Genomic DNA, 57671 nt, shown 5'->3' on the forward strand with positions numbered 1-57671 from the left:
CGAAGTTGGCGGTCCCCGCCGCCGACGACGCGTTGTCGGCCATCTCGGTGTCACCCTGACCGAACGCGGAATCCATTCCGCTCTGACCGCCGAGAATCGCGCCCAACGCCGAATTCAACGCGGCGGTGATCGAATCGGCGTTGGCCTTGAACGAGTCGAAAGCCACCCGACCCGCACCGTTGAAGTTGCCCTGCAACGGCTCGGCGGCGGCAATCAACTGCTTGATCAGGCTCCCGAGATCATCTGATGACCCCTGGGTCTGCTTCGTGAGGCTGCCGAGAGTCTGCGCCCCCATGTCGAACTTCATGCCGCTCCCTCCCCGAGCCGGGATGAATAACGTTCGCGGTCAATGCTACGACACCTCCGCAACCCGGATGGGGCATGCACCAGGGACGATAGATCACATTGGCGCCTGCCCGGTCGCGTCGCAGAAATGGCGGCAGTCAATGCGGACGAAACCGCGCCTTGCCGGATCGCCGCCCGGCCTCCGCCTCGGCTCGACCGCCCTTGTGGAGCAGGGCCTAATCGCTCGGTGTGCCGCTGACGCAGGTGAGCACGCGGCCCTTGCCGCGAACGACGCTCGCCCTGGTTGTGGCGAAGCCGTGGGCTCGGAGCAGCAGTTCGGTAGCGGTGAGATTCGCGGTGGCGTGTGCGGCGCTGGGCCGCTCGCCGAAGACGTAGAACCGCCCACCGGGCGCGAGCAGGCTTCGTACCCGGTTGACGTCCTGGGTCGCGTCGCCCAACCAGAAGAGGCTGACGTTGACCGCGAAAATCTTGGTGAAGCGGTGGGCGGAGAGGTCGGCAGACTCGAAGCCGGCACATCGGATCTCGGCCCTGCCGGCGTCGATGTGGCTCGTGTTCCGTTCGACGGCGAGTCGCACCATCGTCGCCGAGCGATCGACGGCGATGATCCGGCCGGTCCGGAGTTGGTCGGCGACCAGGGAGACGGCTGCTCCTCGACCGCAGCCGATCTCCAACACCCGGTCGTCGGGTGCGACGGCCATCGTCTCCACCGCCCAGCGTTGCCGGTGCGCTCCGGTCTCGCGCACCGGTTCGTCCGGCAGGGGGGCGTCGTCACCGTCGGTGGAAGCCGGATGGCGGTTGGGCAGAGCGCGCGTCCCATCCTCACTCGTGGTGTTTGCTCTGCTCACGCATCTGATTTCACCCTGCCGGACGGATCCGCGCACCGTGTCCTCGGTCACCGGTGCGCGGTGTCGGGGGTCGGTCCGGGGCGGCGGCTGACGCGGCCACCGCCCCGGACCCGGCCGCCGTCAGGCGATCCGGTAGGCCCGCTTGATCGTCTGGGTGACCGTGTTGCCGGCCGTGTCGGTGGCGGTCAGTCGCAGTGCGACGAATCCGGGCCGGCGCGGGTGGGTGATCAGGGCGACGTTCCGGAGCACCGGCAACGCGACCCACGTGCGGCCGTCGTCGAACGACGCGGACACCGTGAGCGAGCGGTTGGCCGCCGCCGTCGAGTCGGCCTGCCGGTCCAGCGTCACCGGAATCGTCATGATCCGGCCCGCCCGGGCCGTGTTGGTGTCGTCGAGCACGGGCATCGGCCGGACCGTCGTCAGTGGCAGCCGCTGTGGCGACGCCGTGTACGCCGAGGTGAAGGTCCAGGCCACCGAGACCGACGTCGACAGGGTGTCCGGGGCACCCCGGGTGATGGTGGCCTCCAGGCGGTAGGCGGCCCTGGCGGCGGGTACCGCGAACTCCGCCCAGGGGCTGTCCGAGGTGCCGATCTCCTTGCCGTCGCGCAGCAGGCGGATCTGTATCGGCAGGTCGTCGCGGCTCGCCGGGCGGCCCACGGCGTCGCCGAACAGGGGCAGCGCAGCGACCGAGATGGTGTCACCGTCGCGGCCGGCGTACCCCAGGGGTGCGAGGGCCGGGGCCTGGGCCACGGTGGGGCCGAAGGGCGCCGCGTTCCAGATCTGGGTGTACGACCTGCCCGCCGTGAAGGTCGACTCCTGGGTGGTGCTGTTGTCCCCCTCGACGAGGGTGGCCGTCCAGATGATGCCGCCGTCGGTGTTGTAGTACTCGGTGCCGTGGAACGGCAGGTCGATGGAGGTGCTCGAACCGATCGGGCCGGAGCCGCCGGGTGCCGAGGCGCGGTGGAACCGGGTGGCCGTCGTCGTCGTGGACTGGCTGCGGTAGGTCGTCCGGACGGTGGCGAGGTTCTTCGGTGACAACTTCCGGGCGAGGCCGGTGAACATGACGCCCTTGCTGACGTACGCCAGGTCGTAGGTGTAGGGGCTGTTGCGGAAGGTGCCGTCCCGGCCCGGCCGGGCGAGCCCGACACCCAGTGTGGCGGTGAACTCGGGTGCGGTGACGGCCGGTCCGATCCGGCCGAAGAAGACGTCCGCGAAGGACGCCCCGCTGAGTTGCACGCCCGGATAGCGGAAGCCGTCGTCCCAGTTGGCGCTCACGTTGATTGAGGTGGCTGCGGCGTCGCGCTCGGGCACGGTGACCGCCACCGGCTTGGCGCTGCGGGCGTCGACCGCCTCGGTGACCGGGCCACGGACGTCCAGCACCGGCTGGACGAGCATGGTCGAGACGGTGCCCTCGTGGATGGTGCTGTACAGCGCGTAGCGACCCTTGGGCAGCCGCAGGGTGCCGCCACCCGGGGCCGCGGCGAGGGTGCTGAACTCTCCGGTGGCCAGGTTCGCCGCCACCGTCGTGTACTCAGTGGCGGGCTTGCCGTTCCGACCGGTGTGGTCGAGTCGTACGTCGTAGCTCTCGATCTCGCGGTTGAGCACGAAGGGAGTGCGTACCCGCAGGTCGCCGGCACCGGTCGCGGTCAGCGCCCCCTGGTAGACGCCGTCCGGGGCGTCCACCCGGGTGTCCACGGTGATCGTCGCCTCGGCGTGGCCGCCGGCCGGCACCACGAGGGTTGCCGGGCTGACGGTGAGCATGCCGGCCGGAGCGGGAGCGACGGCCAGGGTCAGGGTGACCGGGGCGCTTCCCGTGTTGCGGTAGCCGACGACCTGGGTGAGCGGGGTGTCGTCGGCGTGCGGCCAGCGTTGGACCGGGAAGTCGATGGCGGCGACGTCGGCGGCGACCGGCTGGGCGACAGCCCGGGCGATGTCGACCCGGCCGGCGCCCTGCTCGTAGACGGTGTCCTCGCCGGTTGGCTTGGCCGAGCCCATGAGGGCGGCCTTGAGCTGTGGGCCGGTCCAGTCCGGGTGCTGCCCGGAGAGGATGGCGGCGGTGCCGGCCACGTGCGGGGTCGCCATCGACGTACCCGACATGGTGGCGTAGTCGCCGCCGGGGGCGGCGGCCACGATGTCGACGCCGGGCGCGCTGATCTCGGGCTTGATGTGGCTGTCGCCGACGCGCGGCCCTCGGCTGGAGAAGTAGGCCCGCTGGTCGTCGGCGTCGACGGCGGCGACGGCGAGGGCGTCGTCGGCGGAGGCCGGCGAGGAGACCGACTTCGGCTTGCCCTCGTTACCGGCCGCCACCACGAAGAGGGTGCCGTGACGCTGGCTCAGCTCCTGGACGGCGGTCTCCAACGGGTCGAGACCGGGTGCGTCGGTGCCGCCCACGCTCAGGTTGACCACCCGTGCCTGCGGCGCGAGCCACTGCATGCCGGTGATGATGTCGGAGTCCTGGCATTCGGTGGTGGCGCAGACCTTGCCGACCAGCAGCTTCGCTCCCGGTGCCACACCTCGGTACCGGCCGCCGGACGCGGCGCCACTGCCGACGATCGTCGAGGCCACGTGGGTGCCGTGGCCGACCGCGTCGCTCGGGTCGTTGCCGCCGGTGAAGTCCCGGACCTCGGTGAGGTGCCCGGCGAAGTCGGGGTGGTCGGCGTCGATCCCGGTGTCCAGCACGCCGACGGTGACCCCGGTCCCGTCGAATCCTGCCTGCCAGGCCGTCGGCGCGCCGATCTGCGGCACGCTGCGATCGAGGGAGACCTTGCGCTTGCCGTCCAGCCAGATGTGCGTGACCCCGGTGGCGAGGGTGCGCGCCGACGTCGTACCGCGGGTGAGCGAGGTCCAGAGCGTGACCCGGTCGTCGCGGTCCGCCCGGACCGCCAGCGCGTGCGCGGCCGGCAGGTCGGCCCGCACCCGCCCGTCACCCTCGGCGGTCGCGGTCCGCGCCTGCGCCGGCCTGTTCTCGGGGTACGCGACGAGCAGCGGCAACTCGGCCGCCCGGTCGTCGTAGCCGAACTCGCCGAGCGCGGTGAGGTCGAACAGTCGCCGGTCGAGCCGGCCGTCACGCAGCAGTGGCATCGCGTCGACCGGGACGACGTACTGGTGGCCGTCCTCCCTGCTGTTCACGAAACGCATGCCGGCCCGCCCAGGTCCCCGCTGGATCTCCGGGTGGCCTGTCGCGTCCAGCGAAACCCGGTCGCCGGTGATCAGGGTGAACGTGCCGGGAGTGCCGGCGACCGCAGTGGTCGGCTGCTCCCGCGCGCTCGCCGGTTGGGCCGTCAGGCCCGCCGTGACCAGCACGGTCGCGAGTACGCCGGCTGTCAGGGCGCGTCGTTGCCGTCGTCGCACATCGTCCTCTCCGCCACGGGCCTCTCCCGGGGCGGCACGATGACGCCTGGCCGGGTCGTCAGGTTGATCACTGCGGTGTGATCGTGATCACAAACTCGCCCGCGCTGCTCGGGCCGGCTCACCCCGGCGGGTTGCATGCGGGCGGTGACCAGGGGACGAGGCGCGGGAGGGCACCGGTCGGATGCGTGACGCCGAGGAGTTCGACGCCCTCTACGCGGCCTGTGCGGGTCGGGTGGTCGGTCACGTGTACGCGCTGACCGGCAACCGCGCCGAGGCGGAGGACGCCGTCGCGGAGGCGTTCATGCGAGCCTGGCAGCGCTGGCGGACGGTCCGGGAGACGGACAGCCCGGAGGCCTGGGTCCGCCGGGTGGCCGCACGGATCGCGGTGAGCAGTTGGCGCAAGGCGTTCAACCGGATACGCGCCCACCGTCGGGCTGCCGTCGACCAGGGTGTGCCGGGTCTGAGTGAGGACCACGTCGCGCTGTTGCAGGCACTCCAGCGGTTGGGCGCCAAGGAGCGCCGGGCCGTCGTGCTGCACCACCTCAACGACCTCACCGTCGCGGAGGTGGCAGCGGAGATGCAGGCACCGGTCGGGACGGTCAAGACGTACCTCGCCCGGGGGAGGAGAGCGATGGCCGGGCTGCTGGCCGACGAGCACCAGGAGGAGACCTCCCATGGCTGATCCGCGCGACGATCTCGCGGCGATCGCCGACGAGGTCCGGCGAGTCGCCACGCTGCCGGAGGCCCGGACGTTGCGCCGGCGCGGCGACCAACGCCGGCGACGCCGGGCAACCGTCGGCACCGTGGGCCTGGCCATCGTGGCTGTCGCCGCTGGCACCGCCCTCGTGCGGGCGCGCACCGACGTCGAGCCGCCCGTTGGTGGTCCGGCGGGTCAGCCCCCACCGTCCGTCGTTCCGTCCGCTACCGCCTCGGCCGGACCACAGGAGATCCTCGCCGGCGAGCGTCAGGTCCGCATCGTGGTGCCGGGCATGAAGGGCGCCGCGTTGGCGATCAGCGCTGGCACCGACCAGGTGCGGGCCATCAGTGAGCCGGGCCTCGACGACGCGGTTCGGTGGGTGCTCCGCCCGCAGGGGGACAGGTACCGCATCGTGCTGGCCGTACCGTCCGGCGGCGGTGAGGTCTGCATGACAGTCGTGCACGACGCCGCGCCGGGGAGCATACGCGGCCGGGCGTGCGACGCGGCGGCCTCGACGCAGCTCTTCCGGATCGACCAGGTCGCCGACGGGAGCTACTCGATCTTCCAGGGCAGGCGCTACGTCCAGGTGGTCGACGGCACCAACGCTCTGGTCCCGGACCTGCCCGAGGGCCTGACCACCACGTACGAGTTCGAGGACCGCGGGCCGAGGTAGGCCGCTTCCGCACCGCCTGACGACACCGCAGGGGTGGGCCGGTTGCGGCCCACCCCTGCGGCATTACCTGTTGTCTGCCCAGTCGCGCTGGTGTCTGCCCAGTCGCGCTGGTGTTTGTTCAGTCGCGCGGAACCTGGAGCACCAGGCGGCGACGGCGGAACATCACCAGCAGCACCGCACCGAGGGCGAGCACTGCCGCACCGCCGCCGGCGAGCATGGCCGCCGGGGCGCCGGTGACGGGCAGCCCGCCGCCGGAGCCGCCGTTGTCGCCGTCGCCGGTGCCGCCCTCACCGGTGGTGATGACGATCTGAGCGGTGTTGTTCTCCGGCTTGGACTCGGCGGCCGCGGTGACGCTGCGGGCAACGATCGTGCCGTCGGTGCCCGGAGTCGACTTGATCTTCACCTGGACGCTCGACTTGATACGACCCCAGCCAGAGGCGGTGGCCGGGAACTCGCTTTCGAAGTTGCACCGGAGCTTGGTCGACTCCGGCAGCTGCTCGTACTCGGTGCCGTCGGTGTAGCACCAGTCGGAGGGCAGCAGAACCGTGCCGGTCGGCGCGGTGATGATTACCGAAGGACCGCCGCCGTCAGAGGGACCGTTGTTGACGACCTCGTACGGGACGGTGACGGTCTTGCCGACGGCGCCCTTGACGGCCGGCGCGGTGACCGAGACGTCCAGGGTGTTCTTCTTGCTCCAGAACGCGAACGAGGCGTAGTTGTTCGACTCGTCGAGCTCGCGCTGCTCCGCGCGCTGCCTCGCGAGGTCGGCCTTCGCTCCCTTCGCCTGGAGCTTGCGGACGGTGGCGGCGAACGACGGTCCGGTGCCCTTGGTGCGGGCGCTGTTCTTCGCCGCGCGTTCCTGCCCGGCGAGGGCGACGTTGACCAAGCCCCATGTCTGGTCGGGGCCGGACAGGTTGCGTCCGAAGTTGATGTTGAAGAGCGACTCGCCGGTCTCGTCGTCGAAGAGCAGCAGCCCGTCGCCGGGTTCGAGGGTGAGCGGCACGACGCAGCTGACCTCGCTGGGGCCGTACACGTAGGGCTTGCCGATGTCGTTCGGGTAGTAGTCGGTGTAGGTGCAGTCGCTGTACCGCTCGGCGAACGTGGCACCGGTGGGGAGGCTGACCCCCACCGTGAAGTTGGTGGCGGCGGTGTCGCCCTCGTTCCCGACGCCCGAGTAGAGCGGAACGGTGTCACCCGGGCCCACCGGGGTCTTCTCGTCGTTCAGGTCCTGCGCGGCGGCGACCAGGTCGGGGCCGGACGCGATCACGGTGACCGGGAACGAGGTGGTGTCGTTACCCGGCGCCATGTCGTCCTCGGCGCCGTCGATGGTGACGGTGACCGACCCGGCGTCACCGGTGGCGGCGCCCTTACGGCTGGCGAGCGACAGGGGATACAGGTTCGTGATCTGGCCGGCGTCGATCGCCCCGACGGTGCAGACGACCTTCTTGTCGGCGAGCTTGCAGTCGTCGTTCCAATCCGGCACGGACGCGGTGACCGCGTCGGAGAGCTTGCTCAGGTCCAGCGTGACGGTTACTCCCGTGGCGAGGGCCTCGCCATAGTTGTAGACGTACATGCCGATGCTCGTGCCGCTGTTGTCGACCTCGGCAACGGGCTCACGGTCGAAGGAGACGAAGAGGTCGGGCAGCGCCTCGGCGGCAGTTGCCGCCGGCGAGGCACTGAAGAGGCCGGCCGTTGCCAGCAACGCTGTCGCCGTGGCGAACCGTGACCATCGAGCGGTTATGCGAGTCATGTGATCTCCGGTGAGGGGGGTGTTGGCCCGCACTCTAACCATTCCCGATCAAAGAATCCGCCCCGTTTGCAGCCCGTTCAGAGCCAGACGACGATCCCGGTCAGGTCGTTGAGGACGGCGGCCACGCCCGCCCGGACGGCGGCGGCGCACCTCGCTCCGGTGAACGAGGCCGGGTCGTACGTCGACGACGCCCCGAGTCCTTCGCCACGGAACGACGCGCCGTCCCAGTCGACGGCCGTGACGTTGTGCGTGGGCTCGGCCAGTTCCGCGCCCACCACCAGGAACTTCTCGTCCAGGTGGCTCGGGGTGACCAGCGCGAGGGGGTCGATGAGGTCGTTGCCCGCGCTGACGATGAGATCCGGGCCCATCTCCATGGCCTTGGCGATGCTGGGAACGGCGTCGTGCGCGTTGCCGACGACGATCGTCCGGAGGTCGACGTGCTCGTCGTCGGCCCACTCCTTGACGGCAGTCACGAGGGTCCTGGTCGGGGCGTCGTCGCCGGCGGTCAACAGCACCACCCGGTAGTCCTTCGGCGGGTGGACGCCGTCCCAGGAGCCCGGCTGCGGGGTGATGGTCGCCTCCGGAGCGGGCCTCGTGGAGGGGTCGAGGAACCCGGGGCCGAGTGTGCCGACGGCGCTGGGCGCCGGACGTGGCTGGGACCAGTCGTCGCCGGAACTGCAGGCGGCGACCAGCGCGGCGGTCGCGGCCAACAGGGCAACGGCCCGAAGCGGGGGGCGCAAGGTGATCGTCCTCCGGATGGTGGCGGGGGTGCGCGTACTTTCTCGTATTCCTATCGCAATTCCGGCCGACGGCAATCTGCGGGTGCCCCTTCGAGGATTTGTTTTCCGGTGGTTCGTCGGCGCGCGGGTTGGAGTTCACCCACGGCATGCAACGTGCACTGGCCAACCGAGGGAGTCGCATGTTGGGCCGCGTCCGCCGCACCGTTATCGTCACCGCTGTCGGGATTGCCGCAGCGGTGATCCCGTTTTTGGGCGCCCAAGCGGCGTCCGCGCACGGTTTCTCGTCGACTGTGTACGCAAAAATCACGGCGGGAGACGAGGGTCACATTCGAACAGCAGTCGAACTCGAATACGACCTCCTCGTCGTGTCCGCCGCCGATTCCGGTGGCGACGATCCGCTCTTCCAGGCGGGAACCGCCGCGTTCGAGGCGGGTGACTCCGGTGCCCAGGCCGCAGCCCTGAAGGGCCACGCGTCGACGGTCCTCGGGTATGTCTCCGACCGTTTCGCGGTCACCTCGGGGAGCACGGCGTGTCAGCCGACCCAGGTGGGCGACGCGACGATCGGCGAGCGCGAGGGCGTGCCGTACGCCGATCTGCTGCTGGACTGGACCTGCGCCCAGCGGGTCGACGAGCACGAGGTCCGCAGCGACCTCTTCCCGGACGGCGAGGGTTACGTCAAGGGCACCAAGACGATCGTCACCTATGAGATCGACGGCCGTACGGGCAGCGCGGCGCTCGACGCGGCCCACCCCTCCTTCTCCACCGGTCAGGCGTGGTACGACCGGTTCGGGGAGTTCTTCCTGCTGGGTGCCGAGCATCTGCTGTCCGGGATCGACCACATTCTGTTCCTGTTGGCGCTCATCGCCGGGTCGCGGCGGCTTCGCGAGATCGTGCTCGCGGCCACCAGCTTCACTCTGGCGCACTCGGTGACGTTCATGCTCGCCGCGCTCGGCCTGGTCGAGGTGCCGGCGTCGATCGTGGAGCCGGTGATCGCGTTGTCGATCGCCGTCGTCGCGGGTTGGCACCTGTGGGGGATCTGGCGGCGGGGCACCCACGCGGCCGACCTGGAGACGCCCGGGCACGGGCACCTGAGCCTGGACCGGGCCGGTTGGATCCGCCTCGGCGTGGTGTTCTGCTTCGGTCTCGTGCACGGCCTGGGCTTCGCCGGCGCACTGGGCATCGACGAGGCGTGGTCGTGGACCCTGCTGTGGTCGTTGTTGGTGTTCAACGTCGGCATCGAAGTTGTGCAGTTGACCATTATCGCGGTCGTCTTCCCGCTGTTGCTCGTGCTGCGTCGCCGTGCGCCGAAGGTCGGTATCTGGGCGACCGGGGCCGTTTCGGGGGCGGTGTCCATCATGGGGATCGTCTGGTTTGTGCAGCGTATTTCCGGGTCCTGAGTAGGGCTAAGTAGTTCGTGAAGTGCAGTCTTTCGCAAGATCACGTTAATGATCGGTTCATCGGGCGGCGAAAGCGTGGATTCGCTTCCCCGGTGCCGGGTGAAGACACATCCATTTCTCTATTTGAAAAGGGAACAATGTCGATGACATTGAGCACCTCGACACGGGCCTCCGCGCTCGTGCGGCGGCGCCTGGTCGCCGGAGTCGTCGCCGGCTTCCTGGGAATGGGAGCGGCCCTCGGCAGTGGCCTGACGGCCACCGCGAGCGCGGCCGAGTCCACCACGATCAGCAGCGTGATCCTCGGCGTCGGCGCCAACGAGACCCAGCGCATCGTGACCTGGTACTCCTCCGCCGACACCGCGCAGAAGATCCAGCTCGCCCCGACCGCCGAGATCGTCAACGGCGAGTTCCCGGCCAGCGCGGTCAGCTTCGACGCCGTCGGCGCGGCGAACACCTCCACCACCGGGTTCAACCGGCACGCCACGATCAGCAACCTGCGCGAGAAGACGGCGTACTCGTACCGGGTCGGCGCCGAGGGCAGCTGGTCCCCGACGTACGCCTTCAAGACGCAGGACTTCGAGGGCGACTACGACTTCCTGTTCTTCGGCGACCCGCAGATCGGCTCCTCCGGCGACCGGCTCAAGGACCAGGCCGGTTGGGAGGACACCCTGAAGGTCGCCACCGCGGCCAACCCGAACGCGGAGCTGCTGGTCTCCGGTGGCGACCACGTCGAGTCCGCGAACGACGAGGGCCAGTGGACCTCGTTCATGGCGCCCGACCAGCTGCGGCAGTACCCCGTCGTCGCCACCATCGGTAACCATGACGTCGGCGGCAAGTCCTACGAGCAGCACCACTTCACCCCGAACACCGACCGCACGGCCCCGTACTACGACAACGGGAACCCGGCGGGCACCAAGTCCGGTGGCGACTACTGGTTCGTCTACAAGGACGTGCTGTTCATCGACATCAACAGCAACAGCTACAAGCTGCCGACCGACGGCAGCAACGCCGGTGACGCCGCGCACGTCGCGTACGTCACCGACGTGGTGAACAAGCACGGCTCCGAGGCCAAGTGGAAGGTGCTGGTCTACCACCACTCCATCTACTCGCCGGCCAGCCACGCGACCGACAACGACAACAAGCAGCGGCGGGAAGACTTCACCACTGCCTTCTCGAACCTCGGCATCGACATGGTGTTGCAGGGCCACGACCACAGCTACTCGCGCAGCTACTCCATCAAGAACGGCCAGAAGGAGAACCCGGCCGAGAAGCCGGGTGCTGCCGACGTGTTCCCCGGCCCGGGTGGCGTCATCTACGTGACCGCCAACTCGGCCTCCGGCTCGAAGTACTACGACATCAAGAAGCCGGACACCACCGGCACCGGCATCCGGGGCAACGGCCCGGACCCGCTGGACCCGAACAAGTACTGGTACAACTCGGTGCAGAACCAGGAGCACGTCCGCAGCTACGTCAAGGTGCAGGTGCGCGGCGACAAGCTGGTCCTGGCCAACATCCGCAGCGGCACCTGCGCGGCGCCGAACGCGTCGGTCGAGAACGGCCTCTCCTGCGTCAACACCCCCGAGGGTCAGCCGGTCGGCTCGATCGTCGACAACGTGACGGTGCACCCGTTCAACGGTGACGGCCAGTCCATCCAGGTGAACGTGCCGAACCCGGCTCCGGGCGAGTTCGGTTGGACGATCGACGGCTACAACGGTCTGGTGGACCTGGGTACCGCGCAGGAGCGCAACGGCACCTACTTCCAGGCGAACGGCAAGATCAACCCGATCCTCGTGTCGGACAGCCGTCGCTCGCTCGCCCCGTGGTCGATCTCGGCCAACGTCGGTGACTTCACCGACGCCGAGAAGACCTTCTCGGGCTCCTACCTGGGCTGGACCCCGTACGTGCTGGACGCCGGAGCGGGCGCCGAGGCCGGCGCGCCGATCCTGTCGTCCTACGACGACCAGGGCAAGGGCCTGTCGGTCTCCAGCGCCCTCGGCGCGGCGGCCCAGGGTCACCCCCGGGGCGGCGCCAAGCTCGGTGCCGACCTGGACCTCAAGATCCCGGACAGCATCGCGAAGGGTAGCTACCGCACCACCCTCACGATCACCGCGCTGAGCAGCTGACCGGACCGCTCCACTCGGCGGGGTAGGCACCTTCGGGGGCCTACCCCGCCACCCGTTTGCACGCCCCCCAAGATCACCTCAAGGAACCGACATGTACCCGTCCGTATCGCGCTGGAAGACACTCCTCCGTACGACCGCACTGTCAGTGCTCGCCGCCGCCGCGGCCGTCGGTGTCGGTGCCGTCCCCGCCTCGGCGGCGGAGGGCAACGTCGCCTGGACGGTCCGGACGGCCTCCAACAGCTACGGCGAGGCCCGGTCCAGCTACAGCTACAACGTGAACCCCGGCGGTGCCGTCGAGGACGCCATGGTCGTCGCCAACCGCGGACCCGCGCCGCTGACCCTGGCCGTCTACACGGCCGACGGCTTCACCACCGACGCGGGCCAACTCGACCTGCTCACCAGGGACAAGAAATCCGTCGCGATCGGCGCCTGGGTGAAGGCGAAGGCCGAGAGTGTCGTGGTCCAGCCCGGAAAGACCGCGCAGGTGCCCTTCACGATCAGCGTGCCGGAGAACGCGACCCCCGGTGACTACGTCGGCGGCATCCTCACCGCGCTGACCCAGACCGACCAGGCCGAGGGCATCAACGTCGACCGCCGCCTCGGCATCCGGATCAAGATGCGGGTCGGCGGTGAGCTGAAGCCGAACCTCGCAATCGAGGACCTGCACATCGCGTACGACGGCTCGTCCAACCCGTTCGCCAAGGGCGACGCCACCATCACCTACAAAATCCACAACGTCGGCAACGCCGCCCTGTCCGGACAGCAGGGGGTGACCGTCTCCGGTCCGTTCGGCCTGCTGCGGGTACGCGCCGGTGACATCGCCGCGCCGCCGGAGCTGCTGCCCGGTGAGAGCTGGAACGTGACAGTGCCCGTGCACGGGGTGGCTCCCACCATCTCGCTGGCCGCCACCGCGACCCTCACCCCGCTGCTCACCGACGCCTCCGGCTCCACCACCTCGCTCAAGCCGGTCCAGATCACCGCGCACGGCTGGGCCCTGCCGTGGATGCTGCTGCTGGTGCTCGTCGTACTGATCGTCGTGCTCGTCGGCGCGTACCTCTACCGGCGTCGCACCCGGGCGCAGCGCAAGGTGCGCGAGGACGCCCGCGTACGCGACGCCGTCGAGCAGGCCCTGCGCGGCCCGAAGCCGCAGACGTCCTGATCATTGCTTTCGTCACCGCCGCCGGCCCTGGTCGGCGGCGGTGACGGCCCGACGGCGGGTCAGGCCGACGGCGACGGCGATCACGGCGAGCACGAGCACGGCCGCCGGCACGGATGCCCAACCGGGGGCGGTGCGAAGCACCACAGTGCCGAGCACGGCACCTCCCACCAACCCCGCCAGCCGCCCCACACCACCCAGATCGGCGAACCGGTGCGGGTCGACGACGCGACGCCGAACCAACTCGGTCAGCGAGCCGGTCAGGTAGGTGGTCGACGCGCCACGTACGCCGGCGCCGACAGTGATCACGCTCTGGATGCCGCTCGCCACGGCCGCCGTCCCGAGCAGTACGAGCCCGAAGCCGTACCCGGGACGCGCCGAGCAGGCCATCCAGCCGACGGTGAAGCCGAGCAGCAACACCGCCTCGGCCGCCGTCACCACTGCGGTACGGCGATTCCAACCCGGCAGCGTGTGGCGCAGCGGCAGCGTAGCGGCGGCGACACCCACCGCGTAACCACCGACCGCCACCACGGCACCCACGAGTGAGCGGACGTCCGCCGTGGCGAACGCGTGGCCGAAATGCACCAGGTTGCCGGTGATCACACTGGCGAAGTACCCGTCGAGCCTGGTCAGGCAGATCACGTCGACGCAGCCGGAGGCCGCGGCCAACGCCACCAGGAGCCAGGCCGTCGCCCGTACCGACGGAGCCTGCACGGCTGTGCTCCCTCCGTCGTCTTGGTCCGCCCGCCCGCCTTTCCCATGTCCCGACCGGCTACGCCCTGTCGCGGCGCGTCAGCCCGGCCCGGTCGTCCTTGTGGGTGAACGGCGTTCGGCACCCGGTCAGGGCTGTCCCCGACCCGGCATGCTGCGACGGGAACGCCGGCACGGAGAGGGAATCCACATGGTTGACGGGGATGTGCCAGAGCGGATGCAGGCCGCGGCCTTCGACGAGTTCGGTGGGCCGGAGGTGATCACGCTGCGGAAGCTGCCGATCCCCGACGTCGCCGACGACGAAGTGCTGATCAAGGTCTTGAGCGCCGGCGTGGGGGTGTGGGACGCGTACGAACGGCAGGGCATCCTCGTGCCGGAGGGCTCCTCCCTCCCGATCGTGCCCGGCTCCGACGGTGCCGGAACCGTGATCGCGGCCGGCAGCAAGGTGTCCAACGTCGTGGTCGGCGAGTTGGTCTACGTCTCCGCCACGACCCGACCCAAGGGCGGCTGCTACGCCGAGTACACGGTCGTCAAGGCGGAGTACGCGGCGAAGGTGCCCGACGGAGTGCCGGCCGAGCACGCCGGCGCCATGCCCACCGACGCGCTGACCGCGTTGGCCGGGCTCGACACGCTCAGCCTGTCGGCCGGCTCGTGGTTGCTGATCTTCGGGGCGAGCGGCGGTCAGGGCCACCTGGCCGTGCAGTTGGCCAAGCGCCAGGGGCTGAACGTCATCGCCGTGGCCTCCGGGGCGGACGGCGTCGCACTGGTGACCCGGCTCGGCGCCGACATCTCCCTCGACGGCCACGGCGACCTCGACGACGTGCTCGCCCGCATCCGGGACGCGGCACCGGCCGGGGTGGACGCCATCCTCGCCATGGCCGGCGGTGCGACGGTGGACCGGCTCACCGAGACGCTCGTCGACGGCGGCGTGGTCGCGTACGCCCACGGGGTGCAGCCGGAGCCGAGCGAACGCCCCGGCGTCGTGGTCCGGGCGTACGACGGCGAGTCGAACCCCCGACAGTTGCAGCGTCTCAACGAACTCATCGAGGCCGGACCGTTCGTGGTGCACGTCGCGGAGACGTTCCCGCTGGGCAAGGTGCGGGAGGCACACCAGCGTCTGCAGACCTCCTACCCGGGGAAACTCCTGCTGACGGTGGCCTGAGACCTCAGTGCGTGCGCTGCTGCGGCACGCGTACCGATGCCATGCCGGCCGCCGTCGCGGCCTGGATGCCCAGGTCGGTGTCCTCGAAGACCAGGCACGACTCCGGGGGTACGCCGAGGTGCTCCGCCGCGAGCAGGAACGCCTCCGGGTCGGGCTTGGCCCGCGTGTAGTCGTCGGCGCAGACCAGCACGTCGAACCGGTCCAGCAGGCCGAGCGCGTCGAGGGAGGCGGTGACCGAGGCGCGGGTGCTGCCGGAGACGACGGCGAACGGGACCCGCCGGTGCGCGTCGTGGATGTGCGCCAGCACGTCGGGCACGGCCTCGATCTGCGGCAGCAACTCCTGGTAGATGCGCTCACGGTTCTCGACCACGCTCGCCACCGGCATCGACAGACCCTGCTGCTCGTTCAGGGCCACGATGATGTCGGCGGTCGGCCGGCCACCCCAGGCGTAGAACAGGTCCTCGGGGAACTCGCAGCCCCACTCCTTGAGGGCCCGCTGCCAGGCCACGTAGTGCAGCGGCATCGAGTCGACGATCGTGCCGTCGCAGTCGAACAGGTACGCGGCGAACTCACCGGGAGGCAGAGGCAGACTCACCCGGGAAAGGTAACAGCTCACTCGGTCGTGACGGCCCTGAGCTGACCGAGCAGGTACGCCCGCTCCGGCTCGGTGCCCACCAGCGCCAACGCGTTGCGGTACGCCTCGGCCGCCTCGTCGTAGCGGCCGAGCCGGCGCAGCAGGTCGGCCCGCGCCGCCGGGTAGGGATGGTGACCGCGCAGGTGCGGATCGTCGGCCAACCCGTCGAGCAGGGCGAGCCCTGCCTCCGGCCCGTCCCGCATGGCCACCGCGGCAGCCCTGTTCAACGCGACGATCGGCGACGGCACCAGGTCGAGCAGCACGTCGTAGAGGGCCACCACCTGCGGCCAGTCGGTGCTGGCCACGTCCGCTGCCTCGTCGTGCAGGGCCGCGATGGCAGCCTGCACCCCGTACGGGCCGGGGGCGGGGCCGGTCAACGCGACAACGACCAGCCCGCGCCCCTCCTCGATCATCGGGCGGTCCCAGCGTCCGCGATCCTGCTCGTCCAGGAGGATCAGCGCTCCGTCCGGCCCGGTACGCGCGTCCCGTCGGGCATGGACCAGCAGCATCAGAGCGAGCAGCCCGGCGACCTCCCGCTCGGCGGGCAGCAGCCGACGGAGGATCCGCCCCAGCCGGATGGCCTCCTCGGCCAGGTCGATCCGTTGGAGATCCGGGCCGGAGCTGGCCGCGTACCCCTCGGTGAACACCGAGTAGACGGCCTGGAGCACCGTGGGCAGTCGGCCGGGCAACTCGTCCTCGCCGGGCACCCGGAACGGGATACGGGCGTCGCGGATCTTCCGCTTGGCCCGGACGAGCCGCTGGGCCATCGTCGCCGGCGGCACCAGGAAGGCCCGCGCCACCTCGACAGTGGTGAGGCCGGCGAGGAACCGCAGGGTGAGCGCTGCGCGATCCGGCGCGGCCAGGGCCGGGTGCGCGCAGGTGAAGAAGAGCGCCAGCCGGTCGTCGGGCAGCTCGCGGTCCGCGTCGGCGGGAGGGGCGGGGTCGGCCCGCTCGGCCTCGGCCCGGAGCACGGCGAGCCGCGTCGCCAGCACCCTGTCCCGTCGCAGCCGGTCCACCGCCCGACGCCGAGCCGTGGTGAGCAGCCACGCGCCCGGTCGACTCGGCACACCGTCGGTCGGCCAGTGCACGAGCGCCGCCTCGATGGCCTCCGACGCGACCTCCTCGGCCAGGTCGAGATCTCCGAAGCGGTGCACGAGCGAGGCGAGCAGTCGACCGCGTTCCTCCCGGAACACCGCCTCCACCGACGACCCGACGGCCGACTCCCCGTCCGGCATGCTCAGCCCTGCATGTCGAACTCGAAGATCGGACGGACCTGTACCGATCCGGTGCCGACGGCCCCGGGACTGCGGGCCGCCCAGTCCAGCGCGGCGTCGAGGTCCGGCACGTCGATGACGTCGTACCCGCCGAGCAGTTCCCGGGTCTCGGCGAACGGCCCGTCGGTGATCGTGCGCTCACCGCCGGGGCCGACCTGCACCGTCGTGCAGGTGGTCAGGTCCTGGAGCGGATACCCGGAGACCCAGACCCCGGCGTCCTTCATCTCCCGGTCGTAGCGGACCCAGTCCTCGACGGTGCACCCGTTGTCGACGGTCTCCCCGTCGGCCACGGGACTCATGAACAGCAGCATGTACTTCACGTTCCGGCTCCTCTCGGTGCGGCGTGTCGCCGTACAGCATGACGACGAGCGGGGACCCGGGATATCGACACGGCACCTCACGACTCTTCTGGCTGCGGTGGCCGCGCGGCTTCGGTCCGCTCGTCGCGCCGGTCCACCCGTCGCTCGAAGCAGGTCACCCCGACCAGGAGGACGGTCAACAGGGCGAGCGCCGCCAGCGGAGGCAGGGATCGGCCGACCGGCAGCAGGACCAGCGGCAGCACCGCGACGACGACCTGCGTCGGGTAGGTCGTCCCGAGGGTCAGCCGGCGGAAGACCAACCTGCTGAGCAGGTAGACGGCCGCGCCACCGTAGAGCGCGGTGGCCGCCTCCCAACCCAGCGGCTCGGCGTGTGCCGACTCCTCGGTGAGCCGGCCGATCACCTCCTCGATGCCGAGCGCGACGTAGATCGCCCCGATGATCAACGGGGAGTGCCCGAGGCCGTACGCGTCACCGGCGACGTCGCCGCGTCGGTCATCCGGCACATTGCTGACGGCCTCCCGCGCGGCGGGCGCCAGCCGGTCGAAGTAGAGCCACCACAGGCACACGGTGCTGGTGAGACCGAGCAGCGCCGCCGCCACCGCCGCACTGACCGGCGCCATCGTCCGTGGCCCCGCACCGGCGGAGATCAACGACTCGCCCAGCGCGATGATGAGCACCAGGCCGAACCGCTCGGTGAAGTGGCCCACGCTGTGCACCTGCCACGGCCGGAAGGCCGATGCGATCCGGGCACCACCGATGTCCACCAGCAGCGCGACCGTCCAGAGCGCGGTCTGACCCGCACCGCCCACCAGCGCTCCACCGATCAGCGGGAACCACGCCAGCACCACCGGCACGACGAAGAAACGCAGCGTCGAACGAAGTGGCTGGTCCGTCGTGCTCACCCAGAACAGGACCACGAGCTGCACCGCACGCCCGACGACGTAGGCCACGGCGAGCGCGAGCGGCGCGTCCACGAGCCCCGGGCCCTGGGTCCACGCGTCCGGCATCACCAGAGCGACCACGAAGACCGCCGCCATCGCGACCAGAGTGGCCGCGCGGACCAGGCCGACGTCCGCGCGCACCAGGTTCCCCACCCAGGTGTACGGCCCCCAGGAGTAGAGCAGCAGCAGGAGCAGAATCAGACCCTGAGCCAGAGTGAGAGCGCCCGGCGACCCGGCCATGAACGTGATGACCCGGGTGAGGGCGAAGACGAAGACCAGATCGAAGAAGATCTCGAACATCGTGGTCCGGTGAGCCTGGGCCACCGGCACCGGCCGAACGCCCGAAATCCCCCTCATCCCCGCATTCTGCGTCACGGTGGCGGAGGAACCGGCCGACCGTCCACCCGGTCCCCCCGCCGAGCACCGGACTCCCGGCCTCAGGCCGAGGTCTGCGTCCGCCGCCGGCTCCGTTCCGCCCGCCGCCGCACCTGCTGGTACGCGCCGGTCAACCCCATCGCCCGGCGTACCTCGATCAGGGTCTGCCGGACCTCCTGACGGGTCCGTTCGGTGCCCTCGACGATCAACCGGTCGACCAACCCCCGGTCGGCTTCGATCTCGGCCCGACGCTGCCGGATCGGCGCAAGGAACGCCTCCAACGCGACGACCAGGCGTTCCTTGACCTCCACGTCACCCACCTGCCCGGCCCGGTAACGCCGGGCCAGGTCGGCCACCTCGTCGCGGTCCGGATTGAAGACCTCGTGGTACGCGAACACCGGGTTGCCCTCCACCGTGCCCGGCACGTCGGCCCGTACCCGATTCGGGTCGGTGTACATGCCGAGCACCTTCCGACGCACGGTGGCGGCGTCGTCGGACAGGGCGATCGTGTTGCCCCGGCTCTTGCTCATCTTGGCCGCGCCGTCGGTGCCCACCAGGCTCGGCGTGTCCGCCGGGATCAGCTCCGGCACCGGGAAGACCGGGCCGTACAGATGGTTGAACCGGCGCGCGATCTCCCGGGTCACCTCGATGTGCGCGGCGTTGTCCCGGCCGACCGGGACCACCTCACCCTTGACACAGAGGATGTCCGCGGCCTGGAGCACCGGGTAACCCAGCAACCCGTACGGCATCTCCTCCTTCCCGGCGTCGCGGGCCATGTCCTTGAGCGACGGAACCCGTTCCAACCGGGGGACGGTCACCAGGTTCTGGAGGAGTGTGTTGAGGTCACCGACCTCCGGGATCGCCGACTGGAGATAGAAGATGGCCCGCTCCGGGTCGACGCCGGCGGCCAGGATGTCGGTCACCATCTCCCGGGCGTTGCCGGAGACCTGGTCGATGTCCTCGCGGCGATTGCGAGTGGTGAGCATGTGCAGGTCGGCGATGATGAAGTAGCTCTCGTAGCGTCGGTGCAGCCGCACCCGGTTGGCGATGCTGCCGACGTAGTGGCCGAGGTGAAGGCGGCCGGTGGGCCGGTCGCCGGTGAGCATTCGTGCGACGGACATGGTGGTGCCTCTCGTATCCGAGGGTGGGGTGACGCGGGCGCGCGCCGAGCCGGCCCCTTCCGGGACCCCTCGGTCAGCGGGATCGACTCAGCGAGCCGTCCGCCATCGCGCGCCGGCGCGGTACCGCAGACCACCGGCACGGAGGACGTTCAGAAGTTGCTCCCGGCCATCGCCGGGACTCATGGCGATCCCGGGCAGCGCGCCGAGCGGGAGGCCGTCGACCGTGTCGACCGCCTCCGCCGCGCAGTTGCCCAGCCGGACCACGAGCTCAGATTACCCGCGGCATGGCTCCGGGCGGGGGAATGTAACTGTCGGCGTAGTAGCTGCCGACCCGTTCCCGGTACTCCGGGTCGGCAGGGTCCGCCTCGAACGGCGGCGCGTCCTTGATCGCCTGCCGAGCCCGATCGACGTGCACGACGCGCTCCTGGTGATCCACCCGGACCACAGTGCCAGCCGGCAGCAGCACCTTCTGGCCGAAGATCCACGGGCCGGTGTCCACCACCAGGTATCCCGCATCCGCCTCGTCGCTCGCCTCGTCGATGGTGCCGATCCGCCCGTCGGTCGCCTCCACGTGGTAGCCCACCAGGTCCACGGGTGTGCCAGGGCCGGGCGCGTCCGGGCCGGCGTGCCCACCGTCCGAGCTCTCCGGTGGCGTGACCGAGGGGGTGGTCTGCGTGTATCCACCAGCAAGGGCGGACGGGTCACGCCATGCCCAGGGATTGAAGATCGAGGGTTGCACGGGGACACCTCCGGGGGAACGGTCGGCAACTGTCCTCTTTCGCAGTGCCCAGCTCGCTGCCGCCGGAAACGAATCGAGCCGGTCACGTGCACGTCCCTCTCGACCCTCGCCCTCCCGGGGCCGGCCGTCCCCGCCGCGCCCCGTCGGAGGCGGGGTTGTGGGCCCAGCAGCCGCGACCTGCCTGCAGCCGCGACCGCCCGTTGGCCGGTTTCCAGGGCGCTCTGTTGCTCCGGGCTGTCGGTTCTGTTGCTCCGGGCTGTCGGACCGTGTCCGTGCTGGTGGGCGGGTCGCGGTCGTGCTGGTGGCCCGGTCTCGCTGGCATACTCGGCTGCCATGGTGTTGTCGCGAAGGTGGGCCGTCTTCCTGGTTGGGGTCGGGATCTGGACCTGGGTGATCTGGCCGAGATTCGCGGTCGCCATCTGGCAGGACCCGCGGTCCTGGGCGTCCGGCACGGTCGCCGACGGGGCGCCCACCAGCTTCCTGTGGGTGCACGCTCTGTTGATCGGGGCATCACTGGCGATCGGAACGGCGGTGGGTGTCCTCGGCATCAGGGCGTGGCTGGTCGCCCGCCGGCGGCAGGCATCCTGACCTGCGCATTCGGTGCTCTGTCTGCCTCCCCGTCGGTGGGGGCGGGCAGCCGTGAACCCGAATGTGACGCGCGCCGCTACCCGCGGATTTGACGATCAAACCCACGGACGCGTAACTTTCTCTCTGCCAGCGCGGAACGGGGCAAACGGGACGAAAGTCCTAAGCCCCAAGAACGAGCTGGTGACCGGGTCAAGCAGGGGTTCGCTTCTGTGAGGCACGGCCGGGCGGGGCCCACCGGATTGGCCGCGAGGCGGATTTGGTGCGGCGAGACCGACCGGGTAAGGTTCACGACCGGCAGGGCACCGGGCGAGCCTGCGGGAAACCGCAGCGGCCGGCCTGCCAAATCCGACGACCTGACGCAGCGGTTCGCTGCTGCGTGAGTGCGCCGGTGCCAACCCGCACGAAGCATGACAGACCGGGACACACCGGTTTGACACGGCCGAGACGGTGAGGTAACGTAGTAAAAGTGCCCGCCGCGAGAGCGGCGGGGACACAGAACGAAAAGCCCCGGTTGGGGTTCCACTGAGTGTGGGGCTTCTGGTCGGTGTGTGGTTGTTCTTTGAGAACTCAACAGGGTGCTTGTAAAGCCAGTGCCAATTATGATTTATACCCCGGACTGGTCAGACTGTTTGGTTTGGCTGGTTGGGATTCCTTTGGCAACAATTTGTTTGTTGCTGGGATAGCTGTTCAACTAATTTTTTGTTGGAGAGTTTGATCCTGGCTCAGGACGAACGCTGGCGGCGTGCTTAACACATGCAAGTCGAGCGGAAAGGCCCTTCGGGGTACTCGAGCGGCGAACGGGTGAGTAACACGTGAGCAACCTGCCCCAAGCTTTGGGATAACCCTCGGAAACGGGGGCTAATACCGAATATTACTGCTGGTCGCATGGCTGGTGGTGGAAAGTTTTTCGGCTTGGGATGGGCTCGCGGCCTATCAGCTTGTTGGTGGGGTGATGGCCTACCAAGGCGACGACGGGTAGCCGGCCTGAGAGGGCGACCGGCCACACTGGGACTGAGACACGGCCCAGACTCCTACGGGAGGCAGCAGTGGGGAATATTGCACAATGGGCGGAAGCCTGATGCAGCGACGCCGCGTGAGGGATGACGGCCTTCGGGTTGTAAACCTCTTTCAGCAGGGACGAAGCGAGAGTGACGGTACCTGCAGAAGAAGCACCGGCCAACTACGTGCCAGCAGCCGCGGTAAGACGTAGGGTGCGAGCGTTGTCCGGATTTATTGGGCGTAAAGAGCTCGTAGGCGGCTTGTCGCGTCGACCGTGAAAACTTGGGGCTCAACCCCAAGCCTGCGGTCGATACGGGCAGGCTAGAGTTCGGTAGGGGAGACTGGAATTCCTGGTGTAGCGGTGAAATGCGCAGATATCAGGAGGAACACCGGTGGCGAAGGCGGGTCTCTGGGCCGATACTGACGCTGAGGAGCGAAAGCGTGGGGAGCGAACAGGATTAGATACCCTGGTAGTCCACGCTGTAAACGTTGGGCGCTAGGTGTGGGGGGCCTCTCCGGTTCCCTGTGCCGCAGCTAACGCATTAAGCGCCCCGCCTGGGGAGTACGGCCGCAAGGCTAAAACTCAAAGGAATTGACGGGGGCCCGCACAAGCGGCGGAGCATGCGGATTAATTCGATGCAACGCGAAGAACCTTACCTGGGTTTGACATGGCCGCAAAACCTCCAGAGATGGGGGGTCCTTCGGGGGCGGTCACAGGTGGTGCATGGCTGTCGTCAGCTCGTGTCGTGAGATGTTGGGTTAAGTCCCGCAACGAGCGCAACCCTCGTTCGATGTTGCCAGCGCGTTATGGCGGGGACTCATCGAAGACTGCCGGGGTCAACTCGGAGGAAGGTGGGGATGACGTCAAGTCATCATGCCCCTTATGTCCAGGGCTTCACGCATGCTACAATGGCCGGTACAATGGGCTGCGATACCGTGAGGTGGAGCGAATCCCAAAAAGCCGGTCTCAGTTCGGATCGGGGTCTGCAACTCGACCCCGTGAAGTCGGAGTCGCTAGTAATCGCAGATCAGCAACGCTGCGGTGAATACGTTCCCGGGCCTTGTACACACCGCCCGTCACGTCACGAAAGTCGGCAACACCCGAAGCCGGTGGCCCAACCCTTGTGGAGGGAGCCGTCGAAGGTGGGGCTGGCGATTGGGACGAAGTCGTAACAAGGTAGCCGTACCGGAAGGTGCGGCTGGATCACCTCCTTTCTAAGGAGCACCTTCCACCGAAAGGTGGTAAGGAGCCCGCGGTCCACGAGTGTTGGGCCGGGGTGCTCGAATGGCGGAGACACTGGCAAGTTCTGCCCTGGCAACGGCCGGCGGCGCCTAGTACAGCCACTCTTTGGGGTGGTGGGAACGGTGGCTTCTGGTGCGGCTGGGGGGGGATGTGAGCACCCTGTTGGGTCCTGAAAGAACAACCATGGTGTTGTTGTTTCAGAGCCTTGTGCGTGGTCTGGGATCACGCGGGGTTGCCAGGCATGGCCTGGCCCCACATACCGCTGGTCCTGGAGGACTGGGTTTGGTGTGGGGCGGATCGGGTTGTGGGTTGGTCGTTTGTTGAGAATTGCACAGTGGACGCGAGCATCTTTGTGGTCAAGTTGTCAAGGGCGAACGGTGGATGCCTTGGCACCAGGAGCCGATGAAGGACGTGGGAGGCCGCGATAGGCCTGGGGGAGCTGTCAACCGAGCTGTGATCCCAGGGTGTCCGAATGGGGAAACCTGGCACCAGTCATGTGGTGTCACCCACACCTGAACACATAGGGTGTGTGGAGGGAACGCGGGGAAGTGAAACATCTCAGTACCCGTAGGAAGAGAAAACAAATAGTGATTCCGTGAGTAGTGGCGAGCGAAAGCGGATTGAGGCTAAACCGGCTGCGTGTGATACCTGTCAGGGGTTGCGTGGTCGGGGTTGTGGGACCCTGCTGAACAAGCTGACACTTGTTCGAGGAGTTACAAAGTCAGTGGCTAGTCGAACAGTCTGGAATGGCTGACCGTAGACGGTGAGAGTCCGGTAGGTGAAAGTTGCTGACCTTCTGTGGGTGTTCCCGAGTAGCGGCGGACCCCTGAAATCTGCCGTGAATCTGCCAGGACCACCTGGTAAGCCTAAATACTTCCTGGTGACCGATAGCGGACGAGTACCGTGAGGGAATGGTGAAAAGTACCCCGGGAGGGGAGTGAAATAGTACCTGAAACCGTTCGCCTACAATCCGTCGGAGCCTTGCGGGGTGACGGCGTGCCTTTTGAAGAATGAGCCTGCGAGTTAGTGGCATGTGGCGAGGTTAACCCGTGTGGGGGAGCCGTAGCGAAAGCGAGTCTGAATAGGGCGATTCAGTCGCGTGTCCTAGACCCGAAGCGGAGTGATCTAGCCATGGGCAGGCTGAAGCGCGGGTAAGACCGCGTGGAGGGCCGAACCCACCAATGTTGAAAAATTGGGGGATGACCTGTGGTTAGGGGTGAAAGGCCAATCAAACTCCGTGATAGCTGGTTCTCCCCGAAATGCATTTAGGTGCAGCGTCGCGTGTTTCTTGCCGGAGGTAGAGCACTGGATGGTCTAGGGGGCCCACAAGCTTACCGAAATCAGCCAAACTCCGAATGCCGGTAAGTGAGAGCGCGGCAGTGAGACTGCGGGGGATAAGCTTCGTAGTCGAGAGGGAAACAGCCCAGATCACCAGCTAAGGCCCCTAAGCGTGTGCTAAGTGGAAAAGGATGTGGGGTCGCATAGACAACCAGGAGGTTGGCTTAGAAGCAGCCACCCTTTAAAGAGTGCGTAATAGCTCACTGGTCAAGTGGTTCCGCGCCGACAATGTAGCGGGGCTCAAGCACACCGCCGAAGCTGTGGCATTCACATTTTATCCTCGCGTGCCCTTGATGGTGCGTGCAGGTGTGTGGATGGGTAGGGGAGCGTCGTGCCGCGAGTGAAGCAGCGGGGTGACCCAGTTGTGGACGCGGCACGAGTGAGAATGCAGGCATGAGTAGCGAAAGAAGGGTGAGAAACCCTTCCGCCGGATGACCAAGGGTTCCAGGGCCAGGCTAATCCGCCCTGGGTGAGTCGGGACCTAAGGCGAGGCCGAGAGGCGTAGTCGATGGACAACGGGTTGATATTCCCGTACCCGCGAAAGAGCGTCCCTGATGAACCTCGTTGTGCTAACCACCCGAACTTGGTGAGGTCTTCGGACTGATCTGGGGGAGCGTGGGAACCTGGCGGGTAGTAGTCAAGCGATGGGGTGACGCAGGAAGGTAGCTGAGCCCGGCCGGTGGTTGTGCCGGGGTAAGCGTGTAGGCCGTGGTGTAGGCAAATCCGCACCACATGTGGGCTGAGACGTGATGCCGAGCCGATTCAGGTGAAGTCAGTGATCCTATGCTGCCGAGAAAAGCCTCTAGCGAGTTCTTAGCGGCCCGTACCCCAAACCGACACAGGTGGTCAGGTAGAGAATACCGAGGCGATCGGGCGAACTGTGGTTAAGGAACTCGGCAAATTGCCCCCGTAACTTAGGGAGAAGGGGGGCCGGAGACGTGAAGCCCCGCGCGGGTGGAGCGTTGTATGGCCGCAGAGAGCAGGGGGAAGCGACTGTTTACTAAAAACACAGGTCCATGCGAAGAAGTAATTCGATGTATATGGACTGACGCCTGCCCGGTGCTGGAACGTTAAGGGGACCTGTTAGCTCTTCGGGGCGAAGCGGAGAACTTAAGCGCCAGTAAACGGCGGTGGTAACTATAACCATCCTAAGGTAGCGAAATTCCTTGTCGGGTAAGTTCCGACCTGCACGAATGGCGTAACGACTTCCCCACTGTCTCAACCACAGGCCCGGCGAAATTGCAGTACGAGTAAAGATGCTCGTTACGCGCGGCAGGACGGAAAGACCCCGGGACCTTTACTATAGCTTGACATTGGTACTCGAATTAGCTTGTGTAGGATAGGTGGGAGCCGGTGAAGTCCATACGCCAGTATGGGTGGAGGCAATCTTGAAATACCACTCTGGTTGATTTGGGTATCTAACTTCGGACCGTTATCCGGTTCAGGGACAGTGTCTGGTGGGTAGTTTAACTGGGGCGGTTGCCTCCTAAAAGGTAACGGAGGCGCCCAAAGGTTCCCTCAGCCTGGTTGGCAATCAGGTGTTGAGTGCAAGTACACAAGGGAGCTTGACTGTGAGACTGACAGGTCGAGCAGGGACGAAAGTCGGGACTAGTGATCCGGCACTTGCGAGTGGAAGCGGTGTCGCTCAACGGATAAAAGGTACCCCGGGGATAACAGGCTGATCTTCCCCAAGAGTCCATATCGACGGGATGGTTTGGCACCTCGATGTCGGCTCGTCGCATCCTGGGGCTGTAGCAGGTCCCAAGGGTTGGGCTGTTCGCCCATTAAAGCGGTACGCGAGCTGGGTTTAGAACGTCGTGAGACAGTTCGGTCCCTATCCGCCGTGCGCGTAGGATACTTGAGAAGGGCTGTCCCTAGTACGAGAGGACCGGGACGGACGAACCTCTGGTGTGCCAGTTGTCCTGCCAAGGGCACGGCTGGTTAGCTACGTTCGGAAGGGATAACCGCTGAAAGCATCTAAGCGGGAAGCCTGCTTCAAGATGAGGTATCCCACCCACCTTGGTGGGGTAAGGCCCCCAGCTAGACGACTGGGTTGATAGGCCGGAAATGTAAGCCCGGTAACGGGTTCAGTTGACCGGTACTAATAGGCCGAGGACTTGACTACTAAGCTGCTACGCGTCCACTGTGCAACTCTGAACGAGCGAACACCCGTGACATGTGTGTTGCTGGGGTTGTTTGATATGTTCATAGAGTTACGGCGGTCATGGCGGAGGGGAAACGCCCGGTTACATTCCGAACCCGGAAGCTAAGCCCTCCAGCGCCGATGGTACTGCACTCGTGAGGGTGTGGGAGAGTAGGACGCCGCCGGACAATCTTTCAGGAAAGGCCACCCCGATCGGGGTGGCCTTTTCTGCGTTCCCGGGCACCCGGTCGAGAGTTCCCGCCCGTTTCCCGCCCGGCTTTCCCGCCGGGCGGTTATCGGCCGGTGTTTCCCCCGCCCGGCCGGCGTTTCCCCCGCCCGGCCGGTGTTTCCCCCGCCCGGCCGCCCGGCTTTCCCGCCCGGCCTTCCCGACGGGCGGTTATCGGCCGGTGTTTCCCCCGCCCCGGCCGGTGTTTCCCCCGCCCCGGCCGGTGTTTCCCCCGCCCCGGCCGGTGTTTCCCCCGCCCAGCGTTTCCCCCGCCCGGGTCCTCGACTGGTTGGTCGGCGCGTGTTGCCTGATCGACTCGGGTTCCTGGAAACCGCGGTATCCGTGGCCGGGTGTCACCCCGGATATCAGGAAACCGAGTCGATCAACCGGCGGAGAGACCGCGCCGGCCCGAGACCGCAGCCGGCACCAGTGTTGACCGCCGTCACGCACCGCTCGCGGGCCCGCCAAGCACCGGCGGCGTTGGCCGGCTGGCCGCTCAGCGCTCCGGAACCGCGTCAGACGCCGACCGCAGTCGAGATCTTGGACAGTTCCCGTCACGCGAGGACGGAAACTGTCCAAGATCTAAGGATCGGCTTCGGTGGTGGTCGGTGTATCCCGCCCCGCTGGGCCCCGACATCAGGGAATCAATCGGAGTCGACCGGGCGGATCGTAGCGCCGCCAGAGGTGTTCAGCTGGGACGGGAGCTCGGCGCGGGCCCGACCGAGGACCTGGCGGCTCGGCGTGGGCCCGACGGACCCCAGCGGCCCCGGAGGCGGCCCCGGGTACGGCCCCGGAGGCGGCCCCGGAGGCGGGGAGCACCTGGGACCGCCTCACGGCTCAGAAAGGTGCGCTTGGAAGGGAGTCCGCTGGGCTCAGGGCTTCGGGCCGCACACGTAGCGGGGCTCCGCGTCGTAGCGCCAGGTGAACTTCTCCCGCTTGACCACTGCCCCACCCTTCTTGATGACCCGGAAGGCGTCCTGGGTGAAGCCGTTGATCCCGTTGGTCGCGATGCACGACGGTCCGGGCGTCAGGTGGATCAGCTTCGGTGTGGTGATGTTGCGGCGGGGACCGTACTCCGTCTTCACGCTGTCGTAGATCTTCGTGCTCCAGATCGACACGGTGATCGAGTTGGAGGTGTACGAGGTGTCGATGAGGACGCCGTACTCGGTGTTGTTGCGGAACTTGAAGTCCAGGTTCGGCCAGAAGATCGTGGACTCGATGACCGCCGGGTACCTGTCGAACCAGTACGAGTGCGGCTTGTGCTCGACGTCTTCCAGGCCGGCGTAGTAGGTCGCGTTGAAGAGCGTGGTGGTGAACTGCGAGGTGCCGCCGCCGACCCCCGGCACCAGTTTGCCGTCGAGGATCACCGGGGCGTCCCGGTAGCCCTGTGCGTAGCCGCGTTCGCCGGTGTGACCGTTCAGGGAGAACGTCTTTCCGGGCAGGACGACGGTGCCGTCGACGTCTTTGGCGATGGTGACGATGTTCTGGCTGCGCGACGAGGCCAGGCCGCCGGTGAAGCGGGTGGTGAAGGTGGACACCTTCTCCTTGATGCCCAGCCCGGACAGCTTCTCCGCCGTCAGTTCGGGTTGCGTCGGCTTCAGCTCGCCGGACACCTCGCGACCGTCCGACTTCGGTAGGACGGCCAGCAGGTCCTGACCCAGGGTTGCCGTGTCCAGTTGCTGGCCGGGGCGCCCGTCGACGACGGTGGGACGGCCACCGGTGATGGTCATGGTGGCGTCCTTCGCCGGCACCTCGATGGTGTTCAGGTCGTCGCCGAGCGCTGCCCGCAGCCGCTTGACGTCCACCGACGGGGTCAGCTTGCCGGTCTTGTCGGCGGTGAACCGCAGGCTCTTCGCGATGGCGGCGGGCGGTACCTTCACCGAACCCTTGGTCGTGCGCAGGGTGACGGGCGCGGCGACCGCAGGCTTCGCCAGCTCGTTGACGAGCCGGTCCAGTTCTTCGGGGGTGGTCGCCGGGTGGGTCTCCACCAGCGGCACCGTGATCGGTGTGCCGGCCAGCCAACCGGCGCGGACCACCTCGGCGGAGCGCTCCGCGTTCAGGGCCAGCCCGGGCTTGGGCTGCACCACCTTCGGCTTGGTGCCCTGATAGGTGATCGCCGGCATGGTCATGCCCTGGGCCTGGTCGCCGAGGACCTTACGGAGGGCGTCGTCCAACCGAGCCACGTCGACGGTGACCACCGGGTCGACAGTGCGGGAGCCGACCAGTCGGGAGACCGGGTGCGCGTCGGCGGCAGCCGCTGCGGCGACGGTCGCCGGCACGTCGACCTCCAGCCCGATGTCGGCCGGGTTGATCTCGGCGGTACGCCCGTTGACGCTGATGGTCAGCGGCTTGGCGTGGTCCGCCGCCCGCCGGGCAAGCTCGGCCCGCAGCTCGCGGTCGGCGTCCGCGCGGCTCCGGCCGCCCAGCTCGGCGCCGAGCACGCTGGTGCCGCGCGGAACATCTCCGGCGTACGCCCAGGCGCCCGCACCCGCCACCGCGGCGAACACACCCCCGGTGAGGCCGGCGGCGAGCAACATCCGCATGCGGCGGGGGCGGCGCGGGCCGGCCTCCGGCTCGGAGGGGCCGGGTGTCGTCGCGGTGGCCGGCCCGTCGTCGGGCCAGGTGACCGCGGTGACCTGCACGGTGGGCCGGTCGTCGGCGGGTGGAGTCTTGTCGCCGTACAGCGTCACTGGAACCTCGATCGCCAGGGTGCCGCGGGAGTTTCCCACTCCCGGAGGCACCTACGGTAACGAATGCCCGGCGGTCCTTCGCGGCTACGCCCGCCAGGCCCAGGTACGGCGTGTCTTCCGGCGTGTCGCACGAGCCCGGGGTCGCAAGCGGCGGGAGATTGCGGACGTGGCACGGTGGCCCCGTGGACACAGTGGAGCGGGCGTTGGCGTACGGCGGTGGTCGGCTGGACCGGGCAGGCCCGCTGCGTACCGACCCGACCCGGGTGGACGCGCTGCTCGCCGAGCCGACGACGGTCGTGCTGCCGATGTGGCGGGACCGCTGTCTCGTCGACGGGGACGGCCCGGTGCGGCTCACCGCGGAGCGTGCGTCGCTCGTCCGGTCCGCCGCCGGTGAGATCGTCTTCCTCGGGCTGGACGGGGACGTGGCCGTGTTCGCCGCGGACCTGTCCGCGCTCCCCGAGCGGTCTGCCGCCGAGATGGCCGGTGCGACACGTGCCGTGGACGTACGGGCGCTGGTCGGGCGGCTCGAACCGGGTGAGGCGGCCGTCCAGGCGTACGCCAGGGGGTTGTTGCACTGGCACCGGCAGCAGCGGTTCTGCGGGACGTGCGGTGCGCCGGCCGTCGCCGGCGGCGGCGGGCACCTGCGGACCTGTACCGGCGGGGAGTGCGGGCGGCTGCTGTTTCCCCGGATCGAACCGGCGATCATCGTGCTGGTCGAGGCGCCGGGATCGCCGGGGCGGTGTCTGCTGGCCCGGCACGCGGGCGCGCCCGAGGACGCGTTCTCGACGCTGGCGGGCTTCGTCGAGGTGGGCGAGACCCTGGAGGACGCGGTCCGTCGGGAGATGGCCGAGGAGGCGGGTGTGACCGTCACCGACGTGGCCTACCAGGGGTCGCAGGCGTGGCCGTTCCCGGCCGGTCTGATGGTGGGGTTCCGGGCGACCGCCACGTCGGACGAGGTACGCGTCGACGGCGAGGAGTTGGTGGAGGCGCGTTGGTTCACCCGCGACGAGCTGCGGGAGCGGGTGGCGTCCGGCCGTTCGCTGGGTCGGGTGGACGCGATCGACCACCGCCTCCTGGCGGACTGGTTGGCAGGGGTGTCCTGACCGATCGGCCCGGTTCTACTCGGCAGTAAGTACACCTGTTCAGGCGTGTCGCCGACCCGTACCCTTTGCCCTCATGCCGTCTTCGACCGGTCTGGTGACCGCAGTGAGTTCGCGTGTGGCGTCGCTCCTACCCGACCAGGTCGTCGCGGGAGCCATCCGGGCTGTCTATCCCCGGGTGGAGCCGGAACTCGCGTGCCTCGCGGAGTTCATGCCCGCCGGCGGCACGGCCCTCGACGTGGGTGCCTGGTACGGGCCGTGGACCCAGCGGATGCGCAGGCGGGCCGACCAGGTCGTCGCCATCGAGCCGAACGAGGAACTCGCGCGCAGCATCTCGGGCGCGTTCCCCGACGTGCGGGTCGTCCGTGCGGTGGCGTCGGACCACGAGGGCAGCGCGGAGCTGTTCCTGCCGAAGGACGGCCCGGCTGTCGGCACGTCGTCGCTCGAACTGGCCGACGGCAGTTCGACGTCGGTCACCGTCCCACGGATCACGATCGACGGTCTCGGCCTTCACGACGTGCGGTTCCTGAAGATCGATGTGGAGGGTCACGAGCTGTCGGCGTTGCGCGGTGCGGCCGGGACCATCGACCGGGACGGGCCGGTGCTGTTGATCGAGGTCGAGGAGAGGATCCAGCCGATCGCGCCGATCTTCGATCTGTTGGGCGGGTGGGGCTACCACGGTTACGTGCTTCCGGAGCGCGAATGGGTGCCGCTCGCCGACTTCGACATCCGGGCCAACCAGCGGGACGCGATCGCGCGGGTCACCCAGAGCCTGGCCCGACGTGTCGTGCTTCCACGGCCGCGCTACGTCAACTCGGTGTTGTTCAAGCGCGAAGGCAGGTGACCGGGGCGGTCAGCCGACGATCTGGTGTTCGGCGGAGCTCGTCGACGAGGGCCGGTGCGACACGTCCCGCCGCGTCGGCGTGCAGACCATCACCAGCGCGGTCACCGCGGCGACGGCGAGGGCGCACCACATGATCCCCTGGAACGTCCGGGGCGCGACGAGCATCGTCAGGACGGCCAGCACACCGGCGGCCACCCACAGCGGCGCGGAGGGCCACCGCGCGCCGGCCGCGATCTTCGCGTTGACCACCGCGAAGACCAGCGCGTAGAGCGCTCCGGTGGCAGCGAAGAACGGGGCGTACCCGCCCAGTTGCGCGTAGTCCTCGCCGCCGGCCAGGCGGAACGCGAAACCGCCGGCCAGGGCCGAGGCGACGACGAGCACGGCGCCGCAGGCACCGATGATCGCGAGCATGGTGGTACGCAGGCGGCGGTCACCGACGGCGAGGCGGGGCAGCGCCAACACCGTGATCACCTGAGGTGCCCAGAGTGCGCCCTTGGTGAGCACAGTCCCGACGGAGTACGCGCCGGAGTCCGCGGGCGACAGCAGTTGGCGGGCGAAGATCAGGTCGGCGTACGACACCACGAGCATCGCCAGCGCGGCGGTCCCGGCGCTCAGGACCTGCCGGACCCGCAGGGCGGTCCCGACGCTCACCGGGCCGCCTCCGGCCGCTGCAGCCGGGCGGGCGATCCAGGCCAGGACCGGCAGGACGAGGTACGCGGTCACCAGGCCGGCGAGCAGCGTGTCCACGACACCGGCACCGAGGGCCAGCGTGACGATCATGCCGGCGTACCGGCCGACGGCGAACGCGACCATTGCCCAGGCGAGGCGGAGGAACCGTTGCCCGCCCTGTAGCTCACCGAGCCACCGGCCGGCCAGGACGACCGCGAAGGTCGTGGCGGCCACCAGTGCCACGACCGTCACCGACAGCCGGAGGGCGGTCACCATCAGCGGTGTGGCCACGACGACGGCACCGGCGGCGACCGCGGCCGTGACGACTGTGACGCGCGTGGTCGACGCGCCGGGCCGGCGGGCACGATGGACGGCGACCGCCATCTGCAGCCCCACGCCCGCCACACCGGCTATCGCGACGAGAGCCAGCACCGTGGCCAGCACGCTCAGCTCCTCGGCCGCAAGGTGGCGGGCACCGACCATGGGAAGCAGGTAGGCCAGGCCGTTCGTCACCATCGCGGCGACCGCCACCGCCGCGCCGGCCGCTCCCAGCCGGCCCGGACCGGAACCGGCCGTCGTCTCTGTCATCGCGCCTCATGTCGGTTCGCCGGGGGGATCGGCTGTGCCCGGAGCCTCGCGACCTCGACGCGGTCGGCTCGTCGACGTCGTCACGCAAGGTACCGCCCGTTCTCGCCCTGTGCCTAGGGCCGATCTCGGCGAGGGCTGCTCGGTCGGCTGCGTCCCCAACCTCTCTGGACAGAACACCTAGAGTGCTGTCCGGCGCCCCGGGTGCGCTTCCCGTCCAGGTCTGTGGGGGTCCGTGTGCGCCGACTGATACCGGAGTTCGGCACGCCGCTGCGCCGGGCTGTCGTCGTACTCCGTAGCTGGTGGCCGGAGATCGTGCTCGGTCTCGGCGTGGTCCTCGCGATCCTCGGCCCGGTGCTCCGCCGGGGTTTCCTGCTCCGGTACGACCTGGTGTTCGTGCCGGACCCGCCGTTCGGCGCGACGGTCTGGGGCAGCGGCTCGGAGCTGCCGCGTGCGGTGCCCAGCGAACTGCTCGCGGTCGGCCTGTCCCAGGTGCTCCCCGCAGACGTGGCGGAGAAGGCGCTCCTGGCCGGCTGCCTCGCGCTGGCCGCGGTGGGTGCCGCCCGGTTGGCTCCCGTCGGTCACCCGTTGGCGCGGGTCGCGGCCGGGCTCGGGTACGTCTGGAACCCCTGGGTGTACGGGCGGCTGCACCTCGGGCAGTGGGCGGTGACCGCCGGGTACGCCGCGTTGCCCTGGGCGTACGCCTGGGTGCTGGGGGTGCTGCGACGGCGGTCGGACGGCAGCGACCCGGCAGGCGGCGCGGGCCCGCGCCGGCGCTCGGCGGTGGCCGGTGGCCTGGCGGTGGTGCTGGGCGGTCCCGCGATGGTGTTGGCGGCGGTGCTGACCTGCGCGCCGGCGTTGGCCCTGGCCCGCCAGTGGCGGGCGGTCGTCGCGGGGGCCGCGACGCTGGCCGGTCTCACCGCCCCGTGGCTGCTGGCGCTCGGCGAGCGCGGAGGCGGGATCGATCTCGACGAGCGGGGAGTCGCCGCGTTCGCTGCCCGGGCGGACACGCCTCTCGGAGTGCTCGGCAGCGTCGTCACGCTCGGCGGTGTCTGGAGTCGGCACGCCGTGCCGGTCGGCCGTGACCAGTGGCCGGTCGCCCTGCTCGCACTGGTGCTCGCCGGGGCCGCGGTGTGGGGGTTCGCGTTGACCCGTCGTCGGTGGCCCTCGGCGGCCTGGTGGGGGCTGCTCGTCGGTGCCGTGCTGGGCACCGCGGTCGCCGCCGTTCCGGCCCTGCCGGCGGGTACGGCGTGGATGACCGCGCTGGTCGAGCGTGTTCCGTTGGCCGGGTCCGTGCGGGACGGCACGCGGCTGCTCGCGCCGCTCGCGCTGCTCCAGGCGGTGGGTCTCGGGATGCTGGTGGAGTCGCTGGCCAGGACGGGCGCTCGTGCGTTGGCCCCGCTGGTGGCGTGCGCCCCGGTGTTGCTCCTCCCCGGTCTCGCCTGGGGTCTCAGCGGCCAACTCGACACGGTGCGATTCCCCGCCGAGTGGGCGGAGGTGCGTTCGGTGGTGAACGAGGACCCGGCCGGCGGCAGCCTGGTCTCGCTGCCCTGGTCGTCGTTCCGTGCCTACCGCTGGGGAGGCAGTGTGCCCGTGCTCGACCCGGCGGCACGGGCGTTCCGCCGTCCGGTGATCGGGGACCAGGATGTGCTGGTCGGCCGGGACCGGATCAGGGGTGAGAGCCGGGAGGCCGACCGGGTGGCGGCGGTGTTGGCGGAGCCGGGCGACCCCCTGTCGGCCCTTCGTCGCCTCGGCGTGCGGTACGTGCTCATCCAGACCGATCAACCTGGCGGCGCCGAGGTGGCGGACCGGTTCACTGATGCCGAGGTGGTTCGCCGCGAGCGGACATTGACGTTGATCCGTCTGTCTGATGACCATTCTTCCCGCTCGACGGGGACTGTCGGCATTGTTCCCGCGCTGGGGTATTCGGTACTCGGGGGCACCCTGTTGATCGCCCTTTCGTACCCCACGGCACGGCGGCGGTGCATGTTACTGTCCGGTACCTCTTGTCGAAGGGATCGTCAATGAAGGCATCCTTCAATCCCCTCCTGACCGCGGTCGTCGCCGCTGCGGTGGGGGCCGTGCTGGGAATTCTGGCCGTCTCGATCGGGACGTCCACCATCACCAACAGCAACACCAAGCCTGCCAACGTGGAGCAGCCCATCATCGTGTACGGCGAGCGCTGACGGCCCTCCATGGAGGTCCTACCTCCTGACGTGTCGTCAGATGCGGTCGTACTCGACGTCGTGGTGCCGGCCTTCAACGAGGCGGACCGACTGCCGGACACCCTGCTCCTGCTCCGGGCGGCGCTGGCCGGTCTCGGTGTGCCCTGCCGGGTGACAGTGGTCGACAACGCCAGCACGGACGCCACCGCCGAGGTGGTGTCGTCCGCGTTGCCCGGCACGGTCCCCGTCCGGTTGTTGTGGTGTGGCGAGCGAGGAAAGGGGTTCGCGGTGCGGACCGGTGTGCTCGCCAGCGACGCGCGCTACGTCGGCTTCTGCGACGCGGACCTGGCCACCGCGCCGGACAACCTCGGGCAGGTGCTCGGCCTGCTGACCGCTGGCGTCGACGTGGTGGTCGGTTCGCGGGCGCACCCCGAGTCGGTGGTCGAGGAGCGGCACAGCCTGCTCCGCCGGTGGGGTGCGGTGGCGTTCCGGGGCGCGGTCCGGCAGGTGGTCCGCGGCGTGGGCGAGACGCAGTGCGGGTTCAAGTTCTTCCGCGCCGACGTCGCGCGGCGTGCGTTCGCGCCACTGCGGTGCGGCGGATTCGCCTTCGACGTGGAGGTGCTGGGCCGCGTCGAGCGGGCGGGTGCCCGGCTGGAGGAGATCCCGGTCAACTGGGTGGACGTGCCCGGTTCCCGCTTCTCCCCGGTCCGCCACGGCTGGCAGAGCTTCGTGGACGTCGCGAAGATCCGCTGGCGGCTCCGTCACGCCAGTGCCGTCTCCACCGCGCCGGCGCCGGTCGTCGCCATCCCGGTGGCCCCCGACGTGTCAACTGGTGCCGCCACTGTTGGATTGCGGCCGTGAGTGTCGGATCTTCCCCGGTCGCTGCGGCTCCCACCACCGACGTCCCGGTGGTGGGCCGCCGGATCGCCGTGCTCAACTGGAAGGACCCCTGGCATCCCGATGCCGGGGGTGCCGAGGTCTACGCCTGGCAGGTCGCCCGTGATCTGGTGACCGCCGGCGCGCAGGTCACCTTCCTGACCGCCCGGCCCCGAGGCCAGCGCGGCGACGAGGTTCGGGACGGCATCAGGATCGTCCGGATCGGTGGCCGGTGGAGCATCTACCCCCGGGTGCTGGGTTGGTTGTCGCGCCGCCGACGTCAGTTCGACGCCGTGCTGGACTGTCAGAACGGCATCCCCTTCTTCAGCCCGGCGGTGCTGCCGGCGAGCGTGCCGGTGGTCTGCGTGATCCACCACGTGCACGACCGGCAGTTCCGGCTGTACTTCGGGCCGCTGGTCGGCCGCTTCGGGGCGTGGCTGGAGGGGCCCGTCGCCCGGCGGGTCTACCGCCGTTGCGTGACCCTCGCGGTCTCACCCTCCACGGCTACCGCCGTACGCGAGCGGCTCGGCTGGACCGGCCCGGTGGTCGTGGTGCCGAACGGGGCGGACGCCGACGATCCGCCACGCGGCTCTCGGGACGTACATCCCCGACTCGCCTGCGTCGGCCGGGTGACCCGGCACAAGCGGGTCGACCTGGTGCTCGACGCCGTCGACCACCTGCGGTCCGAGCGGCCCGACCTGCGCCTCGACGTCGTCGGTGGCGGGCCGGACGTGGAGACGATCCGTAGGCAGGTCGACGAGCGTGGGTTGAACGGCGTGGTGACGGTCCACGGTCACCTGCCCTCCGCCGAGCGGGACGCGCTCCTGGCCGCCGCCTGGTTGCACGTCTCCGGCTCGTGGGGCGAGGGTTGGGGCCTCGTGGTGGTGGAGGCCGCCGCCGCCGGGCTGCCCACTGTCGCCTTCGACGTGGACGGTCTGCGTGACGCCGTACGACCCGGTCGGACCGGGTGGCTGGTCGAAGAGGGCGAGCAGCCGGCCCGTGATCTCGCCGCTGGACTGGACCGCGCGCTGGACTCCGTCGCCAACCCCGCCGAGGCGGACCGGATGGCGAACGAATGTCGACAGTGGAGTGCCGCGTTCCGCTGGGCGGACACCGGCCGCCGGGTCCGCGCGGTCCTCGGGGACCTGCTCGCCCCGCGAGCGGTGCCGTGGGCGTCCGGGGACGCCTGTCTCGTGGTCCGCACCCCTGACCCGAACGACCTTCTCGCCCGGGTGGCACCACTGCTGCCCCACACCCGGCACGTCGCGCTCGACCAGCGGAGTCTGTGGATCCTGGTGCCGGGTGCCGATCCGGCGGCGATCCGGCGGGTGCTCCGCGACGTCGGCGTCCCCGAGGACGCCGTGACCGAGTCGAGGGCGAGTCGAGACGAACTCCTCACCGGAGTTCCGGTACGGCAGTGCTGACCGCGTGGTCGACCGCTCGTCGTGCTCCCGGGGTGCCGTCCGCGACGGTGTCCCGGGCAGTGTGGCGCCTGCGTGAGCTGCTGGTCTGTCTTGCGCTGATCGGCCTGTGCGTCACCCAGAGCCCGGGTCTCGTCGTGCCCGACACGAAACTGGACATGGCCCTGGACCCGGGCGGGTTCCTCGCCCGCGCCACCCACCTGTGGGTCGTCGACTGGCAGTTCGGAACCCTGCAGAACCAGGCCGTCGGCTACTTCTTCCCGATGGGCCCGTTCTTCCTCCTCGGTGAGGCGATCGGTCTCCCGGCCTGGCTTGTCCAGCGACTCTGGATGGCGACACTGCTCTGCGTCGCCCTCACCGGCGTGGTCCGCCTGGCCCGTGCCCTGGACCTCGGTGGCCCCGCGTCCCGTCTGGTGGCCGGCGCGGTCTTCGCCCTCTCGCCCCGGGCGCTGACCCTGGTCGGCACCGTCTCGGTGGAACTGCTGCCGTACTGCGTCGCACCGTGGGTGTTGCTGCCGTTGGTCAGGGGAGCTGCGGGCGGCTCGCTGCGGCGGGCGGCGGCGCTCAGCGGCCTGGCGGTGGTCTGCATGGGCGGGGTGAACGGCGCGGCCGTCGCATGTGCCGTCCTCCCGGCCTTCCTCTACCTCGTGACGCGAGCCCCCGGGAAGCGGCGGTTCCGCCTGCTGGCCTGCTGGACGGTGGCGATGGTGGCGGCCACCTTCTGGTGGCTCGCGCCGCTGTTGCTCCTGCAGCGGTACGGCTTCGGGTTCCTGCCCTTCACCGAGAGCGCCGCGGTGACGACCGGCGTGACCAGCCTTCCGGAGGCCGTGCGCGGCGCCACCCACTGGGTGGGTCATCTGGTTGTCGACGGTCTGCCCTGGTGGCCCTCGGGGTGGGCCCTCGCCACGGTGCCCTGGATGGCCCTGCTCACCGGCCTGGTCGCCGGCATCGGGCTGGCCGGCCTGGCCCGCCGGGACCTGCCCGAGCGGCGGTTCCTCCTCGTCGCGGCGCTGGTCGGGCTGCTGACGCTGACCGCGGGAAACCTGTCCAACGGTGCAGCACCGTTCGCCGCGTCCGTGCGGGAGGCCCTCGACGGCCCGCTGGGCGCGCTGCGCAACCTGCACAAGTTCGACGTCGTCGTCCGTCTGCCCCTGGCGCTGGCCGTCGCGCACATGCTGGACACCGTCGGTCTCATCGCCGTCATCCGCCGGTTCTCCCGACCCACCGGGATGGCGCCCCGACGGGTGGCGCTGGGAGTCACCGCCGCCGCTCTCGTGGCGGTGACCGCCGGCGCGGGCAGCGCGGGCCTCACCGCGGGCGGCGGATTCCCGGCCCTGCCGGAGCACTGGCGGCAGGCGAGCGGTTGGCTCGACCGGCACGCCGGCCCGGGTACCACGCTGCTCGTGCCCGGCTCCAACTTCGCCGAGTACGACTGGGGTCGCCCGTTGGACGAGCCGGTCCAGCCCCTGCTGGACTCTCCGTGGGCGGTACGTTCACTGGTGCCGGGCGGCTCCGCGGGCAACGCGCGGCTGCTCTCCGCCATCGACGAGCGACTCGCCTCGGGTGCGGTCTCCCCGGGCCTGACCGACGTCCTGGCCCGACTGGGCGTGCGCTACCTGCTCGTCCGCAACGACCTGCGTCAACCCGTCGGTGCCGTCGCCTGGCCGCTCCTGGTGCACCGGACCCTGGACAACGCACCAGGGTTGTCCAGGGTCGCCGAATTCGGGCCGGGTGTGGGAGTGCCGCCGGATTTCTTCGGGGCCTGGGACCACGGGTTGCGCAAGACGTACCCCGCGGTGGAGATCTACCAGGTGGACCGTCCGACGTCTCGGGTCACCCTGGCTGATGCGGCGCAACCGCTCGACCTGGTCGGTGCGCCGGAGACGCTGCTGGACCTCAGCGACGCCGGTGTCCTCGGCAACCGGCCGGTGATCCTCAACGGCGACGGCCCGGCTGCCCCGGGTGCGGGCACGGTGCTCGCCGACAGCCTTCGCCGCCGGGAGGTCGACTTCGGAATTGTCCGGGGCAACACCTCGCGGACGTTCACCGCCGACGACCGGCCACGGCAGGTGCGCGCGGTCCACGACATCCTCGACCCCGCCTGGGACGCGTCGTTCACCTCGGCCGCATACACCGGGATCAGCGATGTGCGGGCCTCCTCCAGCGCGGCCGACGTCGCCGGTCCGGCCGCGCTGCGTGACCCGTCCGCCGGGCCGTTCGCGGCCCTGGACGGCGACAGCGGTACGGCCTGGTTGACCGACGGCGCCCGCAAACCGGTGGGCCAGTGGCTGGAGGTCCGGTTCCCGGGTGCGGTCCAGGTCGGTTTCGTGGACCTTCAGGTGGTCGACGACGAGGGGATCGCCGCACCGGTCACGCGGGTCGAGGTCAGCACGGCCAGCGGCACCTCAGTGCACCAGATGACCGACGCCGGGCGAGCCCCGCAGGGGTTGGCGATCCCGGCGGGGCGTACCACCTGGATCCGCGTCACCGTCGACGGCGTCGCCGGCACGGACGTGCCGGGCCGGCGCGCGGGCATCCGGGACCTTCGGGTGCCGGGGGTGAGCCCCGAGCGTCACCTGCGGCTGCCGGCACTGCCCGAGACCAGCGGCGCGGCGGAGGTCGTCGCACTGGCCCGGAGGGCAGTCGATCGACCGGCCTGCGTCGCCGCCGACGACCACTACCTCTGCGCGCCCGACCTGGTCCGGCAGAGTGAGGAGACCGGCCTGGCGCCCCGTCGCTTCGATCTGCCGAGCGCGTCCTCCGTCGGCCTCACCGGCCTGGCCCGTCCGACGCCGGCCACCGCTCTCGCCGTGTACGACGAGATGGTGGGCGGTGAGACCGTCCAGACGTCCAGCGCCTGGTTCGCCGACCCGGTCGCCTCGTCGCGGGCGTTGGGCGACGGCGACGACGGTACGAGTTGGTTGGCGGACCCGCACGACGCCCAGCCGACGGTGACCCTGCGCTGGGCCAAGGCCCGGAAGGTCAGTTGGGTGCGGTTGCGGTTCGGGGCGAACCTGGTCGCGGCACCGCCGAGGACACTGCGGATCACCGGCGACGACGGCATCCGCGAGGTGGCCATCGACCCGGACGGAGTGGCGCGCTTCCCGGCCCTGCGCACGAGCAAACTCTTCATCACGGTGACCTCGACGGTGCCGCGCAACAGCCGATCTGCAGCGTTCTTCGAGCTGGAGGCCCTTCCGGTCGGTCTGAGCGGCATCGACGTGGAGGGGGTGGCCGAGGCCAACCAACCCCGAGACATCGACCGTGCCGTGACGTTGCCCTGTGGCACCGGGCCGACGGTCGTCGTCAACGGCGCATCGGTGCCGACGGTCCTGTCCGGCACCCTGCGCGACATCCGCGACCTGCGGCCACTGCGGTACCGCGCGTGCACCGTCGAGCCGACGGCCAAGACCAGGGCGAAACCGCAGCCGAAGGTGGACGCCGACCCCGTCGCGCTGCGGGCCGGTCAGAACGAGATCTCCGCCCCGGCGGACCGGTTCGTCGTCGACAGCGTGGTCCTCAGCGGTACGCCAGCGGCGCGATTGGCCGACGAACCGGCCCGCCAGAGGGTGACAGTGCTCTCCTGGACCGACGAGCACCGGTCGGTCGAGGTCGGCCCCGGAGGCAGCAGCTACCTGGTCGTACCGGAGAACGCCAATCCCGGCTGGCGTGCCACGCTCGACGGTGTCCGGCTCGAACCGACCCGCGTCGACGGGTGGAAACAGGCCTGGCTCGTACCGGCCGGTGCCGCCGGTCGGGTCGACCTCGTCTTCACACCGGGCCGGCAGTACGACATCATCCTGCGGGTCGCCGGCGGTCTCCTGCTGCTGTTGGCCGTCGCGGCCCTGCTGCCCGCACGTCGCCACCGACCGTCCTACCCGGTGGTGCCGACCACCCTGGCGACCGCGCCGCTGCTCGCGATCGGCGTACCGGCGCTGCTGGGCGGTCTGCTCGGCTTCGGCTGCGCGCTCCTGGTCGTGCTGCTGCACCGGCGTCGGATGCCCACACCGGAGTGGATCTGGGTGCCGGCCGCCGTGGGTCTCGCGATCTACGGTTCCGAGCGGTGGTGGTTGTGGCGCGTCAGCGCGGAACCGGTCGCGGAGTTACTCGGCGTGCTCCCGACGGCCCTGCTCCTCCTGGCTGTCGCCGCCCTCGTGCTGCGGTCCCGTCGGGTTCGCGGACGGTACGAGTCGCGGCGCGAGAGCCGGTTGTTCGGCTGGGCCCGACGTGACGGCCTGCGACGCCGGCGTTTCCACGGAGACGGCGGACGAAGCTCCGGCCCGGCGGTTGTCGGCCCGCCTCTCCAGGAGTCTGCGCAGCAGCTGCGTCGGCCGCTCGATGAGGTGGTAACTGGCGGCCGCGACCGGGATGGTCAGGGCCAGGGTCACCGTCAGAAGCACCCAGAACGAGCTCTGGGTCCGGGTGAAGCCGAGCAGCCGGAAGCACACCTCGAGGGCGAGGATGTGCCAGAGGAAGATGCCGTAGGAGATTCGGCCGAGGAATCTGACCAGCGGCTGAAGCAGGAGAGCGCGGGGCACCCCGCCGGCCCCCCGCCCGACGAGCGGCGCGACCACGCACCACGTGATGAGCAGGAACATCACGTGCTCGGTGATCGCCTCGACCGGAGTGGCGGGTTCCAGGCCACGCGGCCCGGCGATCGGCGTGCTGGCGATCCAGAGCAGCACGCCGGCGATCATCCAGGACGTCCCGGGAGCGAACGTGAGCACACGCAGCCCGCGCTGCGTGCCGGACCACAGGTCCTTCTCGCCGGGGTCGGACCCGTCCGACCCCAGGTCCGGGAGGAACGGAGAGGAGGTGGCGCTGGGAGGCCAGGAGGCGAGAACAGCCAACACGATGCCGATCCCGAACCAGTCCAGGAAGGCAGGCAGCCAGAGCCACGACAGCTCAGGTAGGGGCGAGTCGGGCACGTGCGCGATCACGTTCCACACGAGACCGGCCAGGACGAGTGCGATGCCGAGCGCCAGCTGGCGTCGGGCGCGCGCCAGCGGGGTTCGACCGCCCATCCGACGGCCGAGCGCCGCGATCAACGGCAGCGCCAGGTAGAAGACCGCCTCGGTGGCGAGGCTCCAGGTCTGCTCCAGTCCGACCGGCAGCCGCAATGGCTCATATATGTGTACGAGTAGGAGGGGTATTGCCCAGTCCCAGAGTGACCTGAGGTAATCGATGTTGAGCCAGGTCAGTGCGACAACCGCCACTGCCCAGTAGCCGGGCAGAATGCGCAGTGCGCGATGCCAGAGGTATGCGCGTACTGGCGGTTTCGGCTGCGCCTGAATTGCTGCGCGCGCGAATGGCCGGTAGAGGAGGAAACCCGACAGGGCAAAGAAGACCGCCACTCCCACGTCCATCCTGGCGAGCACTCCACCAGCGAGTCCGGACGAGTACGTGAGCCCGCTGAGGAACGACACGTGGTGCAGGAGAACCGCTAACACCGCTATGGCCCGAAGGCCTTCCAAGGCGGGCAGGAAGTCATCCGTACGACCACTGTTCGGCTGGGCCGGACGGCTCGACCCGTTGTTCGGGGCTGCTTTTGCAGGTCGGCTCACAGGTCCTCGACATCCCATTTGTTATGACAGCCGGACGGCCGCGTCCCGCCGTGTTCCGTACGGCTCGGGAGGCCGCGTCGGACCATATCTGAAATCGGCCTCGTCATGTACTGTCAGCCGACTAGTCGACCAATACAAGGGGAGGAGTTACATGCGACCTACGTCGGGTGCCATCTTGGTGGCGGCGGGCACGTTCCTGATCGTCGGGGCCGTGGCGACGCCGCTGGTCGTCGCGCCCGCTCTCGTCAAGGTGCCCCTGGACCAGAGTTCGGTGACGATCTCGGAGGCCCAGAACGCGACAGTCCTTGATTTCGGCACGCTGTCGGAGCGTAACGGGGTCAACCTGACCGCCCACCGGGCCGTCCGGGGTGATGTCAAGGACGGAAACGCTGACCGGGCGGTCTTCAACGTCGGTGTCCGGGTGATCGACGACGCCGACAAGGAGATCACGCTCAGTACGGACCGGGTGGCTCTCGACCGGCGGACGGCGATGGCCGTCGCCTGCTGCGCCGAGGACATCAACGGCGCGCCCTTCAAGCACGAGGGCTTGACCTACACCTTCCCGTTCGGCACAGAGAAGAAGACCTACCAGTACTTCGACAACACCGCCCGCAAGGCGTACCCCGCGAGGTACGTGAGCACGGAGAAGTTGCAGGGCCTGACTGTCTACAAGTTCGAGATGACTGTCGAGCCGATCCAGATCAGCGAGATCAAGGTCCCGGGCAGCCTGCTGGGCTCTACCGAGCAGGTCGTCAACGCCGGCCGCTACTACGCCAACACCCGTACGTTGTGGGTGGAGCCGGACAGTGGCGTGATCGTCAAGGGCCAGGAGAAGCAGTTGCAGACGCTCCGGGACGGCACCGGCGCGGACAAGATCAAGATCATCGACGCGGACCTCGCCTTCACCGAGGACACCCAGAAGCAGCAGGCCAAGGCCGCCAAGGACGCGCGCGGTCAGATCAACCTGCTGACCACTGTGGTACCTGTCGTCCTCGGCCTCCTCGGCCTCGCCCTGGTGCTGATCGGCGTGTACCTCGTCACCCGTGCGGGTCGCCGCAGGCCCGAGGCGGCGCTGGTGGAGACCGATGACCGGCCGACGACCGACCTGCCGTCGCAGCGGTCCCCGGAGCCGGCCGAGGAGTCCACGGCGCCGGCCGGCGGACGCCACGCCGCGGAGCGCACCGAGCCGTAAGGCCAACACCCCCACCTCACCGCCGACCCGAACGGGCCGGCCGACCTGACCGGGTCGGCCGGCCCGTTCGTCGTCACTGCCGCCGCGAGGCAGTCGACATCCAGCACCCGCCGGCAACCGCCCAGCACGGCCATGCTCACGACGGGCGGACGGCCCGGGGTGCTTTACATTCGTTACCTTATTGCAATAGGTCAATGTTGTGTCACCCTGCGTCGCGAAAATCCCCTGTCTCGCGCTGAATCAGGATGGACTGCCCGCCTTCGTGGACGGTCGCTCCCACTCGCTGTGCCCCCGAGCTGCCGCTGAGTCCCCGCCCTGTTACTGATCGGTAGTTGGGGGGTTGTGACCTGCGCCGCACCAGGTGCACCACCTAGCCCGGCGGTGTCTGCGTCCGACGTCGGCGACGTGCCGACCCACCCGGTGCCGCCCGTGCCCGACCTGGCCGACGCGTCGACCCAGGAGCAGCCGTCGGCCGGTCAGCCTGACCCGAAGACCTTCGGTGTCGCCCTCGTGGTGCTCGGCATCAAGATCACGCTGACGCCGGACCTGCCGCTCCCGGAGGGCCTACCGATCACCTCGCCCATTCCGATCACGTTCACCGACCCGGTCATCGACCTGGCGTACGTCACCAGCAACACGCTGACCGCGAGGCCGGCCCTGGCGCTCAGCCTCGGCTGAACGCGCGGCTGCGCGCGGCGCGGACCCGTCCCACCGCGCGCAGCCGTCACCCGATCAGAGCCGGGCCAGCGCCCGGCGCAGCGGGTCGAGGCCCAGCGCGCCCAGGTCCAACGCCTGCCGGTGGAACTCCCGCAGGTCGAAATCCGCGCCCTTGCGAGCCTTGGCGTCCTCGCGGGCCTGGAGCCAGATCCGCTCACCCACCTTGTACGACGGCGCCTGCCCCGGCCAGCCCAGGTAGCGGTTGAGCTCGAAGCGCAGGTTCTCGTCCGGCACCCGGCAGTGCGCCCGCATGAACTCCCAGCCCAGCTCGGGCGTCCACCGCTCACCGGGGTGGAAGCCGAACGGGTTGTCCTTCGGGATCTCCAGCTCCAGGTGCATGCCGATGTCCACGATCACGCGCGCCGCGCGCATCGCCTGGCCGTCGAGCATGCCCAGCTTGTCGCCCGGGTCCTCCAGGTAACCCAACTCGTCCATCAGCCGCTCCGAGTAGAGCGCCCAACCCTCGCCGTGCCCGGAGACCCAGCAGAGCAGGCGCTGCCAGCGGTTGAGCAGATCGGCCCGGACGGCGGTCTGCGCCACCTGGAGGTGGTGACCCGGCACGCCCTCGTGGTAGACGGTGGTCACCTCCCGCCAGGTGGAGAAGTCGGTGATGCCCTGCGGCACCGCCCACCACATCCGGCCCGGACGGGAGAAGTCCTCACTCGGGCCGGTGTAGTAGATGGCGCCGTCGCTGGTCGGGGCGAGGCAGCACTCGATGCGGCGTACCTGCTCCGGAATGTCGAAGTGCGTGCCGTTCAACTCGGCGATGGCCTTGTCGGCCAGCTCCTGCATCCAGTCCCGGAACGCCTCCTTGCCGCGGATCGTCCGGTCCGGGTCGGCGTCCAGTTTGGCCACCGCCTCGTCGACGCTGGCACCCGAGCCGGCGATGCGCCCGGCGACGGTCCGCATCTCCGCCTCCAGGCGGGCCAACTCCGCGAAACCCCAGGCGTACGTCTCGTCCAGGTCGACCTTGGCGCCGAGGAAGTACTGCGAAGCCAACTCGTAGCGCTCCCGGCCGGCGGCCTGCTTGTCCCGCCCGTGCGGGGCCACCTCGTTACGCAGGAACTGGCCGAACTCGGCGGTCGCCGCAGTCGCCGCCGCCGCGCCCCGACGCAGGTCCGCGCCGAGCGCGCCCTCCGCGCCCAGCCGCTCGACCAGGCCGTGGAAGAAGTTGTCCCCGGTCGGGTCCACCCAGATGTCGCACTGCTTGGCCACCTCGACCAACTGCACCTTCGAGCTGACCTCGCCGGCGGCGAGCGCCTCGCGCAGCGTGGTCTTGTAGCCCTCCAGAGCGCCGGCGAAGCCGTTGAGCCGGGCGGCGATGTTGGCCTGGTCGTCGCTGGTCGCCGTCGGCATCAGGTCGAACACCATGCGGATTTCGTGCAGCCCGCTGGTGATGACGCTGACCTCGCTGGTCACCTCACCGGCGTCGTAGCGGGCCAGGTCCAGGCCGAGCCGCTCCTGCATGGCCTCCTTGGCGGTGCGTTCCAACTCGGTCGCCGGCTCGGTCACCTCCAACTCGGCGAGCGTCCGGCGGGTGAGGTCCGCGCGTGCCCGATAACCCTCGGGCGAGAGGTCGTCGAGCTTGTCGTCATGGCCGGCGATGCCGACGAAGGTCGCGCCGGTAGGGCTCAGGGGGGCCCATTCGGCGACGTATCGGTTGGCGATTTCATCGATTCGTCCCACGCTGCGACCCTACGTGACCACCCCACTCCCGTGTCGATGACGTTTGCCGTGTCCGAGCTGCGGTTCCTGCACGGTGGGACCTCCGAAAAGGGATGCGAATCTGTCGTACGGTTAGGGCAGAGTGTCAGGGGTGACCACCGATACCACTCCTGACAAGGCACCGTTGAGCGCCTGGCTGCCGGGCTTCCTCGCCCTCGCCGCGATCTGGGGCTCCAGCTTCCTCTTCATCAAGATCGGGGTGGCCGAGCTGCACCCGGTCCAACTCACCCTCTACCGGGTCGTCGCCGGCGCGTTGACCCTGCTGGTCGTCCTCGCCGTGCTGCGCGACCGGCTGCCCCGCGAGCCCCGGGTCTGGGCGCACCTGGCGGTCGTGGCGGCGTTCGGCGTGGCAGTGCCGTTCACCCTGTTCGGCTACGGCGAGCAGCGGGTCGAGTCGATGCTGGCCGGCATCTGGAACGCCACCACGCCGCTGATCGTGCTGCCACTGGCGGTGCTGGTCTTCCGCACCGAGCGGCTGACCGTGCGCCGTGCCGTCGGGCTCGGGCTGGGCTTCGTCGGCGTGCTCGTGGTGCTCGGGGTCTGGGAGGGCATCGGCGGGGCGCACTTCACCGGGCAGCTGATGTGCTTCGGCGCGGCCGCCTGCTACGGCGTCGCGATTCCGTACCAGAAGCGGTTCGTCGCCGGCAGTGCACACTCCGGCCTCTCGCTCTCCGCCGCGCAGCTGCTGCTCGCCGCCGGGCAGCTGGCCATCGTCACCCCGTTCGTCGCGGGCCTGCCGCCGCTGCCCACCGAGTTGTCGCTGGGAGTGGTGGCCAGCGTGGTGACCCTCGGCGCGCTCGGCACCGGGCTCGCGTTCGTGATCAACATGCGCAACATCCGGGTCGCTGGCGCGAGCACCGCCTCCACCGTCACCTACCTGATTCCGATCTTCGCCGTGCTGATCGGCGCCGTGGCGCTCGGCGAGCGGCTCAACTGGCACCAGCCGGTCGGCGCGCTCATCGTGCTGCTCGGTGTCGCGGTCTCGCAGGGCGTTCTCGGCCGCCGTCGGGCCCGCCCGGTGGTCGGCGTCGGGGCTCCCGCCGCCCCTGCCGCCGAGCCGGTCCGGCACTGAGACCCGCCGCTCGGACCCGCCGCTTCGCCGCTCCGCTGCGCCGCCGCTTCGCCGGTAAGTGATCGACTCGGCTTCGTTGGAGTCGGGGTATCCGCCAGGCCAGGACACCCCGACTTCAGGAAAGCCGAGTCGATCACGCGCGAGGCCGGGCGTGGCGAGGCCGGGCGCGGCGCGGGTCGGTCATGGTCGGGGCACTGCGGCACCGGGGCACTGCGGCACGGGGGCGTCGGGTCAGGCGCGGCTCTGGGTCCACTCCAGCAGTTGCTCGGCTGGCCAGGTGTTGACGACCCGGTCCGCGGGGACGCCGCAGAGCGCGGCCCGCTCGCAGCCGAACCGCTGCCAGTCGAGTTGGCCGGGTGCGTGCGCGTCCGTGTTGATGGCGAACCGGCAGCCGGCCTCCAGCGCGCGGCGGATCAGCCGCTTCGGCGGGTCCTGCCGTTCCGGCCGGGAGTTGATCTCCACGGCGGTGTCGTGCTCCGCGCAGGCGGCGAAGACCGCGTCCGGGTCGAAGTCGCTCTCCGCCCGGGTCCGGGCGCGGTGCCCCTTGTCACCGGGGCCGGTCACCCCGGCCGGGCGGGACGACACCATCCGGCCGGTGACGTGACCGAGGATGTCCAGGTGCGGGTTGGCTACCGCCGTCACCATCCGCCGGGTCATCTTCGACCGTTCGTCCTTCAGGCCGCTGTGCACCGACCCGACCACCACATCGAGCCGGGCCAGCAGATCCTCGTCCTGGTCCAGCGAGCCGTCGGCGAGGATGTCCACTTCGATGCCGGTGAGGATCCGGAACCCCTCGGGCAGTGCCGCGTTGACCTGCGCCACGTAGTCGAGCTGCCGGCGCAGCCGCTCCGCGGTCAGGCCCCGGGCCACCGTCAGCCGGGGCGAATGGTCGGTCAACACCACGTACTCGTGACCCAACTCCACAGCGGCCAACGCCATCTCCTCGATCGGAGAGCCGCCGTCGGACCAGTCCGAGTGGGTGTGGCAGTCGCCCCGCAGGGCGGCGCGGAGCGCCGTCGCCTCGGCATCCAGGTCGCTGCCCTCGGTCGCCACCAACCGGCGCAGGTAGACCGGCTCCTCACCGGCCAGCGACTCCGCCACGCAGCGGGCCGTCACGTCACCGACCCCGGCCAACTCGGTGAGCGTGCCGTTGCCCGCCCGGGCGGCCACCTCGTCCGCCGGCAAACCTGCTAACGCCTTCGCCGCCGACCGGAACGCGCGAACCCGGTAGGTGGCCTCGTTCGCCCGTTCCAACAGGAACGCGATCCGGCGCAGGTCGGCGATGGGATCTCTCGAACCGGCCATGTCAGGGAGCCTTCGGACAGCCGTGCTTGCGCTGCCACGCGGTCACCTCGGCAGCCGGTTCCCGATTGCCGCCACGCCGCCAGGAATCCAGGTAACGCGCCGGCCAGAGCACCCCGCGCCGGATCCACCAGCCGTCCTTGCCGGTACACGGCGGCGAGATGCCGAAGTGCACATGGCACACGTTGTTGGCGTTGCCGGTGCGCCCGACCTTGCCGAGCTGCTGCCCGGCACGGACCCGCACGCCGGCGTCGATGCCGCTGGTGACGACGCTCAGGTGCGAGCCGTAGTAACGAACCCCGTCGTCGCCGAGCAGGGAGACCGACAGGCCGCCGTTGTCCGGACCCTGCGGCCCACGCTTCCGGTACCTGTCGACCCGACTCACCTCGAGCACCGTCCCGTCGGTCACCGCGACGAACGGCTCACCGCAGTCGGCGAAGAGGTCAGTGGCCGGGTACGCCCCGTGCGTCGGGTGGTAGTCGACGTTGTCGGCGCGTACCGGGAAGACATGCCGCAGCCCGGCGCGCGGTGCCGCCGACGACGGCCCGGCCGACGACGGTGTCGGGGTCGGTGTCGGGCGGTCGGCCGTCGGTGACGGCGCCGCCGGCTGGTCGGCGGTCGCCCAGACGGCCGGCGGCGTCGGCGCGGCACCGTCGGCGGGCACCCCCGGCCGGGTGGTCGCGCACCCGGCGGCCAGCACCGGGGCGAGCAGCAGCAGGATCGGGTACGCCGGACGCACGCGGCGGCCGATCGTCGGCGACGGCATCCGGTCATCCTGGCAGAGCCGGTACCGTGGGCACGAGCGACGCGCGTGAGGGGAGGGCAGCGACGGTGACCATCGCCCGACCCGATCCCGGCCCGGATCCCGGTGCCGTCGTCCGCCCGGTGGCGCGTACCCCCTCTGGTCTCTTTCCCGCCGGGCCCCCGCACCGGCCCACCTACCGCGAACCGCACCCGGTCACCGGTGGCGGCGTCGCCGCCGGGGGTGCCGCCGCGGCAGCCTGGTTCCTGCTGTTCGGCCTGCTCGGCACCGACGTCGCCAGCTACGCGTGGTGGACCGTGACGGCCGGTCTGTTGGCGTGGCTGACCTCCCTGGTGCTGGTCCGCCACGGCGACCGTGGGGTCGCCACCGGAGTCGCCATCGTCACCGCGGGAGGCTGGAGCATCGCCGCCGCCGCGCTGGCGGTCCGCTGGGCCACCAGCGGCGACTGGCCGCTGTGGTGACCGGTCCCGACCGTCCCGTGAACACGCCCGAAACGGCTCGGTAACAGGGTCGACGACTGCGCGGTGTGCCCGGTTGGCTGCTCAGCGAACGCCGTCTTGACGTGGCCGCCGAGACTCGGCACGCTCGGCATCATGGCCTGGACCACCCCGCGACAGGACCCCGATCGCAGCCGCCGCCGCCTCCAGTTGTTGGCCGAGTTGGCGGGTGCCCGCGCGGTCCGTCAGCGCAGCCGACCCCAGCGGCAGCGCACCGAACGTCTGCGCCAGCTCATCGCCACCCGCCGTCGGGTCACCGGCTGATCCTTTGACAGGTTTGACCGGCCCTTCGGGGCGTTGACCGGTCGCCCGCCGACCTGACCGGCTAACGTGCACGCGTAACGAGTCGGCGCTGTGCCGAGGGGCTATTGGGGGGACCGTGTCGTACTTCGCTGCGGCCGTGGTGCGCGACGACAGTGGCTGGACCGCCGCCGAGGTCAGCCTGCGTGGCGCCACCGACATCGACGAGGTCGCCGACCGGCTGCGGGACGTCGACCAGGAGGCCGACGTGTCGCTGCTCTTCGTCGAGGCGGATGACGCGTATCTGGTCGTCCTTCGTCTCGACGAAGGCGAGGACCTGCGGGTGTTCGGTTCGGATTCCGCGTACGCCGAGGAGTCCCAGCTCGGTGCGCTGCTGGTCGGTGACCTGAAGACCTCGGTCACCGGGCTCGACGGCGACGAGGAGCCACGCCCGACGAGCACCGGCGACGACGAGAGCGAGCAGCCCGTCGTCGACCCGGAGGCCGACCCGGTCGGTGATGCCGACCTGCTGGCCAACCTGGGCATCTCCGCGCAGAAGCTGCTGACCCTGTGCGCGCACGAGGGGATGATGCCGGCGGACGTCACCGCCGAGATCTGCCAGGTCCTCGGCTGCGCGGACGAGGTCGAGGAGCTGCGTGAGGTCTGAGCCGGCCGACGCCACGGATCCTTCGCTGGAGTCGATCCGGCCGGGGCAACCCACTCCCGGCGCGGTGGGCCGGGCCGGGCCCGGCGCCCACGAGGGCCTCGCCGATCTGGGTGAGGTCGGGCGACGGCAGCGGCACGAGCTGTGGATGCGCCGCGCGCTGGAGGTCGCCGTCACCAGCCCCGCAGGCTCCGCCGCCGGCAGCACGGACGTGGACGACGTGCCGGTCGGCGCGGTGCTCTACGGGCCGGACGGCAGGGAGGTGGCCGTCGGACGCAACGAGCGGGAGCTGACCGGCGACCCGACCGCCCACGCCGAGGTGCTGGCCCTACGGCGGGCTGCCGAGCGGACCGGCCGGTGGCGGTTGGACGGCTGCACCCTCGTGGTGACCCTCGAACCGTGCACCATGTGCGCGGGCGCTCTGGTGCTGGCCCGGGTCTCCACGGTCGTCTTCGGGGCGTGGGAGCCGAAGACCGGCGCGGCCGGGTCACTCTGGGACGTCCTGCGCGACCGTCGACTCAACCACCGCCCCGAGGTCTACGGCGGGGTGCTGGAGGCCGAGACGTCCGCGGTGCTGCGCGCCTTCTTCCGCTGAGCCCACTCCGGTCAGGCCGGTGGAAGCGTGACCGTGACGATCAGGCCGCCGGCTGCTCGGGGCTGCGCCTCGGCGGTGCCGCCGTGGGCCCGGGCCACCGCGCGGACGATGGACAACCCCAACCCGAAGCCACGCGTACCGGCGACCCGCTCCCGGGACAGCCGACGGAACGGTTGGAACATCGTCTCGACGTCGTAGCCGGCGATGACCGGGCCGGTGTTGCTCACCGTCAGGGTGGGCCGCCCGTCGACCAGCCCGGTCCGCACCTCCACCCACCCGTCAGCGGGCACATTGTGGCGCAACGCGTTCTCCACCAGATTGAACGTGAGCCGCTCCAACAGCACCGGGTCGCCGCTGGTCGGCGCGGACTCCAGGGCCCGCCGCACCGTCACGTCGGGTGACTGCTTCCCGGCCTGGTCGGTCAGGTGCGCGCAGACCTCCGCCAGGTCGACCGGCGTACGCTCGGTCAGCTCGTTCTCCGAGTCGGCCAGTGTCAACAGGCCGTCGATCAGCCGCTCGTGCCTCTCGTTGACCGCCAGCAGCGACTCGCCCAGTTGCCGGGTCTCCGCCGAGGCGTCCGGGCGGGTGATGGCCAGCTCCACCAGGGCGCGGTTGAGCGCCAGCGGGGTACGCAGCTCGTGCGAGGCGTTCGCCACGAACCGGCGCTGCCCGTCGAAGGAGCGGTCCAGCCGTTCCAGCATCTCGTCGAACGTGTCGGCGAGTTCGCGTACCTCGTCGGCAGGGCCGGTGAGCGCGATCCGCTCGTGCAGACCACGGCCGGCGGTGTCCGCGCCGGCGATCCGGCGGGCCGTGCCGGTGATCTGGAGCAGGGGTTGCAACGCCCGACCCGCGAGCAGCCAGCCGAATGCGATCGCCACCGTCGACACCACGATCAACGCGATGCCGCCCTGGGTGAGCAGCGACTCCAACGCGTTGCGCTTCGCCTCGTCCTGCACCTCCTGCAACAGACCGCGCAGGTTGTCGACGTTCTGACCGCTGGGCGTCGTGGGAGAGGTCTTCGGCAGGTCGCGCAGGCTCACCCCGAACGGCTGCGGCATCCGCTGATCCACCAGCACGTACGTAACGGCGAGCAGGACCACGCCGGCCAACAGGAAGAGCCCGCCGTAGATGAGGGTGAGCCGGGCACGGATCGTGAGCCGTTTCATCGGATCTGGTACCCCGCCCCGGGAATCGTCTCGATCACCGGCGGGTCGCCGAGCTTGCGGCGCAGCTTCATCACGGTCACCCGGACCACGTTGGTGAACGGGTCGATGTGCTCGTCCCAGGCGCGTTCCAGCAGGTCCTCGGCGGAGACCACAGCCCCGTCGGCGCGCAGCAGCTCGGCCAGCACCGCGAACTCCTTGCGGGACAGCGGGACGTGCCGGTCGTCCCGGCGTACCTCGTGGCGGGCCGGGTCGAGCTGGATGCCGGCGCGACGCAGCGTCGGCGGCGTCGCCGGGCGGGCCCGCCGGGTCAGCGCATGCACCCGGGCCGACAGCTCCACCAGGGCGAACGGCTTCGTCAGGTAGTCGTCCGCGCCGAGCGCCAACCCCGCCACCCGCTCCCGGACCGCCGCCGCGGCGGTCAGCATCAGCACCCGGGTCTCCCCACCCGCGTCGACGATCGCCCGGCACACGTCGTCGCCGTGCACCACCGGCAGGTCCCGGTCCAGGACCACCACGGCGTACTCGTTGACACCCAGCCGCTCCAACGCGGCGTCCCCGTCGTACGCCACGTCGACAGCGAACGACTCCCGACGCAGCCACTCGGCGATGGCGTCCGCCAGCACGGTCTCGTCCTCGACCACCAGCACTCTCACCCCTCCATGGTGCTCGGGGTGCGGTAACGCCGGCATAACCGCCGACGGTAACGCCGGGGATACGTCCGCTGCCGTGCACTGGGGTCACGTTCGGCGGACCGCGCCGGACCTGAGCGGAAGCGGACACGATGCGACGACAGATGCTCGCGATTCCCGTCCTGCTCGCCCTGGCGCTTGCTGGTTGCGGCGCGGGAGGCGACGACGGCGGCGGGGTCGCGACCGCCGGTGGAGCGAAGACCGAGGCCACGACGAGCGGCGCGCCGGTCGGTGACTCGGACCGGCAACTCGCCTTCGCCCGGTGCATGCGCGAGAACGGGGTGGACATGCCCGACCCGGAGCCGGGTGGCCGTCCCGGTTTCCGGCTCGGTGCGGACGTGGATCAGCAGAAGGTCCAGGCCGCCATGGAGAAGTGCCAGGACAAGCTGCCCAACGGCGGGCAGGGGCCGCAGCTCAACCCCGAGCAGGCCGAGCAGATGCGCGCCATGGCCAAGTGCATGCGGGAGAACGGGGTGCCGGACTTCCCGGACCCGGACGCCGACGGACGGGTTCGGATCGGAACCGGGGACAAGGCGATCAACATCGGTGATCCGGCCATGAAGGCCGCAATGGAGAAGTGCCGGCAGCACGCACCGCAGTTCGGGGGTGGCCGGTGACCGGCACCACCCGACGTCCGTGGCTGCGGGCCGCCGTCAGCGGGGGCATCGTTCTGCTGGTCGCCGCCGTGGGCGTGATCGCCGCGGTGGGCTTCGGCGGCGGCGACGCCGGACGCGACCAGGCCCGGGCCGGCACCACGGCACCGGCCACCGCCGCCGTCACCAGGCAGACCCTCGCCGACTCGGAAACCGCCGACGGCCACCTGGGGTACGGCACGCCACGCACCGCCACGGCGAAGCTCAGCGGCACCGTCACCGCGCTGGCGGCGACCGGGTCGACGGTGCGGCGGGGTAAGCCGCTCTACCTGGTCGACAACGAGGAGGTGGTGCTCCTCTACGGCGGGCTGCCCGCGTACCGGACTCTCGCTCCCGGGATGGAGGGCGCCGACGTCGCGCAGTTCGAGCGGAACCTCAAGGCGCTGGGCTACACCGGTTTCACTGTCGACGACGAGTACACCGGCAGCACCGCCGACGCCGTGCGGGAGTGGCAGGAGGACCTCGGGCTGGCCGAGACCGGTCGGGTCGAGCCGGGTCGGGTCGTGTACGCCGACCGGGAGCTCCGGGTGGAGAGCCACCAGGCCGACGTCGGCGATCTCACCCAGCCCGGCCAGGCGGTGCTCACCTACACCGGCACCGACCGCGTGGTCACCGTCGAACTGGACATGGACGACCAGCGGCTGGCCAAGCGGGACGCGAAGGTCGCCGTGAAGCTGCCGGACGGACAGACGGTGGACGGCACCGTCAGCACTGTCGAGACGGTCGTCCAGCCGGGCACGGACGGTGCCAACGGGCAGTCCGGCGACACCGAGACGACGATCGAGGTGACGGTCGCGGTGACCGACCCGAAGGCCCTCACCGGCTTCGACCAGGCCAGCGCCGATGTCACGTTCACCGTCGCGGAGCGCCGCGACGTGCTCACCGTGCCGGTGGCGGCGCTGCTGGCGCTCGCGGAGGGCGGTTATGGCGTCCAGGTCGCCGAGGGTGGCGCCAGTCGGATCCTCGCGGTGACGACCGGGCTGTTCGCCGACGGTCGGGTGGAGGTCGACGGCGCGGGCGTCGCCGAGGGCATGACGGTGGTGGTGCCGACGTGACCGGCGAGGTGATCGTGCTCGACCGGGTCAGCAAGAGGTACGCCGGTGACGTCGTCGCACTGGACGACGTGTCACTGCGGGTCGGCCACGGCGAGTTGGTGGCGATCGTCGGCCCGTCCGGGTCGGGCAAGTCGACAATGCTGCACCTGATCGGCATCCTGGACCGCCCGTCGTCGGGCACCGTGCACGTCGACGGGTACGACGCGGCGAAACTGAGCGACCGGGAGCTGTCGGCGTTGCGGGCCACCCGGATCGGCTTCGTCTTCCAGCAGTTCCACCTGGCTCCCGGTGTCCCGGTCCTGGACAACGTGGCCGACGGGTTGCTCTACTCCGGCGTACCCCGCAGGAGGCGGCGCGAACGCGCGGAGGCCGCGCTGGTCCGGGTCGGCCTGGGCCACCGGTTGCGGCACCGGCCGCACGAACTGTCCGGCGGCGAACGGCAGCGGGTGGCCGTGGCCCGCGCGGTGGTCGGCGAGCCGGCGGTGCTGCTCGCCGACGAGCCGACCGGCAACCTCGACTCCAGCTCCGGGGCGGGGGTGTTGGAGTTGCTGCATGACCTGCACCGGGCGGGCACCACCGTTGTGGTGATCACCCATGACCGGGAGATCGCCGAAAGTCTGCCCCGGCAGGTACGGATGCGCGACGGCGCGGTGCGGCACGACTCGGCCTTCACGCCGGGCGGGGTCGGCTGATGGCGGCGCTGCACCAGGCCCGGCTCACCCCGGCCCGGATGGGACCGGCGGACATCCTGCGCGTCGGCGGGGTGGGTCTGCGCACCCGTCCGCTGCGGGCGTTCCTCTCCGCGCTGGGCATCGCGATCGGCATCGCCGCGATGATCGCGGTCGTCGGCATCTCCTCGTCGTCCCGGGCCGAGTTGGACCGCGCACTGGACGCCCTCGGCACCAACCTCCTCACCGTCGAGCCGGGTAACACCCTGTTCGGCACGGACGCGCAACTGCCCGAGGAGTCGATCGCGATGATCGGGCGGATCGGCCCGGTGACCGACGTGTCGGCGACCGGGCAGGTCTTCGACGCCAAGGTCTACCGCTCGGACCGGATTCCGGCGGCGGAGACCGGTGGCATCGCCACCCGGGCGGCCCGGCTGGACCTGCTCGCCACCGTCGGTGCCGAACTGGCCACCGGTACCTGGCTCAACGAGGCGACGGCACGCTACCCGGCGGTCGTGCTCGGCGCCACCGCCGCGCAGCGGCTCGGGATCACCACGGCGGACCCGCAGGTGCAGGTGTGGCTCGGCGGGCGACCGTTCACTGTCGTCGGCACCCTCGCCGCCGCACCACTCGCCCCGGAACTGGACACCTCGGCACTGATCGGCTGGACGGCCGCGACGCAGTATCTGGGCTTCGACGGCCACCCGACCACCGTCTACACCCGGGTACAGGAGTCGCAGGTCGACGCCGTCCGGTCGGTGCTCGGCGCGACCGCGAACCCGGAGGCGCCGAACGAGGTCGAGGTGTCCCGGCCCTCGGACGCGCTGGCCGCCGCCCAGGCGACCGACGACGCGTTCACCGGTCTGCTGTTGGGCCTGGGCGCTGTCGCACTGCTGGTCGGCGGGGTCGGCGTGGCGAACACCATGGTGATCTCGGTGCTGGAACGGCGGGCCGAGATCGGCCTGCGCCGGTCGCTCGGAGCGACCCGGGGTCAGGTACGCACCCAGTTCCTCGCCGAGTCGCTGCTGCTCTCCGCGCTCGGTGGGACCGGCGGGGTGGTGCTGGGGATCCTGGTCACCTCGGGATACGCGGTGTCCCAGGGCTGGCCGACAGTGGTGCCGGCCTGGGCGACGCTCGGCGGCGTCGGCGCGACACTGGTCATCGGCGGCCTCGCGGGCCTCTACCCGGCGGTGCGCGCCGCCCGCCTCGCGCCGACCGAGGCGCTGGCCGCCGTCTGAGGCTGCTCGACCTGGTTGCCGCCGCGCTTGGGCCGCCCGGTCCGTGGTCCGCCTGGGCCGCCCGGCCTGTGGTCCGCCTGGGCGGGCCTGTTGCGAATGAGCGGTATGACTCAGAGTCATGTTTATACCTCTGAGTCATACCGCTCTCGGCAGTGAAGCCGCCCCCCGCCGAAACGGATCAGGCGATGATCGTGTCGAGGGCGATCTCGACCATCTGGCTGAAGGTCTGCTCGCGCTCCTCCGACGTGGTCTTCTCGCCGGTCTTGATGTGGTCGCTGACCGTCAGCACCGTCAACGCGCGGGCCTTGAACCGGGCCGCGATCGTGTAGAGCGCCGCCGACTCCATCTCCACCGCCAGCACGCCGTAGTCGGCGAGGGTGTCGTAGAGGTCCGGCCGGTCGGTGTAGAAGGCGTCCGCCGCCAGGATCGGCCCGACGTGCATGCTGATGCCGCGCCGCTCGGCCACCTCGACCGAGGTACGCAGCAGCCCGAAGTCCGCCACCGGGGCGTAGTCGATCAGCCCGTCGAAGCGCATCCGGTTCATGTTCGAGTCGGTGGACGACCCGATCGCCGCCACCACGTCCCGCAGTTGCAGGTCAGTGCTGAGGGCGCCGCAGGAGCCGACCCGGATCAGCGTCTTCACGCCGTACTCGTTGATCAGCTCGTGGG

The 57671-nt window shown here is 70.0% G+C and carries 46 protein-coding genes, 3 rRNA genes and 1 pseudogene (2 of these 50 cut by a window edge); 28 read left to right on the top strand and 22 right to left on the bottom strand.

Going from position 1 to position 57671, the window contains the following annotated elements; translation table 11 throughout:
• From GA0070612_RS07020 to GA0070612_RS07030, 3 genes are all read right to left on the bottom strand, one after another.
• Positions 1–307, bottom strand: the 5' portion of a protein-coding gene (locus GA0070612_RS07020; RefSeq protein WP_088987184.1) for a hypothetical protein. Its footprint begins 29 nt before the window's first position; the window shows 307 of its 336 coding nt (coding positions 1–307); it begins with the start codon at positions 305–307; its stop codon lies off the left edge, out of view.
• A 214-nt stretch (positions 308–521) separates the two neighbouring features.
• Positions 522–1049, bottom strand: a complete 528-nt coding sequence (locus GA0070612_RS07025) for a class I SAM-dependent methyltransferase (RefSeq protein WP_088987185.1) — start codon at positions 1047–1049, stop codon at positions 522–524.
• A 222-nt stretch (positions 1050–1271) separates the two neighbouring features.
• Entirely contained in the window at positions 1272–4502 is a 3231-nt protein-coding gene (locus GA0070612_RS07030) for a S8 family peptidase (RefSeq protein WP_157742436.1), read from the bottom strand.
• A gap of 181 nt (positions 4503–4683) precedes the next feature.
• Between GA0070612_RS07030 and GA0070612_RS07035 the strand changes: the two genes are divergently transcribed.
• The gene (locus GA0070612_RS07035) at positions 4684–5184 is read left to right on the top strand and encodes a sigma-70 family RNA polymerase sigma factor (protein ID WP_088987187.1); all 501 of its coding nucleotides are present in this window, start codon (positions 4684–4686) and stop codon (positions 5182–5184) included.
• Entirely contained in the window at positions 5177–5872 is a 696-nt protein-coding gene (locus GA0070612_RS07040) for an RICIN domain-containing protein (RefSeq protein ID WP_088987188.1), read from the top strand. The genes GA0070612_RS07035 and GA0070612_RS07040 overlap by 8 nt, the downstream gene beginning before the upstream one ends.
• Before the next feature lie 118 nt (positions 5873–5990).
• On the opposite strand, the gene GA0070612_RS07045 is transcribed toward GA0070612_RS07040, so the two are convergent.
• Both GA0070612_RS07045 and GA0070612_RS07050 read right to left on the bottom strand, forming a co-directional pair.
• On the bottom strand, positions 5991–7622 hold the full coding sequence (locus tag GA0070612_RS07045) for a COG1361 family protein (protein WP_088991323.1): 1632 nt from the start codon (positions 7620–7622) through the stop codon (positions 5991–5993).
• A gap of 77 nt (positions 7623–7699) precedes the next feature.
• A complete protein-coding gene (locus GA0070612_RS07050; RefSeq protein WP_088987189.1) occupies positions 7700–8362 on the bottom strand; it encodes a type 1 periplasmic-binding domain-containing protein in 663 nt (220 codons plus the stop codon).
• Between the two features lie 365 nt (positions 8363–8727).
• Between GA0070612_RS07050 and GA0070612_RS07055 the strand changes: the two genes are divergently transcribed.
• The 3 genes from GA0070612_RS07055 (at position 8728) to GA0070612_RS07065 (ending at position 13041) form a co-directional block, all read left to right on the top strand.
• Entirely contained in the window at positions 8728–9759 is a 1032-nt protein-coding gene (locus GA0070612_RS07055; protein ID WP_231924492.1) for a HupE/UreJ family protein, read from the top strand.
• A 143-nt stretch (positions 9760–9902) separates the two neighbouring features.
• On the top strand, positions 9903–11882 hold the full coding sequence (locus GA0070612_RS07060; RefSeq protein ID WP_088987191.1) for an FN3 domain-containing metallophosphoesterase family protein: 1980 nt from the start codon (positions 9903–9905) through the stop codon (positions 11880–11882).
• A gap of 91 nt (positions 11883–11973) precedes the next feature.
• Complete coding sequence (locus tag GA0070612_RS07065) at positions 11974–13041, top strand: WxL protein peptidoglycan domain-containing protein (protein ID WP_088987192.1); 1068 nt, start codon at positions 11974–11976, stop codon at positions 13039–13041.
• A 12-nt stretch (positions 13042–13053) separates the two neighbouring features.
• Here the strand turns inward: GA0070612_RS07065 and GA0070612_RS07070 are convergent, their stop codons facing one another.
• A complete protein-coding gene (locus GA0070612_RS07070) occupies positions 13054–13752 on the bottom strand; it encodes a YoaK family protein (protein ID WP_088987193.1) in 699 nt (232 codons plus the stop codon).
• Between the two features lie 187 nt (positions 13753–13939).
• Here GA0070612_RS07070 and GA0070612_RS07075 point away from each other — a divergent pair, with 187 nt between their 5' ends.
• Positions 13940–14911, top strand: a complete 972-nt coding sequence (locus tag GA0070612_RS07075; protein ID WP_197699321.1) for an NADP-dependent oxidoreductase — start codon at positions 13940–13942, stop codon at positions 14909–14911.
• Positions 14912–14915: 4 nt separating this feature from the next.
• Here the strand turns inward: GA0070612_RS07075 and GA0070612_RS07080 are convergent, their stop codons facing one another.
• The 7 genes from GA0070612_RS07080 to GA0070612_RS07105 all read right to left on the bottom strand — a co-directional run bounded on the left by GA0070612_RS07080 (position 14916) and on the right by GA0070612_RS07105 (position 20315).
• The gene (locus GA0070612_RS07080) at positions 14916–15506 is read right to left on the bottom strand and encodes an HAD family hydrolase (RefSeq protein WP_088987195.1); all 591 of its coding nucleotides are present in this window, start codon (positions 15504–15506) and stop codon (positions 14916–14918) included.
• A 17-nt stretch (positions 15507–15523) separates the two neighbouring features.
• Positions 15524–16780: an RNA polymerase sigma factor gene (locus tag GA0070612_RS07085; RefSeq protein WP_088987196.1), complete on the bottom strand. Its 1257-nt coding sequence runs from the start codon at positions 16778–16780 to the stop codon at positions 15524–15526.
• A gap of 2 nt (positions 16781–16782) precedes the next feature.
• Positions 16783–17130, bottom strand: a complete 348-nt coding sequence (locus GA0070612_RS07090) for a YciI family protein (RefSeq protein ID WP_231924600.1) — start codon at positions 17128–17130, stop codon at positions 16783–16785.
• 86 nt (positions 17131–17216) lie between these two features.
• On the bottom strand, positions 17217–18437 hold the full coding sequence (locus GA0070612_RS07095; protein ID WP_088987198.1) for a low temperature requirement protein A: 1221 nt from the start codon (positions 18435–18437) through the stop codon (positions 17217–17219).
• Between the two features lie 80 nt (positions 18438–18517).
• Positions 18518–19576, bottom strand: a complete 1059-nt coding sequence (gene trpS, locus GA0070612_RS07100; protein WP_088987199.1) for a tryptophan--tRNA ligase — start codon at positions 19574–19576, stop codon at positions 18518–18520.
• Between the two features lie 87 nt (positions 19577–19663).
• Complete coding sequence (locus GA0070612_RS31340) at positions 19664–19840, bottom strand: hypothetical protein (protein WP_157742437.1); 177 nt, start codon at positions 19838–19840, stop codon at positions 19664–19666.
• Between the two features lie 4 nt (positions 19841–19844).
• A complete protein-coding gene (locus GA0070612_RS07105; protein ID WP_088987200.1) occupies positions 19845–20315 on the bottom strand; it encodes a PRC-barrel domain-containing protein in 471 nt (156 codons plus the stop codon).
• A gap of 333 nt (positions 20316–20648) precedes the next feature.
• Between GA0070612_RS07105 and GA0070612_RS07110 the strand changes: the two genes are divergently transcribed.
• The 4 genes from GA0070612_RS07110 (at position 20649) to rrf (ending at position 26814) form a co-directional block, all read left to right on the top strand.
• Positions 20649–20903, top strand: a complete 255-nt coding sequence (locus GA0070612_RS07110) for an SCO4848 family membrane protein (protein ID WP_088987201.1) — start codon at positions 20649–20651, stop codon at positions 20901–20903.
• A gap of 699 nt (positions 20904–21602) precedes the next feature.
• Positions 21603–23117 (top strand): 16S ribosomal RNA (locus GA0070612_RS07115).
• 382 nt (positions 23118–23499) lie between these two features.
• Positions 23500–26608 (top strand): 23S ribosomal RNA (locus tag GA0070612_RS07120).
• A gap of 89 nt (positions 26609–26697) precedes the next feature.
• Positions 26698–26814 (top strand): 5S ribosomal RNA (gene rrf / locus GA0070612_RS07125).
• The 16S, 23S and 5S rRNA genes sit together here, the layout of an rRNA operon.
• A gap of 910 nt (positions 26815–27724) precedes the next feature.
• Here rrf and GA0070612_RS07130 read toward each other — a convergent pair.
• Positions 27725–29542: a VanW family protein gene (locus GA0070612_RS07130; RefSeq protein WP_088991324.1), complete on the bottom strand. Its 1818-nt coding sequence runs from the start codon at positions 29540–29542 to the stop codon at positions 27725–27727.
• A 182-nt stretch (positions 29543–29724) separates the two neighbouring features.
• Between GA0070612_RS07130 and nudC the strand changes: the two genes are divergently transcribed.
• Together nudC and GA0070612_RS07140 are read left to right on the top strand one after the other, a co-directional pair.
• A complete protein-coding gene (gene nudC, locus GA0070612_RS07135; RefSeq protein ID WP_088987202.1) occupies positions 29725–30645 on the top strand; it encodes an NAD(+) diphosphatase in 921 nt (306 codons plus the stop codon).
• Between the two features lie 103 nt (positions 30646–30748).
• Positions 30749–31486, top strand: coding sequence for an FkbM family methyltransferase (locus GA0070612_RS07140; RefSeq protein ID WP_197699322.1), 738 nt, complete (start codon positions 30749–30751; stop codon positions 31484–31486).
• Between the two features lie 9 nt (positions 31487–31495).
• Here the strand turns inward: GA0070612_RS07140 and GA0070612_RS07145 are convergent, their stop codons facing one another.
• Positions 31496–32743 carry a polysaccharide biosynthesis protein gene (locus GA0070612_RS07145; protein ID WP_197699323.1) on the bottom strand — a complete coding sequence of 416 codons (1248 nt, stop codon included), beginning with the start codon at positions 32741–32743 and terminating at the stop codon, positions 31496–31498.
• Positions 32744–32977: 234 nt separating this feature from the next.
• Between GA0070612_RS07145 and GA0070612_RS07150 the strand changes: the two genes are divergently transcribed.
• From GA0070612_RS07150 to GA0070612_RS33120, 5 genes and pseudogenes are all read left to right on the top strand, one after another.
• Positions 32978–34768 (top strand): hypothetical protein, encoded by a 1791-nt coding sequence (locus GA0070612_RS07150; protein WP_088987204.1) that lies wholly within the window; start codon positions 32978–32980, stop codon positions 34766–34768.
• Positions 34765–34926: a hypothetical protein gene (locus GA0070612_RS31345; RefSeq protein WP_157742438.1), complete on the top strand. Its 162-nt coding sequence runs from the start codon at positions 34765–34767 to the stop codon at positions 34924–34926. The genes GA0070612_RS07150 and GA0070612_RS31345 overlap by 4 nt, the downstream gene beginning before the upstream one ends.
• Before the next feature lie 30 nt (positions 34927–34956).
• Positions 34957–35766 (top strand): glycosyltransferase, encoded by an 810-nt coding sequence (locus tag GA0070612_RS07155; protein WP_197699324.1) that lies wholly within the window; start codon positions 34957–34959, stop codon positions 35764–35766.
• Positions 35763–37205, top strand: a complete 1443-nt coding sequence (locus GA0070612_RS07160) for a glycosyltransferase family 4 protein (RefSeq protein ID WP_197699325.1) — start codon at positions 35763–35765, stop codon at positions 37203–37205. Before GA0070612_RS07155 ends, GA0070612_RS07160 begins: the two co-directional genes overlap by 4 nt.
• 155 nt (positions 37206–37360) lie before the next feature.
• Positions 37361–40381 (top strand): annotated as a pseudogene (locus GA0070612_RS33120) (alpha-(1->3)-arabinofuranosyltransferase domain-containing protein); the annotation flags it as partial.
• A gap of 924 nt (positions 40382–41305) precedes the next feature.
• Here the strand turns inward: GA0070612_RS33120 and GA0070612_RS33000 are convergent.
• On the bottom strand, positions 41306–42784 hold the full coding sequence (locus tag GA0070612_RS33000) for an acyltransferase family protein (protein WP_088991326.1): 1479 nt from the start codon (positions 42782–42784) through the stop codon (positions 41306–41308).
• 133 nt (positions 42785–42917) lie between these two features.
• Here GA0070612_RS33000 and GA0070612_RS07175 point away from each other — a divergent pair, with 133 nt between their 5' ends.
• Positions 42918–43958, top strand: coding sequence for a DUF3068 domain-containing protein (locus tag GA0070612_RS07175; protein WP_157742439.1), 1041 nt, complete (start codon positions 42918–42920; stop codon positions 43956–43958).
• Between the two features lie 381 nt (positions 43959–44339).
• A complete protein-coding gene (locus tag GA0070612_RS07180; RefSeq protein WP_088987208.1) occupies positions 44340–44636 on the top strand; it encodes a hypothetical protein in 297 nt (98 codons plus the stop codon).
• 54 nt (positions 44637–44690) lie between these two features.
• Here GA0070612_RS07180 and GA0070612_RS07185 read toward each other — a convergent pair whose 3' ends face one another.
• A complete protein-coding gene (locus GA0070612_RS07185; RefSeq protein ID WP_088987209.1) occupies positions 44691–46361 on the bottom strand; it encodes a DUF885 domain-containing protein in 1671 nt (556 codons plus the stop codon).
• Positions 46362–46491: 130 nt separating this feature from the next.
• On the opposite strand from GA0070612_RS07185, the gene GA0070612_RS07190 reads away from it, so the two are divergent.
• Complete coding sequence (locus GA0070612_RS07190; RefSeq protein WP_088987210.1) at positions 46492–47472, top strand: DMT family transporter; 981 nt, start codon at positions 46492–46494, stop codon at positions 47470–47472.
• 231 nt (positions 47473–47703) lie between these two features.
• Here the strand turns inward: GA0070612_RS07190 and GA0070612_RS07195 are convergent, their stop codons facing one another.
• On the bottom strand, positions 47704–48777 hold the full coding sequence (locus GA0070612_RS07195) for a PHP domain-containing protein (RefSeq protein WP_088987211.1): 1074 nt from the start codon (positions 48775–48777) through the stop codon (positions 47704–47706).
• Between the two features lies 1 nt (position 48778).
• Positions 48779–49540: a M23 family metallopeptidase gene (locus tag GA0070612_RS07200; RefSeq protein WP_088987212.1), complete on the bottom strand. Its 762-nt coding sequence runs from the start codon at positions 49538–49540 to the stop codon at positions 48779–48781.
• Between the two features lie 65 nt (positions 49541–49605).
• Between GA0070612_RS07200 and GA0070612_RS07205 the strand changes: the two genes are divergently transcribed.
• The 4 genes from GA0070612_RS07205 (at position 49606) to GA0070612_RS07215 (ending at position 51533) form a co-directional block, all read left to right on the top strand.
• Complete coding sequence (locus GA0070612_RS07205; RefSeq protein ID WP_408630535.1) at positions 49606–49998, top strand: hypothetical protein; 393 nt, start codon at positions 49606–49608, stop codon at positions 49996–49998.
• A gap of 132 nt (positions 49999–50130) precedes the next feature.
• Complete coding sequence (locus GA0070612_RS31790; protein WP_167393606.1) at positions 50131–50298, top strand: hypothetical protein; 168 nt, start codon at positions 50131–50133, stop codon at positions 50296–50298.
• Positions 50299–50413: 115 nt separating this feature from the next.
• Entirely contained in the window at positions 50414–50941 is a 528-nt protein-coding gene (locus GA0070612_RS07210; RefSeq protein WP_088987213.1) for a tRNA adenosine deaminase-associated protein, read from the top strand.
• A 145-nt stretch (positions 50942–51086) separates the two neighbouring features.
• Entirely contained in the window at positions 51087–51533 is a 447-nt protein-coding gene (locus GA0070612_RS07215) for a nucleoside deaminase (protein ID WP_088991328.1), read from the top strand.
• Positions 51534–51544: 11 nt separating this feature from the next.
• Here the strand turns inward: GA0070612_RS07215 and GA0070612_RS07220 are convergent, their stop codons facing one another.
• Both GA0070612_RS07220 and GA0070612_RS07225 read right to left on the bottom strand, forming a co-directional pair.
• Complete coding sequence (locus GA0070612_RS07220; RefSeq protein WP_088987214.1) at positions 51545–52699, bottom strand: sensor histidine kinase; 1155 nt, start codon at positions 52697–52699, stop codon at positions 51545–51547.
• A complete protein-coding gene (locus tag GA0070612_RS07225) occupies positions 52696–53352 on the bottom strand; it encodes a response regulator transcription factor (RefSeq protein ID WP_197699326.1) in 657 nt (218 codons plus the stop codon). Before GA0070612_RS07225 ends, GA0070612_RS07220 begins: the two co-directional genes overlap by 4 nt.
• A 140-nt stretch (positions 53353–53492) precedes the next feature.
• Here GA0070612_RS07225 and GA0070612_RS07230 point away from each other — a divergent pair, with 140 nt between their 5' ends.
• Genes GA0070612_RS07230 through GA0070612_RS07245 form a run of 4 tightly spaced genes read left to right on the top strand, consistent with a single transcriptional unit; the run spans position 53493 to position 57002 of the window.
• Positions 53493–54005: a hypothetical protein gene (locus GA0070612_RS07230; protein ID WP_231924493.1), complete on the top strand. Its 513-nt coding sequence runs from the start codon at positions 53493–53495 to the stop codon at positions 54003–54005.
• Positions 54002–55096, top strand: a complete 1095-nt coding sequence (locus tag GA0070612_RS07235) for an efflux RND transporter periplasmic adaptor subunit (protein WP_088991329.1) — start codon at positions 54002–54004, stop codon at positions 55094–55096. Before GA0070612_RS07230 ends, GA0070612_RS07235 begins: the two co-directional genes overlap by 4 nt.
• Positions 55097–55104: 8 nt before the next feature.
• Positions 55105–55788, top strand: a complete 684-nt coding sequence (locus tag GA0070612_RS07240) for an ABC transporter ATP-binding protein (RefSeq protein WP_197699413.1) — start codon at positions 55105–55107, stop codon at positions 55786–55788.
• A complete protein-coding gene (locus GA0070612_RS07245; protein ID WP_408630536.1) occupies positions 55788–57002 on the top strand; it encodes an ABC transporter permease in 1215 nt (404 codons plus the stop codon). Before GA0070612_RS07240 ends, GA0070612_RS07245 begins: the two co-directional genes overlap by 1 nt.
• Positions 57003–57180: 178 nt before the next feature.
• Here GA0070612_RS07245 and deoD read toward each other — a convergent pair whose 3' ends face one another.
• A protein-coding gene (gene deoD, locus GA0070612_RS07250) for a purine-nucleoside phosphorylase (RefSeq protein ID WP_030328147.1) crosses the window boundary here: on the bottom strand, positions 57181–57671 show its 3' portion. Its footprint extends 217 nt past the window's final position; only the last 491 of its 708 coding nucleotides appear in the window; its start codon lies off the right edge, out of view; its stop codon occupies positions 57181–57183.

This window comes from Micromonospora chokoriensis (genome assembly GCF_900091505.1).
Lineage (GTDB): Bacteria > Actinomycetota > Actinomycetes > Mycobacteriales > Micromonosporaceae > Micromonospora > Micromonospora chokoriensis.

What these genes read in the sequence shown, in the direction of transcription:
- GA0070612_RS07035 (WP_088987187.1), top strand. Translation starts at nt 4,684, where the DNA reads ATGCGTGACGCCGAGGAGTTCGACGCCCTCTACGCGGCCTGTGCGGGT.
- GA0070612_RS07040 (WP_088987188.1), top strand. Translation starts at nt 5,177, where the DNA reads ATGGCTGATCCGCGCGACGATCTCGCGGCGATCGCCGACGAGGTCCGG.
- GA0070612_RS07045 (WP_088991323.1), bottom strand. Translation starts at nt 7,622, where the DNA reads ATGACTCGCATAACCGCTCGATGGTCACGGTTCGCCACGGCGACAGCG.
- GA0070612_RS07060 (WP_088987191.1), top strand. Translation starts at nt 9,903, where the DNA reads ATGACATTGAGCACCTCGACACGGGCCTCCGCGCTCGTGCGGCGGCGC.
- GA0070612_RS07065 (WP_088987192.1), top strand. Translation starts at nt 11,974, where the DNA reads ATGTACCCGTCCGTATCGCGCTGGAAGACACTCCTCCGTACGACCGCA.
- GA0070612_RS07075 (WP_197699321.1), top strand. Translation starts at nt 13,940, where the DNA reads ATGGTTGACGGGGATGTGCCAGAGCGGATGCAGGCCGCGGCCTTCGAC.
- GA0070612_RS07085 (WP_088987196.1), bottom strand. Translation starts at nt 16,780, where the DNA reads ATGCCGGACGGGGAGTCGGCCGTCGGGTCGTCGGTGGAGGCGGTGTTC.
- GA0070612_RS07090 (WP_231924600.1), bottom strand. Translation starts at nt 17,130, where the DNA reads ATGCTGCTGTTCATGAGTCCCGTGGCCGACGGGGAGACCGTCGACAAC.
- GA0070612_RS07095 (WP_088987198.1), bottom strand. Translation starts at nt 18,437, where the DNA reads ATGAGGGGGATTTCGGGCGTTCGGCCGGTGCCGGTGGCCCAGGCTCAC.
- trpS (WP_088987199.1), bottom strand. Translation starts at nt 19,576, where the DNA reads ATGTCCGTCGCACGAATGCTCACCGGCGACCGGCCCACCGGCCGCCTT.
- GA0070612_RS07110 (WP_088987201.1), top strand. Translation starts at nt 20,649, where the DNA reads ATGGTGTTGTCGCGAAGGTGGGCCGTCTTCCTGGTTGGGGTCGGGATC.
- GA0070612_RS07145 (WP_197699323.1), bottom strand. Translation starts at nt 32,743, where the DNA reads ATGACAGAGACGACGGCCGGTTCCGGTCCGGGCCGGCTGGGAGCGGCC.
- GA0070612_RS31345 (WP_157742438.1), top strand. Translation starts at nt 34,765, where the DNA reads ATGAAGGCATCCTTCAATCCCCTCCTGACCGCGGTCGTCGCCGCTGCG.
- GA0070612_RS33000 (WP_088991326.1), bottom strand. Translation starts at nt 42,784, where the DNA reads ATGGGATGTCGAGGACCTGTGAGCCGACCTGCAAAAGCAGCCCCGAAC.
- GA0070612_RS07175 (WP_157742439.1), top strand. Translation starts at nt 42,918, where the DNA reads ATGCGACCTACGTCGGGTGCCATCTTGGTGGCGGCGGGCACGTTCCTG.
- GA0070612_RS07195 (WP_088987211.1), bottom strand. Translation starts at nt 48,777, where the DNA reads ATGGCCGGTTCGAGAGATCCCATCGCCGACCTGCGCCGGATCGCGTTC.
- GA0070612_RS07200 (WP_088987212.1), bottom strand. Translation starts at nt 49,540, where the DNA reads ATGCCGTCGCCGACGATCGGCCGCCGCGTGCGTCCGGCGTACCCGATC.
- GA0070612_RS31790 (WP_167393606.1), top strand. Translation starts at nt 50,131, where the DNA reads ATGGCCTGGACCACCCCGCGACAGGACCCCGATCGCAGCCGCCGCCGC.
- GA0070612_RS07215 (WP_088991328.1), top strand. Translation starts at nt 51,087, where the DNA reads ATGCGCCGCGCGCTGGAGGTCGCCGTCACCAGCCCCGCAGGCTCCGCC.
- GA0070612_RS07220 (WP_088987214.1), bottom strand. Translation starts at nt 52,699, where the DNA reads ATGAAACGGCTCACGATCCGTGCCCGGCTCACCCTCATCTACGGCGGG.
- GA0070612_RS07230 (WP_231924493.1), top strand. Translation starts at nt 53,493, where the DNA reads ATGCTCGCGATTCCCGTCCTGCTCGCCCTGGCGCTTGCTGGTTGCGGC.
- GA0070612_RS07245 (WP_408630536.1), top strand. Translation starts at nt 55,788, where the DNA reads ATGGCGGCGCTGCACCAGGCCCGGCTCACCCCGGCCCGGATGGGACCG.